This window comes from Pseudoalteromonas sp. NZS127_1, from assembly GCF_015864295.1.
Classification (GTDB): Bacteria; Pseudomonadota; Gammaproteobacteria; order Enterobacterales; family Alteromonadaceae; genus Pseudoalteromonas; species Pseudoalteromonas arctica.
Genome location: NZ_JADYXO010000022.1, coordinates 1 through 57,671, shown reverse-complemented (window position 1 = coordinate 57,671; position 57,671 = coordinate 1). Strand labels below are relative to the sequence as shown.

General features: G+C 39.9%; 56 protein-coding genes and 8 tRNA genes (1 of these 64 running past the window's edge). 39 read left to right on the top strand and 25 right to left on the bottom strand.

Translation table 11 applies throughout. The annotated features are described in order from the left end of the window. On the bottom strand, positions 1-143 hold the 5' end (the start) of the coding sequence (queF, locus tag I6F50_RS16980) for an NADPH-dependent 7-cyano-7-deazaguanine reductase QueF (RefSeq protein ID WP_039488544.1). Its footprint begins 703 nt before the window's first position; 143 of the gene's 846 nt are visible here — the first part of the coding sequence; its start codon is at positions 141-143; its stop codon lies off the left edge, out of view. Between the two features lie 59 nt (positions 144-202). Between queF and syd the strand changes: the two genes are divergently transcribed. Further along, positions 203-742: a SecY-interacting protein gene (gene syd / locus I6F50_RS16975; RefSeq protein WP_197176779.1), complete on the top strand. Its 540-nt coding sequence runs from the start codon at positions 203-205 to the stop codon at positions 740-742. 329 nt (positions 743-1,071) lie between these two features. On the opposite strand, the gene I6F50_RS16970 is transcribed toward syd, so the two are convergent. From I6F50_RS16970 to I6F50_RS16960, 3 genes are all read right to left on the bottom strand, one after another. Further along, positions 1,072-1,845 carry a Zn-ribbon-containing protein gene (locus tag I6F50_RS16970; protein ID WP_165741318.1) on the bottom strand — a complete coding sequence of 258 codons (774 nt, stop codon included), beginning with the start codon at positions 1,843-1,845 and terminating at the stop codon, positions 1,072-1,074. A 13-nt stretch (positions 1,846-1,858) separates the two neighbouring features. Further along, positions 1,859-2,125: a hypothetical protein gene (locus tag I6F50_RS16965; RefSeq protein ID WP_010553684.1), complete on the bottom strand. Its 267-nt coding sequence runs from the start codon at positions 2,123-2,125 to the stop codon at positions 1,859-1,861. A 96-nt stretch (positions 2,126-2,221) separates the two neighbouring features. Beyond that, positions 2,222-2,458: a DUF2789 domain-containing protein gene (locus I6F50_RS16960; protein ID WP_002958240.1), complete on the bottom strand. Its 237-nt coding sequence runs from the start codon at positions 2,456-2,458 to the stop codon at positions 2,222-2,224. Positions 2,459-2,774: 316 nt separating this feature from the next. Here I6F50_RS16960 and I6F50_RS16955 point away from each other — a divergent pair, with 316 nt between their 5' ends. After that, positions 2,775-3,428 carry a GNAT family N-acetyltransferase gene (locus tag I6F50_RS16955; RefSeq protein WP_008169301.1) on the top strand — a complete coding sequence of 218 codons (654 nt, stop codon included), beginning with the start codon at positions 2,775-2,777 and terminating at the stop codon, positions 3,426-3,428. A gap of 867 nt (positions 3,429-4,295) precedes the next feature. Here the strand turns inward: I6F50_RS16955 and I6F50_RS16950 are convergent. Next, positions 4,296-4,595, bottom strand: a complete 300-nt coding sequence (locus I6F50_RS16950) for a DUF3301 domain-containing protein (protein ID WP_166420279.1) — start codon at positions 4,593-4,595, stop codon at positions 4,296-4,298. Next, positions 4,596-5,624, bottom strand: coding sequence for a DUF3549 family protein (locus I6F50_RS16945; RefSeq protein WP_197176777.1), 1,029 nt, complete (start codon positions 5,622-5,624; stop codon positions 4,596-4,598). It abuts the gene before it with no gap. A gap of 104 nt (positions 5,625-5,728) precedes the next feature. Between I6F50_RS16945 and I6F50_RS16940 the strand changes: the two genes are divergently transcribed. From I6F50_RS16940 to I6F50_RS16930, 3 genes are read left to right on the top strand one after another with little or no spacing between them, the layout of a single operon-like run. Continuing rightward, positions 5,729-6,049 (top strand): YqcC family protein, encoded by a 321-nt coding sequence (locus I6F50_RS16940; RefSeq protein ID WP_197176775.1) that lies wholly within the window; start codon positions 5,729-5,731, stop codon positions 6,047-6,049. Beyond that, positions 6,042-6,806: a tRNA pseudouridine(65) synthase TruC gene (gene truC / locus I6F50_RS16935; RefSeq protein WP_197176774.1), complete on the top strand. Its 765-nt coding sequence runs from the start codon at positions 6,042-6,044 to the stop codon at positions 6,804-6,806. The genes I6F50_RS16940 and truC overlap by 8 nt, the downstream gene beginning before the upstream one ends. After that, positions 6,806-7,255: a flavodoxin gene (locus I6F50_RS16930; protein ID WP_197176773.1), complete on the top strand. Its 450-nt coding sequence runs from the start codon at positions 6,806-6,808 to the stop codon at positions 7,253-7,255. Before truC ends, I6F50_RS16930 begins: the two co-directional genes overlap by 1 nt. 68 nt (positions 7,256-7,323) lie before the next feature. Here I6F50_RS16930 and I6F50_RS16925 read toward each other — a convergent pair whose 3' ends face one another. Beyond that, positions 7,324-8,904 (bottom strand): LysM peptidoglycan-binding domain-containing protein, encoded by a 1,581-nt coding sequence (locus tag I6F50_RS16925; RefSeq protein ID WP_007586008.1) that lies wholly within the window; start codon positions 8,902-8,904, stop codon positions 7,324-7,326. Positions 8,905-9,059: 155 nt separating this feature from the next. Beyond that, positions 9,060-9,833, bottom strand: a complete 774-nt coding sequence (gloB, locus tag I6F50_RS16920; RefSeq protein WP_197120230.1) for a hydroxyacylglutathione hydrolase — start codon at positions 9,831-9,833, stop codon at positions 9,060-9,062. Positions 9,834-9,886: 53 nt separating this feature from the next. Between gloB and I6F50_RS16915 the strand changes: the two genes are divergently transcribed. Continuing rightward, on the top strand, positions 9,887-10,660 hold the full coding sequence (locus tag I6F50_RS16915; RefSeq protein ID WP_024593678.1) for a class I SAM-dependent methyltransferase: 774 nt from the start codon (positions 9,887-9,889) through the stop codon (positions 10,658-10,660). Here the strand turns inward: I6F50_RS16915 and rnhA are convergent. Then, positions 10,657-11,121, bottom strand: coding sequence for a ribonuclease HI (gene rnhA, locus I6F50_RS16910; protein WP_007378210.1), 465 nt, complete (start codon positions 11,119-11,121; stop codon positions 10,657-10,659). The genes I6F50_RS16915 and rnhA overlap by 4 nt on opposite strands. Positions 11,122-11,189: 68 nt before the next feature. Between rnhA and dnaQ the strand changes: the two genes are divergently transcribed. The 6 genes from dnaQ to I6F50_RS16880 all read left to right on the top strand — a co-directional run bounded on the left by dnaQ (position 11,190) and on the right by I6F50_RS16880 (position 13,810). Continuing rightward, positions 11,190-11,903 carry a DNA polymerase III subunit epsilon gene (gene dnaQ / locus I6F50_RS16905; RefSeq protein ID WP_165728593.1) on the top strand — a complete coding sequence of 238 codons (714 nt, stop codon included), beginning with the start codon at positions 11,190-11,192 and terminating at the stop codon, positions 11,901-11,903. A 9-nt stretch (positions 11,904-11,912) separates the two neighbouring features. Continuing rightward, positions 11,913-13,283 (top strand): TIGR03503 family protein, encoded by a 1,371-nt coding sequence (locus I6F50_RS16900; RefSeq protein ID WP_197160237.1) that lies wholly within the window; start codon positions 11,913-11,915, stop codon positions 13,281-13,283. 97 nt (positions 13,284-13,380) lie between these two features. Further along, positions 13,381-13,457, top strand: a tRNA-Asp gene (locus I6F50_RS16895). A gap of 27 nt (positions 13,458-13,484) precedes the next feature. Beyond that, positions 13,485-13,561 (top strand) — tRNA-Asp (locus I6F50_RS16890). 41 nt (positions 13,562-13,602) lie between these two features. Beyond that, positions 13,603-13,679 (top strand) — tRNA-Asp (locus I6F50_RS16885). A 54-nt stretch (positions 13,680-13,733) separates the two neighbouring features. Next, positions 13,734-13,810: transfer RNA gene (locus tag I6F50_RS16880), tRNA-Asp, on the top strand. 244 nt (positions 13,811-14,054) lie between these two features. Here I6F50_RS16880 and I6F50_RS16875 read toward each other — a convergent pair. Together I6F50_RS16875 and fadE are read right to left on the bottom strand one after the other, a co-directional pair. Then, entirely contained in the window at positions 14,055-15,980 is a 1,926-nt protein-coding gene (locus I6F50_RS16875) for a S9 family peptidase (RefSeq protein WP_197176772.1), read from the bottom strand. Positions 15,981-16,228: 248 nt separating this feature from the next. Next, positions 16,229-18,685 carry an acyl-CoA dehydrogenase FadE gene (gene fadE, locus I6F50_RS16870; RefSeq protein ID WP_197176771.1) on the bottom strand — a complete coding sequence of 819 codons (2,457 nt, stop codon included), beginning with the start codon at positions 18,683-18,685 and terminating at the stop codon, positions 16,229-16,231. A 325-nt stretch (positions 18,686-19,010) separates the two neighbouring features. On the opposite strand from fadE, the gene I6F50_RS16865 reads away from it, so the two are divergent. Then, on the top strand, positions 19,011-19,775 hold the full coding sequence (locus tag I6F50_RS16865; RefSeq protein ID WP_165740353.1) for a class II glutamine amidotransferase: 765 nt from the start codon (positions 19,011-19,013) through the stop codon (positions 19,773-19,775). A 31-nt stretch (positions 19,776-19,806) separates the two neighbouring features. On the opposite strand, the gene I6F50_RS16860 is transcribed toward I6F50_RS16865, so the two are convergent. The 5 genes from I6F50_RS16860 to cmoA form a co-directional block, all read right to left on the bottom strand. After that, positions 19,807-20,541 carry a DUF3108 domain-containing protein gene (locus tag I6F50_RS16860; RefSeq protein ID WP_197120087.1) on the bottom strand — a complete coding sequence of 245 codons (735 nt, stop codon included), beginning with the start codon at positions 20,539-20,541 and terminating at the stop codon, positions 19,807-19,809. Between the two features lie 16 nt (positions 20,542-20,557). Next, positions 20,558-21,205 carry a phosphoribosylglycinamide formyltransferase gene (gene purN, locus I6F50_RS16855; protein ID WP_007586949.1) on the bottom strand — a complete coding sequence of 216 codons (648 nt, stop codon included), beginning with the start codon at positions 21,203-21,205 and terminating at the stop codon, positions 20,558-20,560. After that, on the bottom strand, positions 21,205-22,257 hold the full coding sequence (gene purM / locus I6F50_RS16850) for a phosphoribosylformylglycinamidine cyclo-ligase (protein ID WP_002959993.1): 1,053 nt from the start codon (positions 22,255-22,257) through the stop codon (positions 21,205-21,207). The genes purN and purM overlap by 1 nt, the downstream gene beginning before the upstream one ends. Before the next feature lie 191 nt (positions 22,258-22,448). Next, the gene (gene cmoB / locus I6F50_RS16845) at positions 22,449-23,417 is read right to left on the bottom strand and encodes a tRNA 5-methoxyuridine(34)/uridine 5-oxyacetic acid(34) synthase CmoB (RefSeq protein WP_197120077.1); all 969 of its coding nucleotides are present in this window, start codon (positions 23,415-23,417) and stop codon (positions 22,449-22,451) included. Between the two features lie 12 nt (positions 23,418-23,429). Then, on the bottom strand, positions 23,430-24,155 hold the full coding sequence (gene cmoA / locus I6F50_RS16840) for a carboxy-S-adenosyl-L-methionine synthase CmoA (RefSeq protein WP_007378000.1): 726 nt from the start codon (positions 24,153-24,155) through the stop codon (positions 23,430-23,432). Positions 24,156-24,271: 116 nt separating this feature from the next. On the opposite strand from cmoA, the gene I6F50_RS16835 reads away from it, so the two are divergent. Continuing rightward, complete coding sequence (locus I6F50_RS16835; RefSeq protein WP_165729298.1) at positions 24,272-24,961, top strand: DUF3334 family protein; 690 nt, start codon at positions 24,272-24,274, stop codon at positions 24,959-24,961. A gap of 164 nt (positions 24,962-25,125) precedes the next feature. Then, positions 25,126-25,914: a hypothetical protein gene (locus I6F50_RS16830; RefSeq protein WP_197120078.1), complete on the top strand. Its 789-nt coding sequence runs from the start codon at positions 25,126-25,128 to the stop codon at positions 25,912-25,914. A 7-nt stretch (positions 25,915-25,921) separates the two neighbouring features. Here I6F50_RS16830 and I6F50_RS16825 read toward each other — a convergent pair whose 3' ends face one another. Together I6F50_RS16825 and I6F50_RS16820 are read right to left on the bottom strand one after the other, a co-directional pair. Continuing rightward, positions 25,922-26,422 (bottom strand): M48 family metallopeptidase, encoded by a 501-nt coding sequence (locus I6F50_RS16825; RefSeq protein ID WP_165729300.1) that lies wholly within the window; start codon positions 26,420-26,422, stop codon positions 25,922-25,924. A 22-nt stretch (positions 26,423-26,444) separates the two neighbouring features. Beyond that, positions 26,445-27,293 (bottom strand): DUF72 domain-containing protein, encoded by an 849-nt coding sequence (locus tag I6F50_RS16820; RefSeq protein WP_197142574.1) that lies wholly within the window; start codon positions 27,291-27,293, stop codon positions 26,445-26,447. Positions 27,294-27,540: 247 nt separating this feature from the next. Here I6F50_RS16820 and aspS point away from each other — a divergent pair, with 247 nt between their 5' ends. The 3 genes from aspS to I6F50_RS16805 all read left to right on the top strand — a co-directional run bounded on the left by aspS (position 27,541) and on the right by I6F50_RS16805 (position 30,293). Next, complete coding sequence (gene aspS / locus I6F50_RS16815; protein ID WP_197120081.1) at positions 27,541-29,319, top strand: aspartate--tRNA ligase; 1,779 nt, start codon at positions 27,541-27,543, stop codon at positions 29,317-29,319. A gap of 130 nt (positions 29,320-29,449) precedes the next feature. Beyond that, on the top strand, positions 29,450-29,680 hold the full coding sequence (locus tag I6F50_RS16810; protein ID WP_165729303.1) for a hypothetical protein: 231 nt from the start codon (positions 29,450-29,452) through the stop codon (positions 29,678-29,680). A gap of 16 nt (positions 29,681-29,696) precedes the next feature. Continuing rightward, a complete protein-coding gene (locus I6F50_RS16805) occupies positions 29,697-30,293 on the top strand; it encodes a pentapeptide repeat-containing protein (RefSeq protein WP_197120083.1) in 597 nt (198 codons plus the stop codon). Between the two features lie 72 nt (positions 30,294-30,365). On the opposite strand, the gene I6F50_RS16800 is transcribed toward I6F50_RS16805, so the two are convergent. Continuing rightward, positions 30,366-30,689, bottom strand: a complete 324-nt coding sequence (locus tag I6F50_RS16800) for a hypothetical protein (protein ID WP_010555318.1) — start codon at positions 30,687-30,689, stop codon at positions 30,366-30,368. Positions 30,690-30,818: 129 nt separating this feature from the next. Between I6F50_RS16800 and I6F50_RS16795 the strand changes: the two genes are divergently transcribed. Further along, positions 30,819-31,568: an alpha/beta hydrolase gene (locus I6F50_RS16795; RefSeq protein ID WP_197176769.1), complete on the top strand. Its 750-nt coding sequence runs from the start codon at positions 30,819-30,821 to the stop codon at positions 31,566-31,568. Positions 31,569-31,623: 55 nt separating this feature from the next. On the opposite strand, the gene I6F50_RS16790 is transcribed toward I6F50_RS16795, so the two are convergent. After that, a complete protein-coding gene (locus I6F50_RS16790; protein WP_197176768.1) occupies positions 31,624-32,826 on the bottom strand; it encodes a bifunctional alpha/beta hydrolase/OsmC family protein in 1,203 nt (400 codons plus the stop codon). A 527-nt stretch (positions 32,827-33,353) separates the two neighbouring features. Here I6F50_RS16790 and I6F50_RS16785 point away from each other — a divergent pair. Then, the gene (locus I6F50_RS16785; protein WP_166421518.1) at positions 33,354-34,193 is read left to right on the top strand and encodes an isopenicillin N synthase family oxygenase; all 840 of its coding nucleotides are present in this window, start codon (positions 33,354-33,356) and stop codon (positions 34,191-34,193) included. A gap of 200 nt (positions 34,194-34,393) precedes the next feature. After that, entirely contained in the window at positions 34,394-35,788 is a 1,395-nt protein-coding gene (locus I6F50_RS16780) for a DEAD/DEAH box helicase (RefSeq protein WP_007377987.1), read from the top strand. A gap of 127 nt (positions 35,789-35,915) precedes the next feature. Here I6F50_RS16780 and I6F50_RS16775 read toward each other — a convergent pair whose 3' ends face one another. Further along, positions 35,916-36,659 (bottom strand): DUF3307 domain-containing protein, encoded by a 744-nt coding sequence (locus I6F50_RS16775; protein ID WP_010555314.1) that lies wholly within the window; start codon positions 36,657-36,659, stop codon positions 35,916-35,918. After that, positions 36,659-37,282 carry a hypothetical protein gene (locus tag I6F50_RS16770; protein WP_197176767.1) on the bottom strand — a complete coding sequence of 208 codons (624 nt, stop codon included), beginning with the start codon at positions 37,280-37,282 and terminating at the stop codon, positions 36,659-36,661. The genes I6F50_RS16775 and I6F50_RS16770 overlap by 1 nt, the downstream gene beginning before the upstream one ends. Before the next feature lie 150 nt (positions 37,283-37,432). On the opposite strand from I6F50_RS16770, the gene I6F50_RS16765 reads away from it, so the two are divergent. The 8 genes from I6F50_RS16765 to I6F50_RS16730 all read left to right on the top strand — a co-directional run bounded on the left by I6F50_RS16765 (position 37,433) and on the right by I6F50_RS16730 (position 44,935). Continuing rightward, complete coding sequence (locus tag I6F50_RS16765) at positions 37,433-37,936, top strand: NYN domain-containing protein (RefSeq protein ID WP_197176766.1); 504 nt, start codon at positions 37,433-37,435, stop codon at positions 37,934-37,936. Positions 37,937-38,110: 174 nt separating this feature from the next. After that, positions 38,111-39,031: an NAD(+) diphosphatase gene (nudC, locus tag I6F50_RS16760; protein ID WP_165722920.1), complete on the top strand. Its 921-nt coding sequence runs from the start codon at positions 38,111-38,113 to the stop codon at positions 39,029-39,031. A 9-nt stretch (positions 39,032-39,040) separates the two neighbouring features. Beyond that, positions 39,041-40,222 carry a cystathionine beta-lyase gene (locus tag I6F50_RS16755; RefSeq protein ID WP_024608065.1) on the top strand — a complete coding sequence of 394 codons (1,182 nt, stop codon included), beginning with the start codon at positions 39,041-39,043 and terminating at the stop codon, positions 40,220-40,222. Between the two features lie 143 nt (positions 40,223-40,365). After that, positions 40,366-41,193 carry an ABC transporter permease gene (locus tag I6F50_RS16750; protein ID WP_165729310.1) on the top strand — a complete coding sequence of 276 codons (828 nt, stop codon included), beginning with the start codon at positions 40,366-40,368 and terminating at the stop codon, positions 41,191-41,193. After that, positions 41,190-42,098, top strand: a complete 909-nt coding sequence (locus tag I6F50_RS16745; RefSeq protein ID WP_007377980.1) for an ABC transporter ATP-binding protein — start codon at positions 41,190-41,192, stop codon at positions 42,096-42,098. Before I6F50_RS16750 ends, I6F50_RS16745 begins: the two co-directional genes overlap by 4 nt. Continuing rightward, positions 42,098-42,472, top strand: coding sequence for a PH domain-containing protein (locus tag I6F50_RS16740; RefSeq protein ID WP_007377979.1), 375 nt, complete (start codon positions 42,098-42,100; stop codon positions 42,470-42,472). Before I6F50_RS16745 ends, I6F50_RS16740 begins: the two co-directional genes overlap by 1 nt. Before the next feature lie 199 nt (positions 42,473-42,671). Then, the gene (locus I6F50_RS16735; RefSeq protein ID WP_197176765.1) at positions 42,672-43,466 is read left to right on the top strand and encodes a putative porin; all 795 of its coding nucleotides are present in this window, start codon (positions 42,672-42,674) and stop codon (positions 43,464-43,466) included. A gap of 665 nt (positions 43,467-44,131) precedes the next feature. Further along, a complete protein-coding gene (locus I6F50_RS16730) occupies positions 44,132-44,935 on the top strand; it encodes a putative porin (protein WP_197176763.1) in 804 nt (267 codons plus the stop codon). A gap of 67 nt (positions 44,936-45,002) precedes the next feature. On the opposite strand, the gene I6F50_RS16725 is transcribed toward I6F50_RS16730, so the two are convergent. Next, complete coding sequence (locus tag I6F50_RS16725; protein ID WP_197176762.1) at positions 45,003-46,850, bottom strand: M2 family metallopeptidase; 1,848 nt, start codon at positions 46,848-46,850, stop codon at positions 45,003-45,005. Positions 46,851-47,017: 167 nt separating this feature from the next. On the opposite strand from I6F50_RS16725, the gene I6F50_RS16720 reads away from it, so the two are divergent. Then, complete coding sequence (locus tag I6F50_RS16720) at positions 47,018-49,294, top strand: acyl-CoA dehydrogenase (RefSeq protein WP_197160251.1); 2,277 nt, start codon at positions 47,018-47,020, stop codon at positions 49,292-49,294. A gap of 107 nt (positions 49,295-49,401) precedes the next feature. Further along, positions 49,402-50,642 (top strand): IS3 family transposase gene (locus tag I6F50_RS16715; RefSeq protein WP_231613032.1). Its coding sequence is split into 2 segments (ribosomal slippage): positions 49,402-49,765 and positions 49,765-50,642, totalling 1,242 coding nucleotides; the frame shifts between segments, so codons are not numbered across the junction. Between the two features lie 40 nt (positions 50,643-50,682). Here I6F50_RS16715 and I6F50_RS16710 read toward each other — a convergent pair. Together I6F50_RS16710 and cysK are read right to left on the bottom strand one after the other, a co-directional pair. After that, entirely contained in the window at positions 50,683-51,117 is a 435-nt protein-coding gene (locus tag I6F50_RS16710) for a hypothetical protein (protein ID WP_007587009.1), read from the bottom strand. A 142-nt stretch (positions 51,118-51,259) separates the two neighbouring features. Continuing rightward, positions 51,260-52,228: a cysteine synthase A gene (gene cysK / locus I6F50_RS16705; protein ID WP_002963138.1), complete on the bottom strand. Its 969-nt coding sequence runs from the start codon at positions 52,226-52,228 to the stop codon at positions 51,260-51,262. Between the two features lie 362 nt (positions 52,229-52,590). Between cysK and I6F50_RS16700 the strand changes: the two genes are divergently transcribed. The 8 genes from I6F50_RS16700 (at position 52,591) to I6F50_RS16665 (ending at position 57,568) form a co-directional block, all read left to right on the top strand. Beyond that, positions 52,591-53,742 (top strand): dicarboxylate/amino acid:cation symporter, encoded by a 1,152-nt coding sequence (locus I6F50_RS16700; protein ID WP_165729315.1) that lies wholly within the window; start codon positions 52,591-52,593, stop codon positions 53,740-53,742. Between the two features lie 108 nt (positions 53,743-53,850). Further along, complete coding sequence (gene uvrY, locus I6F50_RS16695; RefSeq protein ID WP_002963136.1) at positions 53,851-54,501, top strand: UvrY/SirA/GacA family response regulator transcription factor; 651 nt, start codon at positions 53,851-53,853, stop codon at positions 54,499-54,501. Positions 54,502-54,510: 9 nt separating this feature from the next. Continuing rightward, entirely contained in the window at positions 54,511-56,334 is a 1,824-nt protein-coding gene (gene uvrC / locus I6F50_RS16690) for an excinuclease ABC subunit UvrC (RefSeq protein ID WP_021032122.1), read from the top strand. 42 nt (positions 56,335-56,376) lie between these two features. Next, complete coding sequence (gene pgsA, locus I6F50_RS16685; RefSeq protein ID WP_032827134.1) at positions 56,377-56,922, top strand: CDP-diacylglycerol--glycerol-3-phosphate 3-phosphatidyltransferase; 546 nt, start codon at positions 56,377-56,379, stop codon at positions 56,920-56,922. Between the two features lie 212 nt (positions 56,923-57,134). Then, positions 57,135-57,210 (top strand) — tRNA-Gly (locus I6F50_RS16680). A 19-nt stretch (positions 57,211-57,229) separates the two neighbouring features. Next, positions 57,230-57,303, top strand: a tRNA-Cys gene (locus I6F50_RS16675). Positions 57,304-57,341: 38 nt separating this feature from the next. Beyond that, a tRNA-Leu gene (locus tag I6F50_RS16670) sits at positions 57,342-57,428 on the top strand. A gap of 64 nt (positions 57,429-57,492) precedes the next feature. Further along, positions 57,493-57,568, top strand: a tRNA-Gly gene (locus I6F50_RS16665). Positions 57,569-57,671 lie beyond the last annotated feature (103 nt).

The following is a 57,671-nucleotide window of genomic DNA, read 5'->3' as shown; positions in this document are numbered from 1 at the left end:
TCTGCTTCGTCAATATTTAAAGCATCACGATTTAGTTTGCGCGCAATAGGGAAAAGCAAGCTTGGCGTGTACACATCTACATACTCAGTAGATTGGCCTAATACGCTACCTTTAAGGTCTGGAGAATTGCTGTAATCTGTCATGTTTGCTCTTAAATAGTTACAATAGGGACATTATATCTAATTTAAATGAGTTTCACAGTATGTCTGTTGCATTGCTTATAGAACAACTTCATCAAAAATTTAGCGAAAAGACCCTTAAAAATACCGCAAAGTACCCACTTATAGCGCACGATGAGCAATGGCCAAGCCCATCAGAAGTTGGCGAAATTGACGAGCAGGGAAATATCCAATGGCAGGGGGCGCACCAGCAACCAGCAGGTTCACTGAGTGATTTAGCCAATGCACTAGAGCTTGAGTTTCCAAAAGAGCTTAGCGAGTTATATGGGCATATGTACGGTGGAAGTATTTTAGCTGTGATTGATGGGCATCAAGTTGAATTACTACAGGCGTGGAATAGTGACGACTTTGACATGCTGCAGCAAAATATAACGGGTCACGTTTTAATGAAACGCAAGCTCAAGCAGCCAGAAACGGTATTTATTGGGTTAACAGATAAAGATGATTTACTAGTAAGTGTATTGGTGCACACTGGTGAAGTATGTTTAGAGCACGTAGGCAAAAAAACACACCATGTACTTGCACCTAACATTAATGCTTTTTTAAAGGCATTAGAGGTTTAAAATGCATCTAATAAATCAGCTTAGCGTTATCACTAAGCTGATTTTTAGAGCCATTACTAGGGCGTGTTGACCTTTCGTGATTGATTTTGCAGCTGTATGTTTGGTTTTTAGGCAAGGCAGAGCCTATGTAGTGTGGTTATTCCCCATAAATAGGCGATAACGAAGCATAAATGCCAAACATGCGCTGCCCTTTGGGTTCTTTCTAGGGACGATTTACTCTTTGTTGCTCGGTTTTTACTTAGCCCACTAGGTTACAAACCTCGCGCCGCGATTAAATCGTCCCTAGATTGAACAAATTTCAATCCACAAAGGTCAACACGCCCTAATGGTTACTGAAAATCCCACGATATATTAGACACTAAGCCACACGGCTCACACCTAAAGTCGAATAACCCAAACCACGATTCAGGTAATTTCCAATCACCATTGCAGCTAGGGCATTTTCGTTCAAGTTCAGACGCTTTATCTACGCCGCCTACACGGTATAAATAATAATAGGTTGGCTTTTCAGTTAAAAAACTAATTCGCTTTGTTATGTCTTTTCCGCGTCTGTATAAGTCGCTTTGGATACTCGATATTTCTTCAAGTGCCGGAAACTCACAACGGGTTGCGCCATTAATTTGAATTTGATCGCAGGCTTGCCAATCTTCTTGCCATTTTATAAGCGTTTTATAGTCACCATTAGCAATTGCCGGAATACGAAATAACGGCACAGGCAAAAAGTCATCACCACAATAAAGCGGGCTACACGTATGCACATAGGTTGTGTATAAAATATAACTTGATGGTTCTTTACAGCAATCAGCGCCGTTGGAGTGAATATCTTGCCCAATCACTTTTACTTTTGGCGCAAGTAGCCCCGCACTATGTAACTTTTCGATACTGTGCTTAACAAACGGGCTGTTATTTAGCGGGTGCATTGCATCTTCAGTAGGGCACATAACACGGGTAATAAAAAATCCATCTTTTAAAACGGTTGGAAATTCTTCCCCCATTATTTGACCATTAAAACGCAGTGCATTTACTAAGCGATTTATTGCTTGTTCGGCTTGTTCTAGGGTGGTGTCTTGGTAGCAATCAAAAGTTAAATCAACAACGAACATTTATAGTCTCAAATTATTTTTGTTCTAGCAGTGCAAGAAGTTTATCGAGTTTTTGCTCAATTCTATCTAATTGACTTGTTTTAAGCTCAGTACTATCTGACTGCTGTGGGTTTCTCATGAAGTTATTTATTGAATCAGGATTGTTTTTATATTGGCTTACTGCTGCAATAATCATCGGCATAGGAACCGGTTGCGCCAAACGGCTTTTAGTTAGTGCTACAGTAGGGGTTTTGCCTTCATCGAGAAGGGCTTTAATTGCATCAAATACAACTGAATTCATTAGATATATAACTCTTTAATAAAATAACTGCGCAGCATATAAATACTGCGCAGATGCTATGTTAGCAATAAATAAGGGAGGGTACATTAAATAAAATTACTTACTTTGACGAATGCGTACATCTAACTCGTCAATTACTTCACTCCAATCACCGTCTTGTGCAAGCGATTCAGCTAAAAAGTGCTGTTGTGCCTCATCCCAAAAAGAAGCTTCTTGGAGTAGTGTTGTGTCTTCTAATTCATGTGAGGCAATAAATGCATCTATTTGTTCATCAGAATTAGGTAATCCAAGCTGTGCAAATAGTGTATTGATGTCGTGTTTAGTCGTATCCATGATATTGCTCCTTATACCAGTTTTATTAAAAATATGCTCATTCTAGCGTATTAAATAGCTCACTTACTGCGTTAAAAATTACTCATATAGAACAACTATATGTCATAATTTTCGCCTTGTTATTGTGCTATTTTCTTAGCGCTATAAATAGAACACTCATTTAATGCAATTGGTATTAACTAAATGAAAACTTATTCTAAGGATTAACTCTACTCCTAGCTAGTTAAACTCTCGCTGAATTTACGGTTAATAATTTTAGGTATATAGTTAGGTATAAAGTTAAACAGTCTACAGCTAAAATAATAAAGGAAATACAATGAGTGTAACCACGCCAGCTGATACGTTCAGCGTACAGTATTTAGCCGCAGAAGATATTAGCACTGCAGCAAGCCTAATTTATCAGGCTTATCATGACGATCCTGTATTACAAAACATGCTTAGCTACAATGACGAAAATAAATCAGTATACGAAAAAAAATTACGATCATTAATTCGCGAAGAGCTCAGTAGTTTTTGGCAAGAAAAGCAGCCATTAATTGGTTTATACCGCAACGATAAATTAAAAGCAGTAGCGTGTGTATTTGAATCTAATAGCCAATTACAAGCGCAGCGTTATTGGCACTGGCGTTTAAAATTAATGCTGAGTGCGGGCTACTTACAAACAAATCAATTAATAGATAAAGAACAAACAATTAGAGATGCCCTTAAAGAGAAAGGCAATTACTACTTTTTAGCTTTTATTGCCGTAGATCCACATTTTCATGGGCAAGGGTTTGGTCGTTACTTACTACGAGGGCTTGATGATTTAGTTAAATGTAACGCTGAGTCAACGGGGATGGCTGTATTTGTAACGCGTAAAGAACACACTGAATTTTTTAAAACCGAAAAGTTTGAAGCATTTAAACACCTTACTTTTAACCAAGTAGAGGGCGAGTTACTGTTTAAATCAATAATTGAGCCAACTATTTAAAATTATGATGTAAGCCAATGCGCCCAAACGGACATAAGGCCGTGAGATATATCTCACATTATCGTGAGCATTGTCAGTTAAAGGCTATTAATAAGTAGCCTTTTTCAATTCAAGCTATTGTTATTTAAAGTTTATTTTTATTTTTCATTTTTGTGACGTTTATTTATTTGATGTTAAGTCCTATTTCTCCCCCCTGATTGCTTTAAACTTCTCTTCGTCAAGACGACATAGCTCAATGATTGAGTTACTGCCAAGGATACGGAATAGGCAACATAGCGGACGCTAGCAGGAAGCATAAAGGACAAGCTAAAACGGATACAAGGAAGAATAAGGAAGTGCATGAAGCACTTAGTAGCTAGGAGTTACTTTAGGATAATCATGGATGACGCTACAGGAAGTAGCAGGAGCGTTAGTTTACGCAGGACGGCCAAGATGGCAAGTGGGCATTGCAGGATGCAAAAGTGGCAGGATGCAAAAGTGGCAGGAGCTGCTTTAAAGGATTACCAGGGATGATGCTACGGGATGTAGCTAAACGATAGATTTCGTGGGTTTGCCAAGATGGCTATGGATATTGCAGGATGCAAAAAGTGGCAGGAGCTACTTAAAAGGATTACCAGGGATGATGCTACAGTATGTAGCCAAACGATAGATTTCGTGGGTTTGCCAAGGTGGCTATGGATATTGCAGGATGCAATGTGAGGGTAAACAAGGTTGTTTACTCGTTCAGGGGATGATAATACGGATTTAAGATAATGGATATCTAGCAGGATGCAGTCCAATTGGGGCGTAACTTTAGTTACGCCTTAGTTTTTTGTGTTGAATTAAGTTTATTAATTTAAGACAAATACTCCTAAAGTATATTAAGTTTTATATTTTATGCGGTGGAACAACCACACTTTTCAAAAACTCATTTTCCATAATTAACACACCTTGATAAGCATTTTCACCATCGCTTGAAAACTCAAATATAAATTCGCTTTTGATGCCTGGCTTGCCGCTCTTTAAAAAACCAAAGCGGCGTTTAGCACATGCAACGCTCATCAACTGCACCTGTAACTGCTCACTTTGGCGTTTAGCATGAACATTCGCCGCTTCAGCAACCTTTCGATTAAGCCAAAATAAGTAAATTACACTACCAATAAGTATGAACGTCCATAAACTTGCCATTTAAGAGAATAACCTTCCAATTGCACGCGCGAGGGTTTCGCTACGATTTTCTTTACGTAATAAGCCTAATAAATGCGGGCGAATAGTCGGTATTGCAACTAAGTCAGCAAAAATACTTGGAAACAACTCATCAATTTTTTGATGGTGCGCGCAATTATCCATAAATACATGTAAGCGTTCAGGGTTTTCTAATTGCTTAAAACACCGCCCAGCTATTGTTAATAATACATTAGAATCTTGTCCCAATGGTGAGCTTAATACAGTATCAACTAATTGAGCGCATAGTCCTTGAGCTTGACCTTTTGATGCAGATCTCAGTGCTGCTGTTATAGTCACTGTGTCGTTGTTACTAATTGCAGCCTGCGTGTAATCAACAAGTAATTCACTCATTGATGTTGGTATTTCAACGTGTTCAAGCATAGCGCTGAGTGGTTGCAGTACTTCAATGGGTAAATGCGCCCATGCTTTTTGCAGATTACTTAAGTTTGTATCGTTGTCTAAGCGTAGTGCAAAATCGGCAATACCCTGTAGTGCAACACTTTGCCAATTATCAAAACCAATTTTACCGCTAAAGTAAAGCTGAGCATGCTCGTAATACTGTGATGCGGGTTGTTTTAGTAGTACTTTTACTTGAGCGTTAAATGCCGCTAATTTATTTGCGTTTGGCGTAAAAACATAGGGATTATTATCAAGCTTACCATCAGCTTGCTCACCTGTAATTTCAGTACCTAGCGCTTGAATAATCATATCAGCAAAATGATCGCGACTTGCACTTACTAGTATACTTTGTTCATCAAGCGGAAACTTTAAAAACCATACATACGGTTCTTTACTGGCTTTAGTATCCCAAAATTGAATAGCCAGCCAAGCATGCCCTGCAAGTGGGTAAGGGTAAGGCACTTGAGCTTGCTCAATAGCTAAAAATTGTTTTTTATCAAGCTTTGTTATGTGCCTACCAATATCAAAAGCACGCCACTGAGTACCCGCACCATCTAAAAGCTGACCTAATGTAGCTATATGTTCGCTCATTGTTTTCTCAACTGTTTTTACTGCAAAATTACGTCAATTATACGCCATAGCCGCTTATGAGGGAACAGGGTATAATTGCATTACATATATAAAAGAGGGTGGTTATGTACCAGCAAACCCAAACTTATTTAGTGCAGCTAACGGCACTTTTACAAAAACACGCGCTTTGGCAAAGTGAGCCAATAGACGCTGAAGCACTGCTTTCAAGCACACCTTTTTGTCACGACACAATGGCGTTTGAGCAGTGGTTACAATTTGTATTTATTGATAAAATACAGCAATTAATAACGCACAAGCAACCACTGCCACGTAACTTTGCTATTGCCCCTATGGCGCAAATGACACTTGTGAATAAAGCAGGGAGCGATGAAATAATTGAATTACTAACAGCCCTTGATACCTTTTTAGGAGAGCCAAATGAGTGAGCGTCCAGCACCTATTGAATATGGCGAGCTGACTATTTTGTATCAAGATGAAAACTATGTGGCTATAAATAAGCCTTCAGGTTTATTAGTGCATCGCTCGTTTTTAGATAAACACGAAACCCAGTTTGCTATGCAAATGTTGCGCGACCAGCTAGGGCAACATGTATTTCCAGTGCATAGGCTCGATAGACCTACGTCGGGCGTATTGCTGTTTGCACTGAGCTCTGAAGCTGCTCGCGATATGAACCAGCTATTTATTGAAGGCACCATTGCTAAGCGCTATTTGGCCTTAGTGCGCGGCTTTGCGCCAGAGTCAGTATTTTTAGATAAACCGCTTAAAGAAGAACTTGATAAAATAGCCGATAAGTTTGCAGATCAAGATAAAGCACCGCAAGAAGCGCAAACCCAGTTTAATTGCTTGCACCAAGTTGCATTGCCTATCCCTATTGGTAAGTACCCAACAGTGCGTTACTCGTTGGTTGAGTGTTTTCCAAAAACAGGGCGCAAGCATCAAATTCGCAGACACTTAAAGCACTTATCACTGCCTATTATTGGTGATGTAAATCACGGTGATAACCAGCACAATCAATTTTTTAGAGAGCATTTTGAACTAAGACGCTTAATGTTATTTGCAACAGAGCTTAGTTTTGTGCACCCTTATAGTAATGAATCAATAACAATTAAAGCGCCACTAGGTGAAGACATGCTTAAAATATGTAAGCAGCTAGGTTGGCCAGAGCAAGAAAAGGATTATTAATGGCACATATTAGTATTTTTGTAGGCAGCGTTAATGGCGGTGCAGAGCGTTTAAGCGATGAAGTTGCAAGCACAATTGAGCAAGCGGGTCATACTGCAACAGTAATTACTGAAGCATCGCTTGATGATATAAAAAATGCATCGCATATTTTAATCGTTACCTCCACAACAGGCCAAGGTGATGTACCAAGTAATTTGGCCGGGTTATACTTTGCTATGAATAGCACCTTCCCAATGCTTACCGATAAACCATTTGGTGTAATTGCAATGGGTGACAGATGTTACGGCGATACATTTTGTGGCGCAGGGCGAAGCTTTGACGAGCTACTACGCGATTTACAAGCAAAGCCTGTGGGCAACCGCCTAGAAATAGATGCATGTGAAGATTTTGAACCATGGCCAGTAACCGAGCCTTGGTTAAAAGTATGGCTGGAGAAACTACCTGCTTAATCCTTAACTTTAAGGTATTAAAAAAGGAGCGCATGCGCTCCTTTTTGCTTTTAATATAGTTTTATAAATTAACTACTTCTGACATCTACTTTAAGTTTTAGCTTTTGGCCAGGTTGTAAGTATTTTTGACCGGCTAAATTATTCCACTTAATAATTTCGTTAACGCTTAGATTAAACTTAGACGCAATACGTGCAAGTGAGTCACCACGGCGTACTTTGTATGTAATAGTACGGTTGGTGCTTGCCGTTGCTTGTGGTTTATTAGCTGACTTATACACAGTTAGTTTTTGATTTAGGCGCAATACAGAGTTTTTCTTTAGTTTATTCCATTTAGCCAACTCATCCATAGTGACGTCATATTCGCGGCTAATATCCCATAACGTGTCGCCACTTTTAACTGTGTGCGAAAGCTTTGTGCGAGTTGCTTTATTAGCAGCTAAACGCATCTGCTTTGGTAAATGCTCGCTATTTATAGCGCCATCAGTAAGCGGGACTAATAACTCTTGGCCTACTTTAATCGTATTTGATTTGAGTTTATTAAGCGATCGGATTGCACTTGAGCTTGTTGTAAACTTTTTGGCAATTACCGATAAGCTGTCGCCTCGAGCCACAATATAACGCTGCCAGCGTAATCTGTTTTTAACATCAGTGTTTGCTAGTTTTTGGCTAAATTCCTCTGCTTTATCAACAGGCAATAATAAAGAATGAGGGCCATTAGGATCAGTTGCCCAGCGGTTAAAACCAGGGTTTAATCTGTATAGCTCAGTAAGCGTCATATCAGCCATATCAGCAGCAAGCGCTAAATCTATTTGAGATCCAACATCAACCACTTCAACCACTTGTGCATTAATTACTGGTTGCCATGTAACGTTAAAATCATCTGAGCGTTTTAATAAATCGGCAAGTGCTAATAACTTTGGTACGTAGGCTGTTGTTTCGCTAGGTAAATCAAGAGACCAAAAATCGGTAGGTAAATGCTTTTTACGATTCTTTTTAATAGCGCGCATCAAGCGCCCTTCACCCGAGTTGTAAGCAGCAATCGCATTTAGCCAATCGCCTTCAAGTGTTTTATGTAAATACGATAAGTAGTCAAGTGCTGCGCGAGTCGACTGCACTATGTCGCGACGACCGTCGTACCACCAGTTTTGTTTTAAATCGAATCGCTCACCGGTTGCAGGCATAAACTGCCAAATGCCCGATGCGCTGCGATTAGAATAACCAAACGGGTCAAATGCACTTTCTACAATAGGCAGTAGTGCAATTTCGATTGGCATTTCGCGCTTTTCTACTTCTTCAACTATAAAGTGTAAGTAAGGTTCTGCACGTTTAGAAATACGATCTAAATAGGCTTGGTGGCGAGCGTAATAATTACGTTCAGTAACAACAGGGCGGTTTTGCGGTATTTCGATAGAAAGTTGGTAGCGAATTCGCTCCCATACATCATCAAACACGGGAGCTTCTTGCTCATCAGGGTCAACTTGCTGATATTGTGCGTTTACCATCAATGCATTGTTAATGTCGTTAGGACTTGCGCCTTCGAGTTGTTGGTTTGCTTGCGTGGCGACTTGAGAGTCTGAGTCTAGAGTTGTCACAGTTTGACAACCACTTAGCGCTAACGCCAAGGCTACTAATAGGGGAGATTTATTCATAAATACCAATACATCGGGTAAAAAACTCGGCGAATACTACCTGTTATGAGTTAACATTGCCACTTAATGACTTTTTAAAACGCAGAAATAGAATCATCACTATATCTTAAGTTAATGATTCTAATAAAATAAATATTAAAGTATTAGTTTGTGCATTAAAAATTGTCTTTGAACTGTCTCAGACTAGCAAAGTTTCCCCAAGGTTCATTGTTTTTTGTAACCGAGATGAATTTTTCTGGCACTAACTCTGTAATGGTTGGCAAATCGCTACGCATAAATGGATTTATTTTTAGCTCCTGTCCAATAGAAGTGGGTAGGGAAATTTGGTTATTACTGCGTAATTCATCTACTTTTTTACTGTACGCAAGGAGTTCTGGGTTACGTGGTTCAACCGCTTTGGCAAAGGCAAGATTAGCTTGCGTGTATTCGTGCGTGCAATACACACTGCAGCTTGCAGGCAGCTCTCTTAGTTTATTAAACGATTCCCACATTTGCTTTGGCGTGCCTTCAAATAAGCGCCCACATCCACCGCTAAACAATGTATCGCCTGTAAAAGCAAGTTCATCATTTGTATAGCAAATATGATCAAGCGTGTGCCCAGGAGTTGCCAAAATATTAAAGTTAATATTAAGGACACTGATGCTTTGACCATCAGTGAGTGCGTGAGTGATGCCTTTAAATGGACTATTTGCGGGGCCATAAACCGATATATCTGGATAGGCGTCAACTAATGCAGCTACGCCATCAGTGTGGTCGTAGTGATGATGCGTAATTAAAATACCACCAAGCGTTAGTTTGTGCTCAGCTAGATACGCTAATACGCTCTGTACTTGGCCTGGATCGACTACCCATGCTTGGTTACTATTATCGGTAGTTAAACACCAAATGTAATTATCAGAAAAGGCTTTAATTGCTTTGACTTGCACCATGGTAAATTGCTCTATAAAGTGACACTTACCGCATAGTATAACGAGCTCAAAAAATGAAACCAGCCCTTAGTTTTCAAGAAGGACCCAAACCACTGTCGTGGCAGCAGTTTCCTCATGGGGATTATTTGCGGACAGACATCGAACGAAAGATGGAGCAATGGCTGCCGCGTATGTTTGGCTATCATATGCTTAAATTGGGTAATTTAAGTGGCGAATTAAACACAAGTATAAGTACGATTAAACATCAAGTGTGTGTTGCAGAGCCTGGGCCTTATACAGGCGTAGTGGCTGACATAGACGAATTGCCATTTTACGAGCACAGTATTGATGCCTGCATACTAAGCCACTGCTTAGAGTATCATTCAGACCCACACCATATTCTACGCGAAGCGCATCGCACGCTTATTCCGGGTGGCTATATAGTAGTGACTGGCTTTAATCCGTTTAGTTTGTGCGGACTTGCACAAATGTTGCCCTTTAGTGGTCAGAAATTACCATGGACGGGGCGCTTTTTTACACCCGCGCGAGTTAAAGACTGGTTAAACTTACTTGGCTTTGAAATTGTAAGTGATGAGCGTTTTATTTATTCGTCATTAGCAAGAGGTAATAGGCTATCAAGATTTGAGTTTTGGCGTACCTTTGCTAAGCAGTATTTAAAACCGATGGGCAGTGTTTATATGCTGGTGGCACGAAAAAGGGTTGCGCCACTTACGCCAATAAAACCTAAGTGGCATGCAAGGCCGCAGTTTGCACCAGTAAAAGGGGCAGGGCTTAGACAAACCTCTAAGCAGCATTACAAAACGTGCGACCAAGAAAATAATCGTTAAGGCTGATAGCCTACATCTTCTAGTAAATCTTTACTGCCAGCGGCATCGCGCGCTAAATCGTCAACTATTTCGTTGTACTTATGGCCGCTATGCCCTTTAACCCATTTCCAGGTTACATTGTGCTCGCTACAGGCTTTATCTAGGCGTTTCCATAAATCGACGTTTTTAACCGGCTTTTTAGCTGATGTTAACCAGCCACGTTTTTTCCAGTTAGTGATCCACGATTCAATACCTTGCTTAACATATTGGCTATCGGTTGTTAGATTTACTTCGCATTCTCGTGTGAGTGATTCTAGGGCTACAATAGCCGCGAGCATTTCCATTCGGTTATTCGTTGTGAGTTTATAACCTTGGCTCATTTCTTTTTCGTGGCCGTTATAAATCATAAAAATACCATAACCGCCGGGGCCTGGATTACCTAAACATGAGCCATCGGTGTAAATCTCTACGGTTTTTTGCACTGTTTTACCTTGATCTTATGTACAATAAAGTGATTATAGAAAGATACCAGAATCAGGCTAAATTCGATATGGCACGTAGACAAATAGTTTTAGATACAGAAACCACCGGCATCGACCCTAAACAAGGGCACCGCATTATAGAAATTGGTTGTGTGGAGTTAGTAAATCGCCGTTTAACAGGCAATAACTTTCACGTTTATATAAACCCACAACGCCCAAGCGAAGAAGAAGCAATCGACGTTCACGGTATCACTAATGAGTTTTTACGTGATAAACCGTTGTTTCATCAAATTGCCCAAGAGTTTTTCGACTATATTGAAGGGGCAGAGTTAGTTATTCATAACGCGCCGTTCGATATTGGCCACATGGATAACGAATTTGCGCTACTTAATCAGGGCTTTCCTAAAACAGATACTTTTTGTCAAGTTCTCGACACGCTTAAAATGGCGCGTGACTTGCATCCAGGTCAAAAGAACAATCTTGATGCATTATGTCGTCGCTACGATGTAGATAACGGTAAACGAACGCTTCACGGCGCGCTACTGGATTCTGAAATTTTAGCCGATGTTTACCTTGCCATGACGGGCGGTCAAACAAAGCTAAACTTGAATCAAAATAAAGATGACGGCAGCGAGCAACAGAAGGGCGGCATAAAGCGTTTAAATAGTGATAGAGCCCCATTAGTTGTTCTGCGAGCAAGCGATGCTGAGCAAAGCGCACACGAAGCACGATTAGATCTTGTAAACAAAGAAGGCGGCCAATGTATATGGCGCGCTGAATAAGGCGATTTAATGAAAACGATGTATTTTGTAACAGCGTTATGTGCCGCTAGTTTATTTACTGGCAATGCATATGGCGTAAAACAAGTAGAAGTGCTCAAGCGCGATGGGCATCAAAATGAGATCCCTTTACTTGATAATCGTTTTCGCATAGATAGCAAAATTGATGAAATAACACTGCTCTTTTTTAGAAAGTCAGGCGCACCAGCAGTTATTTTAGTCAGGCCCGATGGCAGTAAGTACTTTGCTACTGACTCAGTTAAAAACCCTAACTTAGATTGGTTTGACGAACTCAGCTACGATTTAGTCACCATAAAAAAACCAATGGCAGGTCCTTGGCAAGTCATAGGCAGTATTTTGCCCGACAGCCGAATAGTCGTATTAGGCGAAATATCTCTTGAGGCAGAGCCTCTTCCTTCAATGTTGTTTAGAGGGGAGATAATAAAAATTACTGGCAAAATACTCAATGACGGTGAGCCAATTAATACAAATCTATTTAGAGATGTTGTTAGCCTTAATGTTGACTTTGTAAGTACCAACAATGAAAACTTTGCTAACTTTGGCGCAGGCACTCAAGAAGTCGCTGAATTTAAAGACGATGGACGCGGATTTGACGAGCGTCCTAAAGATGGTGTGTTTACCGGCGAGTTTACTTTAGATTTTCCTGCAGGTGAATGGACACCAGAGCTTTACGTTGCAACTCCGCTGCTACAGCGCCGTATTGTGCAAAATACAATAGAAGTGCACGAACCGCCTTTTGTAACCGAAGTCGCGTTAGCAGAGCAAGACACAGACGAGCATCTGTTAACTATAAATATAGATCCCAATATTGTTAAGCCAGAAACCGTCATCATTCAGGGAAAAATTTATTACCCTAATAACGAAGAGCAAATGTTTACCATAGATGCTGCTGCTAAAGACTCACGACAACTTAGTGTTAAAAATTATGATTGGGGTAGATATAGCGTTGAGTTGTCTGTTTTTGGCACTAATATTAATGGCCGCGAATTTATGGCAACGCTACCAACGTATAAATTTGAGATAGAACGACCTATAGAAGCAGTGCCCGAAATTGATCCTGCAACGATTATTACCCCAGATAAAATGATTGAGAGTGAACCGGTTGAAGAAAAAATGGCCACATCTACAATTATTAGTTTAATTGTAGGCTGCAATACGCTCATTTTATTACTAGGTTGGTTAGCAATTCGTATTTTTGTGCAGAAAAAACCGATTAAATTTAAAGTGAAGCTACCTTTTTTAAAGAAAAAGAAAACAAGTGAGGGTGATGCTGCCGACACAGAAAAAAATCAAGTCGGTAAAAATGGCTCAAAAAATGACAGATCAGGTGAAATTTTAAACCTTTCGATGACAGATGACTAAAAAACCTATAAAAAAACAAAAAAGCCCTTGACGAAATAGGGGTTGGTTCGTATTATTCACGCCGCTGTCAGGGAGACCTAAACAGCAACGAAAATATGGAGTGGTAGTTCAGTTGGTTAGAATACCGGCCTGTCACGCCGGGGGTCGCGGGTTCGAGTCCCGTCCACTCCGCCATTTTCGTAAAACTTGTAAGTAAAAGCTGGAGTGGTAGTTCAGTTGGTTAGAATACCGGCCTGTCACGCCGGGGGTCGCGGGTTCGAGTCCCGTCCACTCCGCCAACACTTACACAACGTATGGTTGTAAAACATATTCTTATTATGGAGTGGTAGTTCAGTTGGTTAGAATACCGGCCTGTCACGCCGGGGGTCGCGGGTTCGAGTCCCGTCCACTCCGCCATTTGATATCATGATTAAAATTAGTAAGTGCATTACCCCATGCACATACCACTGCGGAGTGGTAGTTCAGTTGGTTAGAATACCGGCCTGTCACGCCGGGGGTCGCGGGTTCGAGTCCCGTCCACTCCGCCACTTGTTATTTCCTCAATAACAAGTTTATAAAAATACTTGATTAAATAATTTAGTAAAATATTCTTTGGCTATCAGCTATCAGCTATCAGCTATCAGCTATCAGCTATCAGCTATCAGCTATCAGCTATCAGCTATCAGCTCTGACCCCGATGAAGTAGGAATAGGGTTTTAGGCCAGTATAAAAAAAGCCTGCACTTTTTAATTCAAGTGCAGACCTTTTATTTTTACTTTGTGAGCCAAATAGCTACTTTAAGTATGTGTCTAAAAAGTTTAAATAAGCGTTAGAAGCACTGATACGGTTTTCTTTTTTAGTAAAGCCGTGGCCTTCATCGTCAAACAATACATACTCTACAGGCACGCCATTGGCTTTTACCGCAGCAACCAGTTCATCACTTTCTACTTGTAAAACGCGCGGATCGTTTGCACCTTGGATCACCATTAATGGTTTTGTAATGTTTTTAGCATGAAATAAAGGTGATATAGCACGATGGCGCTCACCGTCTGTTGCAGGGTCGCCCATTTCATCGTATAGGGCTTTTTTAAAACTCTCCCACCATGGTGGAATAGAGTTGAGCGTTCTTACCCAGTTAGTAACCCCAAAAATATTAATACCTACTTTGAATTCTTCTGGCTCAAAAGCAAGTGCAGCAGCAGTCATAAACCCGCCGTAACTACCGCCCATAATGCCAATTTTGTCACTATCGACCCAATCTAAGCTTTGAAGATGCTTTTTACCGTACACAATATCTTGTAAGTCATCAGTGCCATGCTTTTTGTCATCCAAGTGAAAAAAGGTTTTGCCATATCCTGAGCTACCACGATTATTAACTGCAAAAATTGCATAGCCATGATTCACTAAGTGTTGCTGCGCAGCACTGTAGCCAGTGCGACTTTGCCCACCAGGGCCGCCATGCACCCAAATTAGTGCTGCTACTTTATTTGTACTACTCGCTTGTTTAGGCTTATACAGAACACCTGGTATCTCTAACCCATCAAAACTTTTAAAGCGTACAATTGTACTTTCTACCAAGTCATTTTGATTTATTTCTTTGCTAAGTGAATTAGTTAATTGCTTGGCGCTAATATCACCCACTTGCCATACAAATAAATTGCTTGGGGATGTGTCAGAGTTTAAATAAAACGCCATGGTTTTCTCGTCACTTGAGAAATTTACACTGCGTAAATTACCATTGGGTAGGGTGGGCATAGCTACGTTTTTACCTGTACGAGTATCTAAAATAGTTACTTTAGTACTGGCATCTGCATTTACTCCACTTACCTGATAGCGTCCAGATTTAGAAAAATAAATAAAGTTCACGTCCCAGTCATCTTCTAAAGCTGGACTATGGTTACCCCTTGCTAACTCATAGCGCCACACTTGCGAAAACTCGCCTTTTGCGTCTGTAGAGTAATATAAATATTTACCATCAGCAGAGAAGGTTTCAGGCGTATATTGTGCGGGATTGTCGTGCTTTGATATAAGTTGTGGTTTGAGGGTTTTTTTATAAGTGTCGAGAATGTAAGTATCACTGTCTTTATTCGTATTATTTTTAGATAAAGCAATAAAGCGACCATCAGGACTAATGGCGCCGACATCTAATCCGAGCTCATTTTGATAAACCGAGGACACTTTATAGTTGTCACTATCTACGCTATATAAATCCATAAATTTGGCGTCGCGTTGATTACTTGTGATAAAAAATTGGCTGCCGTCCTTTGTAAAACCAGCAAAGCTGGCTCGTGTTTCATCCCCCGGTGTTAAGTCTTTTATTGAGCCATCAAGTTGTTTTACATAAATGTGGTATCGCTCGTTACCGCCAGAATCTTTAGTAAATAGTGCGCGTTCATCATTAGGGAAGTAGCGTACAGGGTAGGTACTGCCTTTAAAATTAGTGAGTTGAGTTTTATCGCCTGTATTTATATCAATTTCATACAGGTTATAAATGCCGCTTTCATCGCTACTTACTAAAACTTTATCACCGCTTGGTGCAAAACTATTGCCCATAATTGATGTAGTATCAAAGAAAGTTTTAGCGCTGTATGTTTCAGCTGTTTGTGCTTTTATGGTTGATTTATTACCAATATCAGTTGTATTGCTTGATTGGCTACAGCCTGCCAACGCAAGTGTGATTGCACATGCCAGTGCGCCAAAATTGAGTGTTTTATTCATTAATACAGTCCTTGGAATATAGTTAGCGTTTTCAAGTGTTGATCGTACGTTTTTTAAACGCAAGTTTTGGGCTTAAAGATGAGATAATAAAGTGTTACAAAGCATGTGCTCTATTACTGATTGGGAAGTAAGTTTTTTAAAGTGGTGGTGGGATTTATAGTTCAAGCAGTAGCTAATTGGTAAAAAACACACAAAAAAGCCAGCGCATTAGGCGCTGGCTTTTAGTATTCAAATGCTTACTTAGTTAATTAAGCGGCATCAGCTTCTTTTTTAACACTATTACGGGCTGCTTTGCCTGCAAGTAAATCAGCAGGGTCAAAGTCATCAACGTTAATAACATCTAAACGAGATTGCTCAACAGCAGCTAGTTTATCAGCCTCTACTTGGCTTAAAATGCCTGCTTCAAGACCCATTTGCGCTACTTTATCAAGCTGGAAGAATGGCAGTTTAAGGCCTTTTTCTTTACATACTCTTTCAAATAATGGCTCAACATCAAGGACGTCTTTAAGCGTTTGCTCTTGACGACCTACAAGGTTAAGCGGCTCATTTGTTAAGTATACATAGCTTGCTAAACGGTTACGCGTTTCGCTAGGTACTTGTAGTAGTTGCGCAAGTTTATGCTCAAGTTGGTCAGTTGGTTTACGAACCGGGCGACCAAACGGGAATAACAATACTTTTAACACGGCGCGTAGTGGAGCCGAAGGCATGTTATTAATTAAATCAGCAAGTGCACGTTGGCAATGGTAAAGGTGATCTTGGCAACTCCATTTTACTAGAGCAAAATCTTCTTTTTTACGACCTTCATCGTTGTAACGCTTAAGCGTTGCAGACACTAAGTATAAGTAGCTTAGTAAGTCACCTAAACGTGCAGAAATACGTTCTTTACGTTTTAGTGAGCCACCAAATACTGCCATGCTAATGTCAGACATAAGAGCAAGTGATGCACTAAAGCGTGACGCTATACGGTAAAATTCAGCTGTTTCGTCGTTGTACGGCACACTTGTAAAACGAGCACCTGTGAGCGCAAGCCACTTAGTACGCACAAGGTTCGACATAGTAAAACCAATATGGCCCATTAGCGCTTTATCAAATACATTAAGCGCTTCTTCGCGGTCTTCTATTTCACATGCACCAAGCTCTGTTAGTACGAATGGATGACAGCGAATTGCACCTTGACCATAAATAATCATATTACGGGTCAAGATGTTTGCACCTTCAACGGTAATGGCAATAGGTGCACCTTGATAGCCACGACCTAAATAGTTATTTGGCCCAAGCATGATGCCCTTACCGCCAAGTACATCCATTGCATGAATAGTTGCATCACGCATTTGCTCTGTAAGGTGGTATTTAATAATGGCAGAAACAACCGATGGCTTTTCGCCTAAATCAACCGCACCCGTAGACATGCTAACCGCAGCATCAGAGCTGTAAGCGTAACCAGCTAATTTAGCTAGTGACTCTTCAACACCTTCCATTTTACCAATAGGTAAACGGAACTGACGACGAATTCGGCTGTAAGCACCTGTCGCAATAGCAATCATTTTAATGCCACCGGCAGAGTTTGACGGCAATGTAATTGCACGACCAACCGATAAACATTCAACCAGCATACGCCAGCCTTGACCAGCCATATCTGGACCACCAATAATGTAATCAAGTGGTACAAAAATGTCTTTACCGCGAGTAGGCCCATTTTGAAATGGTACGTTAAGCGGGAAATGTCGACGACCAATTTCAACTCCAGGAGTATCCGTTGGTATAAGTGCACAGGTAATACCTGGCTCTTTATTGTCGCCAATTAAGCCATCTGGATCTTGTAACTTAAACGCAAGACCAAGTACGGTAGCAACTGGGGCAAGTGTAATGTAACGCTTATTCCACGTTAAACTAACACCCACAACTTCTTCACCATTCCATTGCCCTTTACATACCACACCGTAGTCTGGAATTGAGCTTGCATCAGAACCCGCTTCTGGCGACGTTAATGCAAAACATGGAATTTCTTGACCGCTCGCTAGGCGCGGCAAGTAATGATCTTTTTGTTCTTTTGTACCATAGTGTTGTAATAATTCACCTGGGCCTAAAGAGTTCGGTACACCAACAATTGACGAAAGTAATGTTGATTTACTTGTTAGTTTTTGAAGTACACATGACTGTGCAAATGCAGAAAACTCTAAACCGCCATATTCTTTTTTGATGATCATGGCAAAGAATTTATTATCTTTTAGATATTGCCATACATCTTGAGGAAGGTCGGTTAGTTCGTGCGTTGCTTCCCAATCGTCCAACATGCTACATACTACTTCAACAGGGCCATCAACAAAGGCTTGCTCTTCAATAGTAAGTTTAGGAACTGGGTATTGGTGAAGCTTTTTCCAATCTGGGTTACCACAAAATAAATCAGCTTCCCACCACGTTGTACCGGCATCAATAGCTGATTTTTCAGTATCAGACATGCTTGGCGTTACTTTTTTAAACATAGCAAAAATTGGCTTGATAATATATTGCTGACGAATGCCAGTAACAGAAAGAGGAACCGCGATGATCAAAAAGATCAACCAGCTAATTAAACCAAAAGCACCTGCAAAGGTACCAATTAATAAAGTAATAGCTGAAACACCAAGTGCTGTGTTCCAACTTGCTCTGTGGTAAATCGCAGTGCAAAGCAACACGATTAGAACCAGTGTAAATATGAGTGTCATTTTTATTCCTTAATAGAGGTCAGACCACCTCACTTAGAGTAGCGCTAGTAACAGTAATTTTCAAGTACATAACGATGTTAAATTGTAGTAGAAAGTAACTTAAATACGATATTTAATTACCCGACAGAGGAACGCTTAATTACTATCGTATAGTCAAAGCGTTAGCTGCAAGTATTGTTAACGTAAAAATAAATAAATCTAATAGCAAAATGACACTTTTTAAGTAAGTATAGTAATCATAGTGGGCTGTAAATTAGTGTACGCCTAATGTAAAAATATAACGCTATTTATTTTTAATGTATGGTTTTTAAGGGTTATTTTATTAATGTGTGAATTACTTGGCATGTCAGCCAACGTGCCTACCGATATTTGTTTTAGTTTTTCAGGCCTTTTAGAGCGTGGTGGAAATACCGGCCCACATAAAGATGGGTGGGGTATTACGTTTTACGAAGGTAAAGGCTGTAGAACCTTTAAAGATCCTGAGCCGAGTTATCAATCTGAAATAGCTAAACTCGTTAAAGCATACCCAATTAAAAGTGTATCGGTTATTAGCCATATTCGACAAGGGAACCGCGGTAGAGTGTGTCTGGAAAACACCCATCCGTTTACACGAGAGTTGTGGGGGCGTGAGCTCACCTATGCACACAACGGGCAACTATCAAATTATCATGATTTAAAAACAGAGTACTATCGTCCAGTGGGGAACACCGATAGCGAACTCGCTTTTTGTTGGTTACTCGATAAAATTCGCGAAAAATACCCAAAACGTCCAAGTAATATGGCATCGGTTTTTAGATACGCCGCTAAGCTCTCGCATACGTTGCGTGAAAAAGGCGTGTTTAATATGCTATTGACCGACGGGGTGTTTGTTCTAGCGTATTGCACTAATAACTTACATTACATAACGCGCCGTGCGCCATTTGGTAAAGCAACGTTGATTGATGCCGACATGGTGGTTGATTTTCAACAAGAGACCACACCAAACGATGTAGTAACAGTAATAGCCACAAGACCTTTGACAAATGATGAGCGCTGGCAAAAAATGGAGCCGGGGGAGTTTGCATTGTTTAAAATGGGTGAGCTAATTTAGCCCACCTATTTTATTACTGATTTATTTAAAGCTAGTTAGCTTCTTGAGGTTGTTGTGCTATAGCAGGCGCAACAGCTGTAGGTGCAGTAACAGTAAATGAATTCATTTGAACTTCAAACTGCTCCATGCCTTTTTCACCTTTCCACATACGTACCAGCATGTAATCCATTTCTGGCGCAAACCATGCAATTGCTTGGCGTTTATCGTTATCGTATAAACGCTTTACTTTAATAGCTTCTACATTACCGATAGGCAACGAAATCATCTCGGTGCCAGATACTTCAAAATTGTAGTCGCGGCGATTACCTTTTTTATCAATAAGCGGGAATGAAAAGCTCGTTTCGCCTTTTTTCAATCCTTCGCGTACTTGTACTTGGTACGAAATAGCATCCTGAAAGTCATCAGTCCATTCGCATTTAAGAGGGTATTCGCTAGCACTGCTAGTCACTACTTTGTTTGTTGTATCAAAATCAATTTTATAATCTTTATCAGGGCCTGTACCGGTGCGGATCATATTGTAATGATGCGGGGTGACCTTGCCATCTTTAAAGGTAAACTTTGATGTTTCTTCACGAGAATCAGAGAAAATCATCCACTCAATATTGCTGTGGTATGTTAGTTCATAAGTATCGTCGCCCATTTTTTTGAGCTCACGAACAGCCTCACCATGATTTTTACCTTTGCGTAAAATATCGTAGTTAGCTTGATATTGGGTCAATTCGCCTGCAATTAGGCTAGTTGGAAGTAAAGCGCCCGCACATAACAACAGGGCACTTATTTTTTTATTGTGAGTAGTGCGCGCCGTGTGCAGGAAGTTGTTTTTTGTCAAGAACTGCATAATCTGCTTCCATAGTAAGTCTGTGTTCACTGAACCACTTGACCACCAAAGGATAAATTATATGCTCTTGCTCATGCACGCGTTTTGCTAATGTTTCTGCTGTATCATCCTTGAGTACAGGTATTTGCGCCTGAAGAATAACGGGACCGCCGTCTAATTCTTCAGTAACAAAGTGAACACTTACGCCATGAACATCGTCTTTTGCATCAATTGCTCTTTGGTGGGTATTCAGCCCCTGATACTTAGGCAACAAAGATGGATGAATGTTCAACATTTTTCCAACATATTTTTGCACTAAGCCAGGAGTAAGAATACGCATAAACCCAGCTAATACAACTAGATTTGGCATAAAAGAGTCGATAACGTTCATTAATTGCGCATCGTACGCTTCGCGCGAGTCAAAATCTTTATGACTGAGCACTTTTGTAGCAATACCTGCTTTTTTTGCACGCTCTAGGCCATAAGCGTCTGCTTTGTTACTAATAACAGCCGCTATATGTCCGTTTATCTCGCCACGTTCGCAGGCATCTATGATGGCTTGTAAATTAGAGCCACTACCTGAGATTAAAACTACCAGACGAGTCGGTGCCATTACTTAGCACCACCTACAATTTCAACTTGCTCTTCGCCAGCTGCTGCATCTTGAATTTCACCAAGGTGCCATGCATTTTCGCCCAAGTCTTTTAGCATTGTTAAGCTTTGCTCAAGTTTGTCTGCAGGAACTACTAAAACCATACCTACACCACAGTTAAATGTACGGTACATTTCGTGTGTAGTAATATTGCCGTTTTCTTGTAGCCAGTTAAAAATAGGTGGCCACTGCCAGCTATCACCTTTAACTACAGCTTTTGCTGAAGCGGGTAATACACGTGGAATGTTTTCCCAAAAACCGCCGCCAGTAATATGCGAAAGCGCATGTACGTCAACGTTTTTGAATAACTCAAGTAAAGGTTTTACGTAAATACGAGTAGGCTCAAGTAAGGTTTCGCCTAATGTTTTACCTTCAAAGTCAGCGCTGGTATCAGCTTTTGACACTTCAAGTACTTTACGAATTAAAGAGAAGCCATTTGAATGAGGGCCGCTTGAAGCAAGTGCAATAAGCTGATCGCCTGCTGCTACTTTTGTGCCATCAATAATTTTTGATTTTTCTACAACGCCTGTACAAAAGCCTGCCATGTCGTAGTCTTCACCATCATACATACCTGGCATTTCAGCTGTTTCGCCACCAATTAGGGCACAACCTGAAATTTCACAACCTTTGCCAATACCTGTAACTACGTCAGCTGCTGTGTCTACATCTAGTTTACCAGTTGCATAGTAATCTAGAAAAAACAGGGGTTCAGCACCTTGAACAATTAAGTCGTTTACACACATTGCAACCAAATCAATACCAACCGTATCGTGTTTTTTTAAGTCGATTGCTAAACGTAGTTTAGTACCAACGCCATCTGTGCCTGCAACTAAGACTGGTTGCTTGTAGCCTTCAGGAATTTCGCAAAGTGCGCCAAAACCACCAATTCCGCCCATTACTTCAGGACGACGAGTTTTTTTAACTACGCCTTTAATACGCTCAACAAGTGCATTACCAGCGTCGATATCTACGCCCGCGTCTTTATAGCTTAGAGACTGTTTTTGTTCGCTCACAGGTTTTCCTCAAAATAGTTGTTTTGGGTTGCTTAGAAACGCGCGTATTTTACAACAATTGCAAGGTCGCGGCTAGCTCAAATGTAATTTTGAAATAATTAACAAGGACACTTGTCCGCTGTCTGTTGTTTAAATAAACAAAAAAACGCCAGCAGGCGTTTTTTTAGTAATTAAAGACGTTAAATTAACAGCTATGCTTTTGCGGTTAATATGGCTCGAAGTGGAGCGGGGTAGCCTTCAATTGTTTTACTTGTATCGTTTGGATCTAAAAAGTCTATTAACGACTCGTTTTCCATCCAGTCGGTTTTGCGTTGCTCTTCAAGCGTGGTAATAGCGCAATCTTTTATTTGTACATCTTTAAAGCCAACGCGTTCCATCCAGAGTTTTAATGCTGCAGTACTTGGAATAAACCAAACGTTGCGCATTTTAGCGTAGCGGTCGGTAGGGACTAATACTGTGTTTTCATCACCTTCAATTACTAGCGTTTCAAGTACAAGTTCGCCGCCGGGGCGAAGCTGCGCCTTTAACTGCGCTAAAAAGTCGATAGGTGAGCGACGATGATAAAGTACGCCCATCGAAAAAACCGTATCAAACGCTTTAAGCTCAGGTAATGCTTCAACGCCTAGTGGCAGTAAATGCACGTTTTCGTCTGGGTTGTAGTGTTTAATTGCCTGGAACTGACATAAAAATAAATCAGACGGATCAATACCCACTACAAACTCTGCGCCTTCACCGCGCATACGCCATAAATGATAACCTGAGCCACAACCAATATCTAAAACGGTGCGGCCTTTTAATGGCTCAATATGAGGAAGCAGGCGGTCCCACTTCCAATCACTGCGCCACTCTGTGTCTATTTCAATTCCGTGCAAACTAAATGGGCCTTTGCGCCATGGCATCATGCGTTTTAATAAATGCATCGCCTGTTTTTGTTCGCCATCACTCATCTCCCCTGACGCGCCTATTTCTACCTTGGTAGAGACATCTACATGCGTAGTTGCTACTTCAGGCAAATTTTTAAGCACTTTTTGCCATTTAGGTAAATCGCCATGGCTTGCCTCGTTTTGCCAGTGTTTTAATTGTGCCGGCAGGGTTTCTAGCCAGTGGCTAAGAGGGCTTTGTGCGATAGATGCGTAAAATTGGTTAAACCATTGAGACATAAGTCACTCTCTTTATTTAATTGCTACCATTGAGCAAAAATTAAAACATTGATACCACACTTGAGTTTGGCTAAAACCAATATCTTGTAAGCGAGTAAAGTGAGCGCTTAGTGTATCTGGGCGCATAACGTTTTCGATGGCGGTACGCTTTTGGCTTATTTCAAGCTCAGAGTAACCATTGTGTCGTTTAAAGTCGTGGTGCAAATCAATCAATAAATTGTCGCATTGCTCGTTTTCAGCTTTAATTTTTTCGCTAAGTAGCAGCACGCCACCGGGCTTTAAGTTAGCGTATATTTTTTCAAGCACGGCTTGGCGCTGTGCGTGTGGAATAAACTGCAGCGTAAAGTTCATTGCTACTACTGAGGCGTTTTGAATCTCAAGCTCGTTAATATCGCCTAAAGTAACAGTAACAGGCACATCTGATTTAAAACCTTGTAAATGTACCTTACAACGCTCAACCATAGCTTGAGAATTATCTACCGCTATTATATGGCAGTTATCGGTGCGAATATTTCGTCGCATGCTAAGCGTTACTGCACCCAGTGAACAGCCTAAATCATAAAGATTTGAGTTACTTTGTGCATACTCACCCGCAAGCTTACCCATTGTACTGACAATCGTTGCGTAGCCCGGTACCGAGCGCTGAATCATATCTGGAAAAACTTCGACTACATTTTGGTCAAAGCTAAAATCTTTTACTTGTTGCTCAGAGGCATAAATACTGTCTTTTATGGTCACGAAGGCAGTCTCTTTGTAAATAATAGAGTTATTTTAACATTTTATACTGGATAGTCAGTGATAAATTCAGTAGCTTGACTAGAATTATGAATAATAAGTATAAAAGAGAAGATTAAATGAGCAAAAGTAAGGTCATCAGCACAGACGATATATTAGCAACCCTTTGTCATTCAGTGACAGGCGTACTCACATCAGCCAGCGGTAATGGTATTAGCTACTCTGCTATGGTACAAAAAATAACGCGTACATGTATGCGACCAGATATTGGCTGCTTTGTTTTATTTGACGGCGGTTTTACCGGCCTTGTAATTACCAACTTTACTTCGCAAGCGGCGATGGAAATTTATGGCGATTACATGCGTAATATGGGTATGCCTGAGAATGAAATAGCGCATAGCCATTTATCAGACGACGTATCAAACGTACTAGGCGAGTTGATGAACCAAATTGTTGGCGACTTTACTTCTAAAGTGCGTGAGCAGTTACATACTTCTATTACGCAAAATCAGCCAAAAATGATGGCAATAAACAAGCAAGTGCAAATATCGGTAGATACCACGATGGATCGCCCGCAAGCCCGCCGCGTAACATTCACCACAAGTAAACAAAATATATTTTACTTGGAATTAGCGATGGATAAAACAGAGTTTATTAAATTACACGACTTTGATATTGCAGAAGCACTAGACCCAGACGACATAATTGAAAACGAAGCTAAAAAGAAGGCTGAAAAAGAAAGCGCAAAGGCTAAAGACGTTGTGCAAGATGATGCAGATGACGACTTTATGGCAGGCTTAGGACTTTAAGTTTATTACGTAGGTTGGTTTGAGTGAAACGAAACCCAACGTTTGCTCAGCTATCAATTTTCAGTTATCAGCCTTCAGTAGGTTGATACGACTGCATAAAAACGCGATTTGATATCGCGTTTTTTTATTCATAAAAATTAAAATTTAAGGGAAAGGGCGATTACATGGCAGTTATCGATAAGAAAAATAATAAAATTTTTAAGGGGGTTTTGATTTCCCTAATTGTATTAGCAATAGCTTCAATGGTTGGCATATTTACACTTTGGTTCAAAGGTTTAGGTGTAGGGTACGGAGGGACTTCAGAGACTTGGTCACACTTTGGTAGTTTTTTTGGTGGAGTGCTCGGTCCGATACTTTCTTTTTTATCTTTTACTGCGATTATATATACCGTTTATCTTCAATCGGATAGTAATAAAGTTCAAGCTCTAGCAAATAAACAGGCAGCAGAGGATAGGCTTGCTTCTGAAAAGTTAGCTATTGAGTCTCAAAAAGACCAACGTGATGCATTCCAAAAGCGCATAAAGCATGAAAAACAGCAACAGTTGCTATCATTTTTCATTAATACTTTTGATGAACTTGAATCACTAGGTTGCGAAGCTGTTCAGGATTTAACAGAAAAAAATGAAGTTGGGCTAGCTACCTTATCATATAGAACCACTTCTTACGCTTGGAAAGCACACTCTACGTCGCTAGTTTTAAAGAGATACCTTGATAAATTTGATAGTGAAAGTGCAGAATTTATTCATATATACGCAACTAAATGCTCAGGACAGATAAATAACTTTAAAGAGAATATCGAAATATATCGAGCTTGCTTGAACAATAGTGCTGAAGAATTAGCTAGGATGTTAAGTGAATCGCAAGAAACACACCGAAGATTTGAAGATTCTCTACAAATTTTGAAGGATAAATACATTTCAATCTGGGAAGAGAGAAGTAACAATGGAAACTGATCTGAGATTACAAGCCATACGGATTCTCTCCCATCGCCACTACCACACAAAATATCCTTAAATCTAATTCCAATTGGTGGTAACTCGGTTCCATGTGGCAGCAAAGTTGGTAAAAGCCTTTGTTATGGTCTTTCTCTTTAAAATGGGCGAGCTCGTGAACTACTAATGCTTTCAGTAGTAGCTCGGGGGCGCGCAGCAAGTCGCTGTTAATCGCTAAATCGTGCTTACGGGTTTTACCTTGCATACGGTAAGTGTGCGTACCTAATGCATTGGTGACCATGTCGCCTTGTTTTTTAAATGCAGCGCGACCAAACGGCGGGGCGTTTTTTAAATATTGTTTTTTAAGTTCGGTGGCGTAGCTATAAAGTAGCTTATCGCTGGTTATGGTATGCGCTTGCGGGTATTTTTTAAGTAAGTAGTTACTTACCTTTTTGTTGTTGATTAGGCTTAATACCTGCTCAACAATGTTTGCAGGGTAGCCGGTAAAGTAACGTGCGTATTCACTCATTTATATTCTCTAATTTTATTGTTTAAAAAAGTGCCGGCTGGTGGGCTTCTTTTTCGCCAGTAAAGGGGTTTAATGCTTTGTGATTATAACCTAGGTCCTGGCAAAACTGGCGAGCTAATAACGGCGCTTCTCGGTTATCGGCGGTATGAAAAAACACATACGGTGTTTTACCTTCATCAAGCCATTGTTTTACTTTGCTCAGCCACGGCTTATAAAAGGGTTTATAGTCGTTTTGCAAATTGGCTATTACAAAGCGTGCCATAGGCTGCGAGCCTGTAGCAATAGCGTGCACTGGTAAATGAGGTTTTTTTTGCTGTGCATCTATTAGCGCTTCGGTTGTTGGTTTTACGGCAAATAGAGCGCGTGTATCCATTGATATGCGATTTATATTGTTCGCCATTAATAGCTGATTAAGCGCTATTTCGGCTTCACCTTTTTTGAAAAATGCAGTATGACGTACCTCTACACCGTAATTAATCTCTTTTGGTAACAGGCTAATAAACTGTGCGAGTTTGGGTAAATCGTTTGGGCCAAAGGCTTTTGGCAATTGCAGCATGATTTGCCCCGTTTTTTCTAAAATAGGGGAGAACAAGTTAAGCCAATCAGTAAGCTCGGTTTGTATATTAGTAAGGTGTAGTTCATGGCTAAAGCGACGATTAAACTTAAAAGTAAATTTAAAATCGTCGGGTACGCTATTTCCCCAGCGCAATACGGTGCTTGGCGATGGATCGGCGTAAAAGCTGGTGTTGCCTTCAACAGAATTAAAATGTTGGGCGTATTGGCTAAGCATATCGGCGTTTTTACATTGGCTTGAAAATAAATTGCCTTTCCATGCATTACTCGACCACTGCGGGCATCCAATATATAACATACAAACTAGCGCCTTATTATAAAGTGGCGATAGTGTAGCAAATAACAAAACGAGCTGCTGTAAATTCAGGGGTAAAAGCCGTACACGCCCTAGCATCTTAATGTTAGTTGAGTATAATGCAGGGCTTAATTTGATTATTTTTAGATTGCTAGCGGCTTTATTTGTATTGTGGTGACCTGTTTTTTAAATCACACGCCTTAAAACAAATAACTTTAACCGTTTAAGCCTTTTATCTGACAGGAAAACTATGCGCTCTATATATTGCGGACAGCTAAATAAAACTCACGTAGATCAAGAAGTAGAACTATGTGGCTGGATCAACAAACGACGTGACCTTGGTGGACTTATCTTTGTCGATTTACGCGATAGAGAAGGTTTAGTACAAGTTGTATTCGACTCTGACATTGAAGAGTTAATGAGTTCGGCTAACACACTTCGCCAAGAATTTTGTGTTCAGTTAAAAGGTGTTGTTCGCGCACGCCCAGACAGCCAAGTAAATAAAGACATGGCAACTGGAGAGATCGAAATTTTAGGTAAAGAGCTTAATATTATTAACCGCTCTGAGCCATTACCACTTGATTTTAACCAAGTAAACTCAGAAGAGCGTCGTTTAAAGTACCGTTACTTAGATTTACGTCGTCTAGAAATGAGTGACCGTATTAAATTACGCGCTAAAGCAAGCAGCTTTGTTCGTCGCTTTTTAGATGAAAACGGCTTTTTAGACATCGAAACGCCAGTACTTACTAAAGCAACGCCAGAAGGCGCGCGCGATTACTTAGTACCGAGCCGTGTTCATAAAGGTAGCTTTTACGCATTACCGCAGTCGCCGCAGTTGTTTAAGCAATTGTTGATGATGTCTGGTTTTGACCGTTACTACCAAATTGTTAAATGTTTCCGTGATGAAGATTTACGTGCGGATCGCCAACCAGAATTTACCCAAATAGATATAGAAACCTCGTTCATGAGCTCTGATCAAGTACGTGGTATGACTGAAAAAATGATCCGTGAGATGTGGCAAACATTGTTAAACGTTGATTTAGGCGATTTCCCAATCATGCCTTACAGCGAGGCAATGAGCCTTTACGGTTCTGATAAGCCTGATTTACGTAACCCAATGAAATTAGTTGATATTGCTGATTTAGTGAAAGACGTAGAGTTTAATGTTTTTTCAGGTCCGGCTAACGACGAAAAAGGCCGTGTTGCTGTATTAACAGTACCGGGTGGCGCTAAGCTTTCTCGTAAACAGCTTGACGATTACACTAAGTTTATTGGTATTTACGGCGCTAAAGGCATGGCGTGGATGAAAGTAAACGACCACACTGCAGGCGCTGAAGGCGTTCAATCACCAGTGGCTAAGTTTTTAAACGAAGACGTAATTACTAAATTGCTTGAGCGTACTAATGCACAGTCGGGCGATATTATTTTATTCGGTGCCGATAAGCGCAACACAGTAAATGAAGCTATGGGCGCCCTGCGCGTTAAGATTGGTGTTGATTTAGAAATCACTAACCTTAATAGCTGGGCACCACTTTGGGTTGTAGATTTCCCAATGTTTGAAGAAGATGACGAAGGCACATTACATGCTGTACATCATCCATTCACTGCACCAAAAGATATTACTGCAAGTGAGCTTGAAGCAAACCCAGCAGCAGCAATTTCAGATGCCTACGACATGGTATTAAACGGCTACGAAGTGGGTGGCGGTTCGGTGCGTATTCATAATGCAGATATGCAAGAAACCGCATTTAGAATTTTAGGTATTAACGAGCAAGAGCAACAAGACAAGTTTGGCTTTTTACTTGATGCACTTAAATACGGCACACCACCACATGCAGGTTTAGCATTTGGTCTTGACCGTTTAGCAATGCTTTTATGTGGTACCGATAACATTCGTGACGTTATTGCTTTCCCTAAAACAACACAAGCATCGTGTTTATTAACTAACGCGCCAAGTAAACCTAACCTCGATTCGTTAGCTGAGCTTGCAATTAGTGTTGTAGAAAAAGAAGTATCAAGCGAAGAGTAATTTTTGCTTAGCTTTTAAGCTAAATTTAAAAACCCTTAAGTTATATGCTTAAGGGTTTTTTTGTGGTTAAATTTAAAGCAGTTTAAAGGTTTGTGCCGATTGCTATTATCCATATTGAAAAGGAGTTCTTATGTCGTTTCATCTAACCTTATTTGGTGAGTTTTTAGCTTTTTTTATTATATTATGCATCCCTATTTTTGCTGTAATTAGCTACAAAATAGGTAAGCGTAAAAGTACTATGCCAGGTGTTTTAGCGTTTGTGGGTGGCTGTTTTGCGCTATTTCCATTGTTTGGTTTAATTTTTATTGCAGTGCTTGCGCTTAAAAAAGATTTACCTAAAAATAATGGCTACGCAGGTTAAATCTAATAGGTAAATTGTGTTGTTAAGTAACAATAAACAGTATTTTGATGAGCAATTTAATGCTTTGCAGTACGCAGAGCAGCTAACTGAAAACTCTGAGTTTGAAGAATGTATATTTATCGATTGCGACTTTTCAGGGGGGCAGTTTAAAAATTGCCGATTTATAGAATGTAGTTTTAAAAACTGTAATTTATCGTCACTTAAATGGAACTACAGTTCGCTTGAAAATGTAAGTTTTAGCCACTGTAAATTAAATAGTTTGCAATGGGCTGATGTAGATTGGCCAGCGCTTAGTATTAACGCACCGGTGAGTTTTAATTATTGTGAGCTCAGTAATAGCTCTTTTTTTGAATTAACCCTCAAAGCCCTCAAACTAACACACTGCTTTGCCAAAAATGTTGATTTTAGACACGCTGATTTAAGCAGTAGTGAATTTACAGGAACAGATTTTCGCGATAGTGAGTTTTTTCAAACTAACTTAACAAAATGTGATTTTGTAGGTGCTACAGCGTTTAATATAGATTTGAATAATAATATCTTAGCGAATGCTAAGTTTGATCGCTTCGAAGCACTTAATTTGCTTACCAGCCTTAATATAGAACTATGTGATTAATTTAGTTTAATATAATTACATATCTAGAAGCGACAGCTTGGCTGGGCTTCTAGATACTGCGTGACTGGGTAATTAACGGCTTGGGCCATTTTTATTACGTGCACTGGCAAGCTGTCTTGCGATTTCTAATAACGCAGGTGAAATATCTTCAGCGCCATCTTTAATTAGTTTTGTAACGTCACCTGATGAAAACAAACCGTCACGTGGTGATTTAATACCTAACTCACGTACAAAATCCTTCGTTTTACCAGTGCTGCCTGTTTCAATAAACTTAAAAATAATACGTTCATTGTTATTTTTAGCAGGTGCTTTTAGTGTTTCGATTTCGTCATGTATTGCAGTTAGTTTGTCTTCTAGGATTTCTATACGTTCTTGAATGCTATTGTATGATTTCATTTATTGGATCTTTTACTAAATATATTAAAACAATGGCGACTATTATCGCATAGTTTGACAATAGAGAATGCAAACCTATAAAGTAAAAGTTATTTTTAATTAAAAACAATAATTTATATAAGTTTAAATATGCAAAAAGCACTTAAAAAGCTTTTTATGTTAAGCGCACTCACCTTAACTACATCAATAATAAGTACTACAAGCTATGCAAACGACGATGTTATAACCGATGATAGCCGCAATCGCACTATTCCTATCAATATTACATTACCAAGTAACAATACTAAGTGTTCAGAGCAAGCAAAGTGCCTCGTGGCGTTTATTAATGCGGGCTACGGTATTAGTCATAACAAGTATACGTTTGCCAGTGATGCGTTTAATCAACGCGGATACTTAACAGTAGCCGTTGCGCACGAACTAAAAACCGACCCTTACCTAAACCGTGAGCAGCCTTACTTAACCACTCGTATAGAAAACTGGCATCGTGGTGTGGTAACGCTTAAGTTTTTAGTTAATGAGCTAGCGAGTAAATACCCAGGGTACGACTTTACAAAACTCGCCTTATTTGGGCACTCAAACGGCGGTGATATTTCAGCGTTATACGGCTCTATTTATCCTAATGAAGTTAGCACTATTATTACGCTCGATCATCGCCGTATGTTGATCCCTCGTAATAAAAACATTCGCGTACTTACATTACGCGGTAGTGATTACCCAGCTGATGCGAATGTATTATTAACGGCTGAGGAGCTGGATAAGTTTCCTGTTACACAAACACTAATAGAAAAATCTCGCCATAACGATATGTACGATGGCGGGCCAAAATGGCTGGTGGATAGAATGAGTAAAGAGGTAGGGGAATTTTTAGATAACGAATAATTAGCTTTGTTTAAGCATAGCGCAGTGTTACCTGCGCTATATTGCTTTATGGTAGTTACTTTACCAGTTCACTTACAATAACTGGATTGTTATGTAGTGTTTTATGCACAGGGCATTTGTCGGCTATTTCGAGTAAACGCTGGCGCTGCTCTTGTGTTAAATCACCGATTAAAGTGATTTTACGGGTAATGGCTTCAAGGTTACCGGTTTGCTCACAATCGTCGCAATCTTTGTTGTAATCGCGAGTGTGATCAAGCTCTACTTTAACATGCTCTAGCGCTAAATTTTTACGTGTAGCGTACATACGTAGTGTCATTGCTGTACAAGCACCAAGCCCCGCTAATAAGTGATGATACGGATCGGGGCCTAAGTTTTTACCGCCTACCTTTATTGGCTCATCTGCAAGCCAAGTATGATCTTTAGTGCTCACGTGCTGAGTAAATACATGGTCTTTTTCTTCAACAAGTACATTGCCACCTGTTAGGCTTGCTGCGTATTTTGTTTTGTCATACTTGACGTAGCGATTAGCCCACGTTGCAATAATTTCTGCAGCGTAGTCGGCATCGTTTTTATTAGTAAGTAAGTGATCGGCGTTATCTAGGCTAATAAAACTTTTAGGATGCTTAGCTGATGCGTAAATTTTTTCGGCTTCACTAATATTTACCGTCGCATCAATAGGGGAGTGCATTACTAACAATGCGCGCTTAAGTTTACTAATGTGGCTTTTATCGTACTTGGCTATATCGTCTATAAACTGTTTTTTAATGGTAAATTCGCGGCCAGCTAGGCTTACCTTCGCTTCACCGGCTGCGTTAATTTCATCAAGGTGTGCTTCAAAGTTATGCGCTACGTGCTGCGCATCTGACGGTGCACCAATGGTAGTAATAGCCGATACTTCAGGAATGTGCTCAGCAGCAGCAAGTACCGCAGCGCCGCCTAAACTGTGGCCAATAAGTAATTGCGGCGCTGCAAAATGCTCGCGCAGATGATCAGCCGCTGAAACTAAGTCTTGAATGTTTGATGAAAAGTTACTGTTAGCAAAGTCGCCATCGCTATTACCTAAACCCGTAAAATCAAAACGCAGTACGGCTATGCCTTGTTGCGTAAGTGCACGGCTTATACGTGTGGCTGCTGCTATGTCTTTTCCGCAGGTGAAGCAGTGTGCAAATAGCGCATAAAACTTTATATCGCCGGCGGGGCGTTCGAGTTGGCCGGCAAGTTCTAAATCGCCGCTTTTAAAAGATACTTTTTGTCGCATGGGGAGCCTTATTTACACAAATAAAATACATTAGGGCGTGTTGACCGTTGTGGATTGAAATTTGTTCAATCTAGGGGCGATTAAATCGCGGCGCGAGGTTTGTAACCTAGTGGGCTAAGTAAAAACCGAGCAACAAAGAGTTAATCGTCCCTAGAAAGAACCCAAAGGGTAGCGCATGTTTGGCATTTATGCTGCGTTATCGCCTATTTATGGGGAACAACCACACATCATAGGCTCTGCCTTGCTTAAACACCAAACAGTCTGCTGCAAATTCACCCACCAAAGGTCAGCACGCCCTAGTAGACCATATATAAGCACTAAACCTTGCAAATTCAACGTTTTTTTATAAGTTGATCTTGATCAAGCCTAGTGGTGGAAACGTTACGCTGCGGACATATGTCCTTATTTTTTTGAGGTCATTTGTCTATCCTCGCACAGCGCTATAATGAAGGCTTTTCTACTTTATCTTGGCAATTTGCTACTATTAAAGCAGTCCACTTCACACAACCTATTCACTGGAACGTACAATGCAATTACCTACTGTTGATTATAAAGCTCCCGATGCGGCTGCACACTTTGTTGAATCATTAAGAAATACTGGATTTGGCGTTTTAAAAAACCACCCAATTCCACAGTCTTTAGTTGAGTCTATTTACAAAAATTGGCAAGACTTTTTTAACTCAGAGCAAAAGCACGACTTTTTATTCTCTAAAGAAACTCAAGACGGTTATTTTCCGCCTTCAGTATCTGAAGTAGCGAAAGGCTTTACAATAAAAGACATTAAAGAGTACTTTCATGTGTACCCTAAAGGCCGTGTTCCTGCAGAGCTCGAAGCTGATGTACGAGAATACTACCGTTTAGCAAGTGAATTTGCCGGTACTTTACTAAGCTGGGTTCAGGCTGAAGCGCCAGCTGATGTTCGCGCTAAATTTTCGATTGATTTAAAAGACATGATTGCCGGTTCTGAGCAAACATTGTTACGTATCCTACATTACCCACCAATGACGGGTGATGAAGAGCCAGGTGCTATTCGCGCTGCTGCTCACGGTGATATTAATTTATTAACGGTATTACCAGCTTCTAATGAGCCTGGTTTACAAGTTCAAAAAACAGATGGCGGTTGGTTAGACGTGCCATGTGATTTTGGCAGCTTAATTATTAATATTGGCGACATGCTACAAGAAGCGTCGGGCGGGTATTTCCCATCGACAATTCATCGCGTGATTAACCCAACGGGTAAAGCATCTACTAAATCGCGTATATCACTACCGTTATTTTTACACCCGCATCCAGATGTTGTGCTTTCAGAGCGCTACACGGCAGATAGCTACTTGCAAGAACGCCTGCGTGAGTTAGGTGTTAAGTAACTCTTATACTTAGAGTAATTAAGTATAAACAAAAAACGGCTTATGGCCGTTTTTTGCATTTTTAAGCAACTTGAGCACAGGTTTAATTTTATTAAGCTATGATCAATTGCTCGCAACGTAAATAATGGCATGCATTCTTAGCTACTACAGGTATAATGCGCGCAACTGGCTAATGTAGCCTAATTTAAAAGAGAGTTTATATGAGTTTTGAAGGTTTAGGTTTATCACAGTCTTTGGTTAATGCGGTTTTAGAAAAGGGCTATGAAACGCCAACGCCGATTCAGGCTCAAGCAATTCCTGCAATTATTGAACGCCGTGATGTTATGGCAGCAGCGCAAACAGGTACAGGTAAAACAGCGGGTTTTACATTACCACTTATTGAGCGCTTGTCGTCGGGCCCTAAAGCTAAAAGTAACCACGTACGTGCACTTATTTTAACGCCTACGCGTGAACTTGCTTTGCAAGTAAGCGAAAACGTTGAAGAGTACGCTAAGCATTCGGATGTGAGCTCGTTTGTAGTTTACGGTGGCGTTAAAATTAACCCACAAATGCAGCGTCTTCGTAAAGGTGTTGATATTTTAGTAGCAACGCCGGGTCGTTTAATCGACTTACATAATCAAAATGCTGTTAAATTTGATAGCGTTGAAGTGCTTGTACTCGATGAAGCTGACCGCATGTTAGACATGGGCTTTATTCACGACATTAAACGCTTAATTGCTAAAATGCCTGCTAAACGTCAAAACTTAATGTTTTCGGCTACATTTTCAGATGAAATTCGTGCATTAGCAAAAGGGTTAATTAATGATCCTGTTGAAATTTCAGTTGCTGCAAAAAATACTACTGCAAAAAGTGTTACTCAGTGTGTTTACGCGGTAGATAAAACACGTAAAACAGCATTGCTAAGCCACTTGATTCGCACTAACGATTGGCAACAAGTATTAGTGTTTAGCCGCACAAAGCACGGTGCTAACCGCTTAGTTAAACAACTAGAGCGCGATGACATTGTAGGCGCGGCTATCCATGGTAATAAATCACAAGGCGCACGTGTTAAAGCACTTGATGGTTTTAAAAGTGGTGAAGTACGCGTACTAGTAGCAACAGACATTGTTGCACGTGGTTTAGACATTGTTGAATTACCGCATGTTGTTAACTACGACTTACCAAATGTATATGAAGATTACGTTCACCGTATTGGCCGTACAGGCCGTGCCGGTGCGTCGGGTCATGCGATTTCGTTTGTAACAACAGAAGATGCTGTTGATTTATACGGTATTGAGCGCTTTATTGGTGAGCTTATCCCACGTGCTGAAGAAGACGGTTTTGAGCCTATTAACCCAGTAGCAGAGCGCGCATTAGATGCTCGCCCACTGCCGTCTAAAAAGCCTAAGAAAAAGCAGCCTTTTAATAAGCCTAAATCTGATAGCAGCAAGCCTAACAGTAAAAAGCCAAATAATGGTGGTAATGGTACCGGCCCACGCCGTGGTGGTTCTAAAAAGCCAGCTGCTAAAACAGATGACAGCGCGCAAAACCCATGGGCAAAGCGTGAATCTGTTGGCGGTAGTGGCCAACGCCGTCGTCGCACAAATAACGATTAATGATCATATTGGCGTTTAATTAATTTAGAACTTGGTTAAAGGCTGATACAAAAAACGCGCTCTCTTCTTTTGAATAAATAGAAGCAGCGCGTTTTTTATTGCCTGTAATTTGTACTTACTGTATTGCCTACCTGATTAAATAGTTAATACCCAAGCCGACAAATAAAGTAACACTTACGCTAAGTAGTGTGCCGAGCATAACGTACTCGGTAAGTTTTTTATCTTTGCTTGCACTTAAATCGCCAAACCTAAATACCGACTTTGCCGCAAGTAAAAAGCCAAGCCCTGCAAATTGGTCAAGCAATATAAAGCTCAGCATAAGTACGCGCTCAAGCATACCTATGCTTTGCCCTGCAAGTGGTAAGCTACCAGTACTTGAAAAGTTACTTGTTAAACGCTCTAACATCATTCTTATAAATACGGCGCTAGGACTTAAAATAATTAAATAACCGCATACCACCCACAGTATTTTGGGATCAGTGAGCATATTATTAATTGCAGCCATAAAGCTATTGTTATCAGTTAGCCAAATACTGAGCGCAATAATAACGAGTATGTGCGCTATTTGATCAAGTAAAAAAGGCACCACGCCTTTATTAGAATACGATTTAGCTATATCAATAAAGTAATGGCTCAACATAATGCTCGCCGTGGCAATTAAAACACTGCTTAGTTGTTGCCACCCGAATGTGTATTCCCACACGGTAATAATGAGTGCACTTGTTACACCATGCACAAGTACATGAAAATAAAGCTTACTGGCTTTAAAGTGACGGGTGTTTCTGTCGTTTACCCAACTCATAGGTTGCCAGTAAAAATCAGCGAGTAAGTGGCCAATAATAAGCGCGACCAGTAAAAGTGAAAACTCCATTATTCACCTCCTTTAATTATATTTTTTATAACGTGTTGTGTGTGCTTAATAAAGCGTTCTATAAGTTGGTAGTGCGCTAAATTTAGTAGTTTTGTTACATTTTCGCGACTTGTTTTAAGCTCTTTAGCCAGTGCCGCGTGGCTGTTGTCTGATGATGTTAAATAGACATACAGGGCATTTGCTTGTTTTTGCGTGATTTTAGTGAGTAATACGTCGGCAAAGGCTAAATTAAGATTTAAGCTTTCATCAAGCTGCTGCTCATTAATATTAAAAACAAAGCGTTGATTACCTATTTTATCAAGGCCTTGCCCCGAAAGGGTAAAAGCAGAACCGGTTGCTGTTTTTATATCGCTGCGTGGGTTATCTATTTGCCCAAGCGCCAAGCTCTGGCGTAGCTCATAACCCGACGATTTAAGGTGTAAATATACCAATATGGCATTTTTAAAAAGATGCTCAGGATTATTAACCTGTAACTGAAAGGCATCGCCTCGGTATATATTCCAAAGGGTTTGCTCACCCGAAATGTTTCGCAAACTTTGCTCTAGTTGATAAAGCATGGCATCGTATTGCTGCTTAGGGATTGTTTGCGATTTAATAATATCGCCGCTGATCACACCAATCATAAAAATCTCAAAATGGTTACTTTTTAATATGTAACCAATATTGGTTACATAAGGTCAAGTAACTAATTTAGGTTACTTAAATATAAATTGCAAGGTACACTTATTTTATAACGTTACTTTAATTGCTATTAATCCTCACTAGGACACTAAATGACTTTACAAAACGAGCAGCAGAGCACTAAACCACGGGTCGGTATTTTTGTTGATGTGCAAAATATTTATTACACGTGCCGCGAGAGTTACGGGAAAAACTTTGATTACAATGCGTTTTGGCGAATGATGCAGGCGCAATACAATATTGAATGTGCTTTTGCGTATGCTATTTATCGAGGGGATGAAAAGCAAAATCAGTTTCAAAATATTTTGCGTGCAATTGGTTTTGACGTAAAGCTAAAGCCCTTTATTCAACGCCGTGATGGAAGCGCTAAAGGTGATTGGGATGTAGGTATAACAATAGACATGTTAGAGCAGGGTAAAAACCTTGATAAGGTTATTTTGCTTTCTGGCGATGGTGACTTTGCTTTATTACTTGGGCATTTAAAGAATCAGTATAACGTACCGTGCGATGTATACGGTGCTGACCGGTTAACCGCTGAGGTATTAAAACAAAGCGCAGAGCAATTTCATTTAATTGATAATACTTTGCTACTTTAACAGTAAAAAATAGTTAAAAAAGTGCAAGCTAAGTGCCTGCAACATGAGAGATTTTAATACAAAGCCGTAATAGATGAATTAAGCCTTATATAGGCTTTTTTTATTACTGTAATCAATTGGGTTTGCTAAATGATTATGGTAATTTTAAAGCATAACGAGTTACCAAGGACTTACATGCTTCATTATAGCAACATGCCACTAGACAGAGGCTCAAATTTTCGTAAAGACCCATCGTGGCTTAAAGCGCAAATGTCGGCGCAAAGTAAATGGGTTTTAGTTAAAAATAATCAAACCCTATTTATTAAAGATACCCCTAAAGTAAGCTATTTAACGTATCAACAAGTGGCGCATTTAGATTTAACGAGTGCTATTTTTGTTGGTTTAAATAATGCTAAACATGGTGTGTTTGCATTGGATGTATCTGATCTGGATGAAAGCGTACTTACGCCTTTAATAGAGGGCGCTCAATTTTTTGATATTCGCCAATATGGGCCTCAAGTAACCATTAAATATGCCTCAATAGCCGCCCTTGCGAGAGGGTTATGTTATTGGCATGCCACGCACCGTTTTTGTGGGCGCTGCGGTAGTAAAAACCGTTCAGTGGAAGCAGGGCATTCTCGTGTATGTGAAAACGAAAACTGTAAGCATCCTACATTCCCGCGTACCGATCCTGCGGTAATTATGGTCGTTACTAAAGTCTTTGCTGACGGAGTAGAACGCTGTTTATTAGGTCGCCAAGCCGCGTGGCCTATTGGTATGTATTCGTCGCTTGCTGGATTTGTTGACCCAGGTGAAACACTAGAACAAGCGGTTGCGCGTGAAGTTAAAGAAGAGGCAGGTATAGAGGTTGATAACGTACGTTATGTTGCATCTCAGCCATGGCCGTTCCCATCGTCCATTATGCTTGGTTTTTTTGCAGAGGCGACATCTGAGGAAATTAACGTAGATAAAGAAGAGCTAGACGATGCAAAATGGTTTAGTCGTGAAGACTTAGAGCAATTTGGTAATTGGCACGAAGAAGGGGAGCATTTAAAGCTGCCTAGAACCGACTCTATCTCTCGTTATTTAATTGAGCATTGGCGCACAAACCCTTAAGGATTAACAATGTCGAGTAAAAGTAATAAAAACACTCAGCTGGTATCATCAGGGCGCAAAAAAGCCTATACACATGGCGTAGTAAATCCCGTTGTACAGCGTGCATCTACCATTGTATTTGATACTGTAGCAGATTTAAAAGAAGCTGCTAAAACCCGTGGCGATAAAACGTTATTTTATGGGCGCCGGGGAACAACAACACACTTTGCGCTACAAGAAGCGATTACAGAACTTGAAGGCGGCGAAGGGTGTGCACTATACCCTTGTGGCGCGGCGGCGATTAGCCAAGTATTTTTATCGTTTTTAAAAACCGGTGATCATATTTTAATGGTTGATAACGTGTACGAACCAACTCGCGATTTTTGCGATAAAATTTTAGTGGGGCTGGGCATTACAACAACCTACTACCCGCCAACCATTGGCGCAGGCATTAAAGACTACATTCAGCCAAATACCAAAGTATTGTTTTTAGAATCTCCAGGTTCTATTACGATGGAAGTGCAAGATGTGCCTGCTATGGTAAAAGTAGCCAATGAGCATAGCGTAATGACCATACTTGATAATACCTACGGCAACGGTTTGCATTATCGTCCGCTAGAGCACGGTGTTGATATTAGTATTCAGGCTGCAACGAAGTATATTGTCGGCCATTCAGACGTGATGATGGGTGTGGCTGTTGCTAATAAAAAGTACTGGCCAACCTTGCGCGAAAACTCGTACTTACTAGGGCAATGTACCAGTGCCGATGATGCGTATTTAGCGCTTAGAGGCCTGCGTACAATGGGTGTGCGTTTGAATCAACATGAAAAAGCAGCAATAGAAGTAGCTAAATGGCTTGAACAACATGAGCTTGTTGATCATATTCGCCACCCTGCATTTGAAACCTGCCCAGGGCATGAGTTTTTTAAACGTGATTTTGATGGCAGTAATGGGTTGTTTTCATTTGTGATGAAAACCGGTAATCAAAAAGCGATTGATGCATTTTTAGATAGCCTTGAGCATATTAAAATGGGCTTTTCGTGGGGCGGTTTTGAAAGTTTAGTAACGGCTAATTTAACTATGAAAGGGCTGCGTTCAAATACAGGTTGGGATTTAGGCCCGGTTATTCGCCTGCATATTGGCCTTGAAGATGTTGAAGATTTAATTAGCGATTTAAGCCAAGCACTTGAGGTTTATAAGCAGCATTTATAATTTATATCGCAATTTATGCTGTTACATTTAAATGTATTGTTACAAAGCTCACTATAGGTGAGCTTTTTTTTGCTGGTAATTCAAGGTGTTTACACTTAGTGTGGATAAATACACAGAAAATAAAAAGTCATTAAGGATAGTCAATGGCAACACCATTACCGATAAACGTAGGGCGATTAACGCAAATAGCGGGATTTGAGCTTGTACGTATGTTTTTAACTAAACGTGGACTTATTGCATTAGCTGCCTTTGCATTGGTGTGGCTAATAATACTGCGCTACCCAATAGGGCAGGCAGTAGGCATTGTAAGTGCGCCCGATTTTGAGCAAATAGCCCGTGATATATCAGGTTCTATTGGTTTAAGTAAATTATTGGATTGGCCTGAGGCCGAATTTGCTATGTACTGGTTAATAGCCCTGTATAGCTTTCCCGTTTTTGGTTTATTTATTTGTAGCGACCAAACGGTAGGCGATAGAGAGCGCGGCACACTAAGGTTTTTATCACTGCGCTCCACTCGCTTTGAAATACTGTTTGGTCGTTTTTTAGGGCAATTAGCGGTATTAGCCTGCTTAGTGGGCATTACTCTTGTGGCTACGCTTGCTGTACTAGGGTTTAGAGATCCAAGTTTACTGGCTGGTGGTTTTGCCCGTGCGCTTTCTATATTTTTAATATTAGTGATTACTCTGTGTCCATTTGTAGCACTTATGACGTTAATAAATACCTTTGCTCGCTCATCGCGTTTATCTATTGTATTGGCAATTTTATATTTTGCAGCAGGCGGTATTGTAGTTGGTATATTGCAATGGCAAATACCCGCATTAGGCTTGCTTGATTATTTATTTCCGGGTGTGCAAATAGAGTTATTAGCGGGGCAAAATTTACCATTATTAAGCGCTGTGGCTATTCCCCTTGTGCAAACTGCGGTGTTACTAAGCGTTGCTCAATGTATTTTTGCAAGGAGCTCACTATGAGACCATTAATTACAGCCAGCGGTTTGAGTAAATCGTATGGTGCAAAACTTGCGCTTAATAATGTGGACTTTGAGATTAATAAAGGCGCGCCAGTGGCGCTTGTTGGGCCAAATGGTGCGGGTAAAACCACCTTATTTAGTTTGTTGTGCGGCTATATAGCGCCAAGTAAAGGCAGCCTTGAAATATTAGGGCATAAGCCAGGGAGCGCTGCTTTATTTAATAAAGTAAGTGCATTACCGCAAGACGCACAACTTGACCCTCGTTTTAATATAGATAAGCAACTCGCCTTTTATGCAAAACTGCAAGGTATGGGCGCTAAGCAAAGCCAAACTGAGGCGCTACGTGTACTTGACTTGGTTGGCTTAAAAGAAATTGCAAAGCAGCGTGCAGGGGATTTATCGCACGGTATGCGCAAGCGCGTTACGATAGCGCAAGCACTTATTGGCGCGCCACAAATTGTAATGCTTGATGAAGCAACCGCAGGGCTTGATCCGATTCATGCCAGAGAAGTACGCGAGCTAGTATCTGAATTAAGTGAACAGGCTACGTTTATTTTAAGCTCTCACGATTTAACTGAGCTTGAACGACTATGCTCACAGGTGCTTCATTTAGATAAAGGCGTACTAAGCGAGCATCAAACAAAAACAAATAATACTGATAAACACTTTTATACATTAATGCTAAGCGAAGCTTATCAAAATGTTGAGCAACAGCTTCAAGCAATTGCAGGGGTGAGCCGAGTGTATATGAGCCAGCATAAAGAATATGTTGTTGAGTATCAACCAACGAGCGATCCACTTGATATTGCACTACTGAATTTTTGTCATCAACAACACTGGCAGTACAGGCAGTTAGTTAATGGTCACACATTAGAGAATCAAATATTTAAACAGGAGAAAGTATAATGGGTTTACTTAGCGGACTTATGGGTAATGCAAGCGAAGTTGACGATTCTGATTTAGAGAAAATCCTCGCCAATACATTAATTGACGGCGAGCAAGTGGAAAAGGCATATAAAGTAGTACGTGATATGTTTATTTTTACTAATAAGCGCTTAATCTTAATTGATAAGCAAGGTATGACCGGCTCTAAAATGGAAATGGTGAGTATTGCTTACTCTAAAATTACCAAGTTTAGTAAAGAAAGTGCAGGCCATTTTGACTTAGATGCCGAGCTAAAAATATGGGTTGGCTCAGATCCAACACCAATTAGTAAAGAGTTTAAGTCTGGCGATAATATTAACGATGTTTATCGTATTATTAGCCAACACGCGCTTTAATACGGTACATGTTTTAAGTAGTTGTTGACTAGATGTTGCAACTACTTTAATTTTACAGTTTACAACACTTCCTTACAATTAACTTAATAAATACAACTGGTTAGTTAAGTTTTCATTCAGTTTCCTAACGTTAGCATGTGCCTCGACTTTAGCAATACAGCTAGAGCATAAAAAGCAATGTACATAGGGAAGTCTTACAATGAAAAAATTAGCAGTTATTATTTCGAGCATTTTATTATCTAGCACTGCGGCTGCTGCAGACAGCTATAATTCAATTAGTAACCTAAGCTATAAAAATAGCGATAACAACGACACCGTTGCTGTAGATTCTATTTACTACTTATCTCCTAAAAAAACGTTAGGTCCGTACGATCAGTTTGAATACATCAATAAACAAACTAACGTATATGGTGGCTACGCTGATGACGACTTTGGCGATTTAACATCAGTTGGTGGTGAATACTTCATTAATGAATTTGTTGTTGGCGCATCTTACGAAAACCTAGACCCAGATTCAGGTTCTAACAGTGAGCTTTATAAACTGACGGGTGGTTACTTTTTCAACCCTGATTTACTTGCAAAATTAACACTAGTTGAAAACAAAGACGGCGATGATTACGCATTATTTGATTTAGCTTACAACTACATGCTAAACAGCACAGATTACGTAGGTGTTACACTTACATCAGACGACGATTTTGACTACCGTGCAGTAGCTGCTAAATACTTTATTGATTTACAGCAAGGTAACTACCTTACTTTTGAAGGTAAATACGAAAGCATTGATGATGCAGAAAACCAATGGGTAGCAGAAACTAACTACTACTTCTCAAAAGCAACATCTGTATTTGCTAACTACAATAAGCAAGATACTTATAGCTTTGGTGCTCAACACTTCATCAATAAAAATATTGGTGTAAAGGTGGGTTACGAAAACAACGCTGATGATTCTGATAACGATGCGTACTTTGCTAACATGCGTTTTCAGTTTTAATTAAGTCCCGTACTTAGTTAATACAAAAGTAATATTAAAAAGCCCGCTAAATTTAGCGGGCTTTGTCGTTTTTAAACGTTTGAGCTTTTAACTATAAACTTTTACCAGTCATAATTACGGCCTTTATTATGCTCATCTAAATAACTCCTTTGAGTTATAAATAGAGTCGCCATGAATGGCTAAATTGTTATTAAAGTCATTAAGTGCGGTCGATGATAATAGCTATAAAATAGTAAGTATTGGAGTTGTTTTTGCTAGTAAACAATGGTTATTGGAAAAAAACAGATAAAAATATGCACTGATACAAACCTATTTTTCATTATAAATACAGAAATAATGAATTAAACAGAGTAATTTTTTTGAGAAATTAAAAAAATTTAGTGAGAGGAAATTATATTGATGAGGTTTATCGAATAATTAAGTTGTGTTCAATTTAGCGACAGTTTGTACCGTATTTGTTACTTTTTAAATTTAAATGATGACATGATATTGTCTTGTAGATTTGGAAGATACTTTGTATTTACATTTACGTATAAATTATTACAACTCCACTGGGTTTAATCTGACCTTTTATTCAGTTTTTGTTCATTTTTTTGGCGTTAGGATGCGCCCCGACTTTGGCTAGACAGCTGAGGCATAAAAGTAATATTTATAGGGAATTTAAAATGAAAAAATTAGCCGTTATCATTTCGAGCATTTTATTATCAAGCGCTGCAACCACTGCAATAGCCGCAGATACTTACCAATCAATCAGCCATGTAGGATATGTGGACGTAGATGGTGATGACACACTAAGTGTTGACTCAACGTATTATTTTTCTCCAAAAGCGACGTTAGGTCCTTACGATCAATTTGAGTACATCAATAAGCAAACAAATGTTTATGGTGCATACAGTGATAATGATCTTGGAGATGTTACTAGCGTTGGCGGTGAGTATTTTGTAGAAGATTTTGTATTAGGTGCACAGTACAATAATTTCGATAGTGATTTTGGCTCAAGCACGGATGTAATTGAACTTTCAGCGGGTTACTTCTTTAATCCAAACCTTGTATTAAAAGCTACGTTTGTTGATGTAGAAGATGCTGACAATCAGTTTGTGTTTGATTTGGCATATAACCACCAGTTAAACAGCACTGATTATATCGGCTTTACAGTAACAGCAGATGATGAGTTTGATTACCGTGCAGTAGCAGCTAAGTACTTTGTTGATTTACAGCAAGGTAACTTCTTGACTGTTGAAGGTAAATTTGAAGATGTTGATGGCGGTTCAAGTAACTGGGAATTAGCATCTAACTACTATTTCAGCAAAGCAACATCGGTGTTTGTTACAGTTAATAAAAATGATGACTACACTCTTGGTGGCCAACACTTTTTCAACAACAATGTTGGTTTAAAAGCAGGTTACGGCAATAACTGGGATGATTCTGATTATGATGCTTACTTTGCAAATGTAAGCTTACAGTTCTAATTTAACAGAAAATTAGAATATGAATAAAAAGCCCGCCCATTTGAGCGGGCTTTTTGTTCAGCGCTATTTACCAGCCGCAGTTGCGGCCTTCGTTTTGTTTATTTAAATATGTTTGTAATGGTGCAAAGTAATCGAGCATTGCTGTTGCATCCATTTGCGGCTTACCTGTTACAGTTTCAAGCGCCTCTTGCCAAGGGCGAGACGAACCCATTTCAAGCATAGCGTTTAGCTTATCCCCTGCTTCTTTTGAGTTATAAATAGAGCAGCGATGAATGGCTTTATCGTTACCGGCAATTTCACATAAGCTGCGATGAAATTCAAATTGCAAAATATGCGCTAAAAAGTAACGTGTATAAGGCGTGTTACCCGGAACGTGGTACTTAGCACCCGGATCAAAATCATTTTCGCTACGTGCGATAGGAGCTTGCACTCCTTGGTATTTTTCACGTAGTTCCCACCATGCTTTATTGTAATTTTCCGGTGCTACTTCCCCTGAAAATACCTGCCAGCGCCACTGATCAACCATTAAGCTAAACGGCACAAAGGCGACTTTATCAAGTGCCATTTTCATTAATAAACCAATATCTTTAGATTCATCAGGTACTTGTTCAAGTAAGCCGATTTCTTTTAAGTAACCCGGTGTAACCGATAAGGCAATGGTGTCACCAATGGCTTCATGAAAACCATCGTTTGCACTTTCTTGATAAAATAAAGGCTGCTTGTTGTATGCGCGTTGATAAAAATTATGACCTAATTCATGGTGAATAACTGAAAACTCTTCGCCTGTGCGCTGAATACACATTTTAATGCGTAAATCGTCTTTGCTATCGATATTCCATGCTGATGCATGACACTGCACATCTCTGTCTTTTGGTTTTACAAACAGTGAACGCTCGTAAAATGTCTCTGGTAGTGCGTCAAAACCCATTGAGGTAAAAAAGTTTTCAGCCCCTTTTACCATTTTAAGTTCGTCGTAATTATTTTGAGCTAATAACTCGGTTACGTCGTAACCCGGATCGGCGTTTTCTGGTGCAACTACATCGTAAATATTACCCCATGCTTGCGCCCACATATTACCAAGCAAGTGCGCTGGTATTGGCTGATCTTGAGGTACTTTGTCGGTGCCGTACTTTTCACCTAACTTTGCGCGAACATGGCAGTGTAGCGAGTTATACAGTGGTTTAACTTGGCCCCAAATACGGTCAAGCTCAGTGGTGAAGTCATCAGCAGGCATATCGTATTTACTGCGCCACATAGCGCCCGTATCGGCATAACCAAGCTCCTTTGCACCTTCGTTGGTAAGTGCTACTTGTTGCTCGTAAAGTGGGCGCATGGGTTTTGATATTTCACGCCAGCCTTGCCATAAATCAAGTAGTTCGTTGTAATCTCGGCTGGTGGCCATTTTTGAAGTCATGTCGCCAAGGCTTAAACAGGTGCCGTCTTCTTTACAGTATTTACCTTTACCATATAGCCCGCCAAGCTCTGCGACAATTTGTGAAAGTTGTGCTGTTTTATCAGCGTCTTGTGGGGCAGGAAGTGTAAGTGCTAGTTTTAGTTTATCAAGCTTACGGCGAGCATCGTAATCAAGCTCTAGTTCGTCGTATTTTGCAGCTTCATTTGCTAAACGCACGACTGTTTCTGTCATTTTACGGTTAACTTCAGCCGATAGAGCCGACGTATCATGAGTAATAAAGTTTGCGTAAATCCACTCTGCACGGCTCGATTCTAAATAAAGTGCACTTAGTTCTTTTTCTGTGTTTGTTATAAATGTTTTTGCATCTTTAGCTGTTACAGCTTTTTTAGTGTGTGCTGAATCGGTAGTGTCTATAGTTACTTGCGCATCGCAGGCCGTTAAAGCAAGAGTACTTGCTACCATTAAGGCGCTCATACTTAGTTTAAATCGAAAGGGGGTCATGCTATTCCTTTAATTTATTGTTATTAAAACGTTGATAATAGCAGTGATGTTTAAAACAATAAAATGAATGCGTTAAGGCTCTCGACTCGTCGTTCAATGATTGTATTTAAATTAAGATGGGTCATAATTAAGTTACTATTTTCATTCAATGTGTAAGGAATGTGCGCATGTTAATATTTATAATATTGCTGGTCGTGGTGGTGGTTATTTTTGCGGTTAAAGATATTCGCCTAAACTTGATTAGTCGTCCTACGTTTAAAATGTTCAAAAAGGTGCTTCCGCCATTATCGCAAACAGAGCGAGAGGCGATGGAAGCAGGTGATGTTTGGTGGGATGGTGAGTTATTTAGTGGTAACCCAGACTGGCAAAAACTGCACCGCTTTCCTAAACCAGAGCTTAGCGATAAAGAAAACGCATTTATGGCTAACCAAGTAGAAACCTTATTGGCGATGCTTGATGATTATCAAATTGTACAAAAAGACAAAGACTTACCAAAAGAAGTGTGGGATTACCTAAAAAAAGAAGGTTTTTTTGCGCTGATCATTCCTGAAAAATTTGGCGGTCGTGAGTTCTCGGCAATTGCTAATTCAACGATAGTATCAAAAATTTCGACTAAAAGCTTAACAGCCGCAGTCACTGTTATGGTGCCTAATAGCTTAGGTCCGGGCGAGTTACTTCTTCACTATGGTACTAAAGAGCAGCAAGATCGTTGGCTGCCAAGTTTAGCTAATGGTACAGATGTTCCTTGTTTTGCATTAACGGGACCAGAGGCGGGCTCTGATGCTGGCAGCATTCCTGATTCGGGCGTGGTGTGTATGGGTGAGCACAATGGAGAGCAAGTAATGGGCCTGCGTTTAAATTGGTCAAAGCGTTACATTACACTTGCACCAGTGGCTACTGTACTCGGCTTAGCATTTAAAATGTATGACCCTGATACTTTATTAGGTGATAAGAAAGAGCTAGGCATTACATGTGCTCTAATACCAACCGATCATCCGGGTGTCGAAACGGGTGAGCGTCATTATCCGCTTAATATGGCCTTTATGAATGGTACCACTTACGGTAAAGATGTATTTATACCATTGGACTGGATCATTGGTGGGCAAGAGTGTGCAGGGCGTGGCTGGAGAATGCTTGTTGAGTGTTTAAGTGCAGGGCGTGGTATATCACTACCGGCATTAAGTGCAGCAACTGGACATTTAGCTTCAAAAATGACATCGGCATACGCCATGGTACGCCAGCAGTTTGGTGTATCAATAGGGCAGTTTGAAGGTGTGCAAGAGGCACTTGCACGTATTGGTGGTTTAACTTACACACTTGAGTCGTGCAGATTAATGACCGCAGGTGCGATTGATTTAAAATTAAGCCCGTCGGTTGTAACAGCGATTGCTAAATACCATATGACTGAAATGGGTCGTACGGTAATGAATGATGCAATGGATATTCATTCAGGTAAAGGAATTCAAGTAGGGCCTAATAACTATTTGGCACATGGCTATATGGGTATCCCAGTATCAATTACGGTTGAAGGCGCGAATATTTTAACGCGTAACTTAATGATATTTGGCCAAGGTGCAACACGCTGTCATCCATTTGTTTTAAAAGAAATGGAAGCCGCTGCAATGGAAGATGACGACGCAGCACTTGAACAATTTGATGGTTTATTAATGAACCATATAATATTTGCAGCAAGTAATGCAGGTATGGCATTTGTGCATGGCTTAACACGTAGTTATTTTGCTAAAGCGCCTGTAGGTGGTGAAACGGCTGTTTATTATAAGCAGCTGAGCAGAATGAGCCGAGGCTTAGCTATTTGCACAGACGTGGCTATGTTAATGCTTGGCGGTGAGCTTAAACGAAAAGAAATGATATCGGCACGTTTGGGTGATGTATTAAGTCATTTGTACTTAGCATCAACTGTTTTAAAACGTTATGAAGACGAAGGGCGCCAACAAGCTGATTTACCATTTGTAAAATATGCTATTGAGAACTCATTATTTGAAATTGGCCAAGCGTTTAATGGCTTCTTTAAAAACTTTTCAAATCCGGTTGTTAATTTTACCCTTAAACGTATCGTATTCCCGCTTGGAAACCATTACCACAGACCAAGTGATGAAATTGCACAAAGTATTTGTGAGCGTATGACTCAACCGGGTGTATTTAGAAACCGCTTAACGCATTTATGTTATGTAGATGAAAATGCAGGTACAGGGGTCATGGAAAGCGCATTTTTAGCTATGCATGATATGCAAGCGCAGTTTAAAGATCTAAAACAATGGCAGCGTAAGGGCAGTGTGCCTGCAACGCTTGATATTGAAGGTGCTATAAATTATGCGCTTGAAAATAAGTTATTAGAGCAAACTGATGCAGATGCAATGCATCACGCTAATAAGTTACGAAAGAAAGCCATCGCAGTTGATAATTTTCAACCAGGTGAGCTGTAGCGCAGTACTTTAAATACTAACTAAAGCGAAAAAGGCCTTACAAATGTAAGGCCTTTTTATGTTTAATTGTCTCGTCCTGAAATGTGTTTACACATTTAGGATTTATTATGACCAAGTCAAATAATACACCGATCAAACGAACACAACGAGATTATTCATTAGGCTTTAAATTACAAGTTGTCGACGCTGTAGAAAAAGGCGATATGACTTATAAACAAGCCCAAAAAATTTATGGCATACAAGGTCGTTCTACCGTGCTTACTTGGTTAAGAAAACACGGTAAGATGGATTGGACTCAATCACCTAAGATAACTATGCCTACATCACCTAAAGCCAAAGAAAGTCCCGCTCAAAAAATCAAACGCCTCGAGCGAGAGCTTGAAGATGAGCACTTACGTAACCTGTTACTCAATGAAGTGGTTAATATTCTTGACGCTGAGCATGGAACAAGCCTTCGAAAAAAGTATATTGCCAAGGAGCAAGAAGCCTTCAAAAGCAAAAAATAGTTAGCTTAGAACGTGCTTGCATGCTGCTTGGTATAACGAGACAAGCGATATATCAACGAGAGAGCAGAGCTAAACTGCGTGCTATTGAACTAGCACCAGTTAAAGCGATGGTATTGGAAATACGACGTTTTATGCCGCGCTTAGGTGGAAGAAAGTTGTATTTTTTACTTAAACCAAAATTCATAGAGCGAGGCATAAGTTTAGGTCGAGACGCTTTTTTTAGTTATTTGAAAAATGAACGTTTATTGGTTAAACCTAAGCGTAGTTACACTAAAACTACTTTTAGTAAACATTGGATGAAAAAGCATCCTAACTTGCTAAAAGATGTGCAACCATCGCGGCCAGAAGAGGTTTTTGTAAGCGATATAACCTATGTTCAATCAGAGCAAGGTGTTCACTATCTATCGCTAGTAACTGATGCGTATAGTCGCAAAATTATGGGTTATGAACTCAGTGATGATATGAAGGCGACAGATGTTGTTAAGGCATTAGATATGACAATCAATAATCGTCAGTATCAATGTAGTACGATTCATCATTCAGATAGAGGGTTGCAGTATTGCTCGCAGGTATATCAAGTAAAGCTTAATGAAAATGGCATTATTCCATCAATGACCGATGGCTATGACTGCTATCAAAATGCACTGGCGGAGCGTATTAACGGCATATTGAAGCAGGAGTTCTTACTCTATAAATGCCAAAATCTAAAAGAGCTACGTGAACTCGTCGAAGAATCAATATTAATATACAATGAAATGAGGCCGCATTTGAGTTTAGGAATGAAAACACCAAACCAAGTGCACAAAAAAAGCCAGGAGCAAAAGCTACTGGCCTTCAATTAAAACCGTCAACGTATTTTAGGACGGGACAAATTCATTTATTTTAACGAGCGTAAGGGTCGGCAACTATTTTATCTATGTACCATTTGCCCTTTTTACGAAGCATTTTTACACTGCGCATTTCGTCAATTTTATCACCATTTAAATAGCCGGTAAAAATAAGGTTTATTTTGGCGTTATCACCGTATTGTTCACGGATGCTCATATTGGTCATATCAACTTCAATGGTTACTTCATCATATTGCATATTTACTAAGTTACGGGAAAACTGTTTTGCAGTGCCGTAGGATTTCATGATGCGCGTAAGATTGGGTGTTGCCATGGTGCTGGCTTTTTGAAGGTCTTGTTGGTTATAAAGCGCATCAAAATAAGCGGTTGCTGTATCGCCAGGAGTGTCGCCAAGTGTTTTGGTATCGTCTCCACAGGCTGATAAAAATAAACAGATAACCAAACTTAATAAACTCGTGATTTTTTTCATATTAGTTATTATTAATTAGTTTTTTTAAAGTGTGTGGTTTATCTAGGAAGATGTAAAGGTATGGGGGGCAATAAATAGAAAATTGGATAATAAATAATAAAAAAGGATGCCTAAAGCATCCTTTTAAAAATCTTAAAATTACTTATTGTACTAACTCTTGCTCACTAAATTCTTCATCAAACATTGGGCTTGATAAGTAACGCTCAGTTGCACTAGGTAGGATAACAACAATATTTTTATCTGCGTTTTCAGGTTTTTCAGCAATTCGCTTAGCTGCAACAACCGCAGCACCTGACGAAATACCGACTAAAATACCTTCTTTTTTCATTAACTGATGCGCCATTGCAATTGCGTCTTCGTTAGATACAAGCTCGGCACCATCAATTAAGTCCATATCTAAGTTGCCAGGGATAAAGCCTGCACCAATACCTTGGATTTTATGAGGGCCAGGTTTAATTTCTTCACCGGCAAGCGTTTGGCTAATAACAGGAGAGTTAGTTGGCTCAACAGCAATAGACTTAACGTTTAAACCTTTTTCTGTTTTAAGGTAGCGGCTAACACCTGTAATAGTACCACCAGTACCTACACCTGCTACAAAAAAGTCTACTTTGCCGTCAAGCGCATCGTAAATTTCAGGGCCTGTTGTTTCAAAGTGAATTTTTGGGTTTGCAGGGTTTTCGAATTGTTGTAATAAAATATACTTATCAGGTGCTGTTGCTTGAATTTCTTTTGCTTTCTCAATTGCGCCATTCATACCTTTAGCACCGTCGGTAAGCACTAGATTTGCACCTAATGCTTTTAATAGCTTGCGACGTTCTAGGCTCATGGTGTTTGGCATAGTAAGTGTTAACTTGTAACCACGTGCTGCTGCAACAAATGCAAGTGCAATACCGGTGTTCCCCGATGTTGGTTCTATAAGTTCTTTACCTTCAACAAGCTGACCTGATTTTTCAGCTTCCCAAATCATCGATGCACCAATGCGGCATTTGATACTAAAGCTTGGATTACGAGATTCAACTTTAGCGTATACATTCCCACCTGTAACACGGTTAAGTTTTACCAGCGGTGTATTACCGATGCTTAGTGAGTTATCTTCAAAAATAGTAGACATAATGTTCCTTTGGATGCAATCTGATCAACGTGTTAATAGCCTTTGCTACTAACTATATAAACACACTTTACTGTGAGTTTAAAAAAACTAAAGTAAAGTTTGGCTATAACATATATCTATTGGGCTTATAACCAGCCGAAATAAAAATCAATTATTAACGGTGCTTTAGTTATTATAGGTGCGGGCTTAATTTGAAATTTAAAGAGTAAAAACTCGTTTAGTCAAAAAATGTTCGAAAGAGCATTGGATCAAGCTGTATTTGTTCGTTATTTGTGCATATGAATGTAACTTGAATAGTTTTATCACACAATGCGTCTAAAACATGATAAAAACACGTATCTAAATTCAATTAAGCAATCACAATGAAGTTAATCTTAAAATTAATTGCCGGTATTGTGGCCGGTATCTTAGTCGGACTGTATGTACCTATAACTGGTGTTGAACTTTTATTTACAGTAAAAGAGCTGATTGGTCAAATTATCTCCTTTACCATCCCTCTTATCATTTTATTTTTTATTGCATCGGGTATTGCTGGCCTACCAAAAGGGTCTGGTCACTTACTTGGTAAAACAGTAGGGTTTGCTTACAGCTCTACCATTATTGCAGGTACGCTTGCATTTTTATTAGTAAGTGCTGTTATACCTTTTTTAAGTGGTGGCATTACATTTGAAACAGAAGTTGCTACTGAAATAGGTAGTTTTATTGATTTAGAAATTCCACCTCTGATGGGTGTAATGACCGCATTAGTGACTGCTTTTGTATTTGGTATAGGCATGAGCCAACTAGAACTTGATACGCTTAAAAAGGTGTCTGATCAGGGTCGTGATGTAGTGGACGGGTTATTATCGAAAGTAATTATTCCAGCTTTACCATTTTACATTGCTGGCGTATTTGCCGAAATGACGGTGGCAGGCACTGTGGTAGATACGTTGCAAACATTTGGTGTAGTACTAATTGCAGCGCTTGTTATGCATTGGTTATGGTTAAGCGTTTTATATATAGCGACAGGTATATTGTTAAAACGTAATCCAATCGAATTAGTTAAAAATATGCTACCAGCTTACTTTACAGCGTTAGGTACTATGTCAAGTGCAGCAACGATTCCAGTATCGCTTCAATCAAGTAAAGCAAATAACGTTAAAGAAGATGTAGCTAACTTTACAGTGCCACTTTGCGCGACTATTCACTTATCTGGCTCAACTATCACTATAGTAACCTGTGCAATGGCTGTTATGTTTTTATCGCCAAGCATGGAAGTTCCTTCATTAATGGGTATGCTACCGTTTATTATGATGTTAGGTGTAGTAATGATTGCAGCACCGGGTGCGCCAGGTGGTGCAGTCATGTCGGCGCTTGGTTTATTAACAAGCATGCTTGGGTTTAATGAAGGTGCTGTTGCATTAATGATTGCACTTTATTTAGCACAAGATAGCTTTGGTACTGCGTGTAATGTAACGGGTGATGGTATCATTGCGTTATGGGTTGACAGATTTAGCGAAAAATCGTCATCTTAAACTATTAGAGCGAGGCAATAATATTAATTATTGTTTCGCTTTATGTATGTTACTGTGGCAAATTAATTTAATTAAATTGCATGTTGTTAGGTAAGTGAGGATGTTCCATTGATTAATGTACTTTTAGTTGATGACCATGAACTTGTACGAACAGGAATCAAGCGTATTCTTGATGACGTACGAGGGTTTAAAGTAATTGGCGAAGCTAAAACTGGCGAAGAGGCTGTACAGTTTTGTCGTCAGCATGCGCCAAACATAGTATTAATGGATATGAATATGCCAGGCATGGGCGGATTAGAAGCGACTAAAAAGATTTGTCGTTACTGCCCAGATGTAAAAATTATTGTGCTTACTGTTAATTGTGAAGACCCGTTTCCGAGCAAGGTAATGCAAATTGGTGCACATGGCTTTTTAACTAAAGGTGCAGGTTCTGATGAAATGGTTCGTGCCATTCGTTGTGTTCATGCTGGTCAGCGTTACATTGCACCTGAAATTGCACAGCAGATAGCGCTTGCACAAGTGACAGGCCGCACAGATGAAAACCCTTTTCAGAGTTTATCTGAGCGCGAACTGCAAATTATGCTTATGATCACCAAAGGTGAAAAAGCACAAAATATAGCTGAACGCTTAAATCTAAGCTCTAAAACAGTAAATAGCTATCGTTACCGTATGTTTGAAAAGTTAAATGTAGGTGGTGATGTTGAGCTTACCCATTTAGCTATTCGTCATAAAATGATTGATATAGACGTTTCGTACTAACTATAATTTATGTCTGAATTCGATCACGTACATTTTCTCAAAACGCTATCAAGTGAGCCGGGCGTATACCGCATGCTTGATAGTGACAACCAAGTTATTTATGTTGGTAAAGCAAAGCATCTAAAAAAGCGTGTGAGCAGTTACTTTAGAAGTAACATTACCGATAGCAAAACACGCGTTTTAGTGAGTAATATTTGTAACATTGAAGTCACCCTCACCAATACTGAAACCGAAGCGCTGCTGCTAGAAAATAATCTAATAAAAAAATATCAGCCTCGGTACAACATATTATTACGCGACGATAAGTCGTACCCCTATATTTTACTCACTAGCCATAAACACCCTCGTTTAGCATTTCATCGTGGCAGTCGTAAAATTAAAGGTGAGTACTTTGGGCCTTTCCCAAGCGCAGGAGCGGTATCTGAAAGCTTGCGGTTAATGCAAAAAATATTTCCTGTTCGTCAATGTGAAGATGCTTATTACCGCGCAAGAAGTCGCCCGTGTCTGCAATATCAACTTAAACGTTGCTCAGCTCCATGTGTAAATAAAGTAACTGATGATGATTACAGTGAGCAAGTTGACTATGTTCGTAAATTTTTAACGGGTAAATCTCACGAAGTTATTGCTGATTTAATAAAAAAAATGGAAGCAGCCAGCCTGCAATTAAACTTTGAATTGGCGGCAAAAGTTCGCGACCAAATAATGCTACTTCGTAAAATGCAGGAGCAACAGTCTATTTCTGGTAACTTTGCAGAAATGGATGTTGTCGGTTTTGCGCATTTAAACGGGTTAAACGGCATTCATTTATTAATGATCCGCGATCATAAAGTACTGGGTAGTAAAACCTATTTTCCAAAAGTACCTAAAGATTCGAGTGAGCAAGAAATATTGACTTCATTTTTAGGACAGTACTATTTAGCGCCAGGAGCAACAGGGCGTATTGCAAAAGAAATCATATTACCGTTTGAAATAGAAGAGAGCGGGGCACTCGGCGAAGCGCTTACACAAATAAGTGAGCGCAAAGTAATCCTTAAAGTGGTCACTCGTGGTGAGCGTGCGCAATACTTACAACTGGCCAATAAAAATGCATTAAACAGTATTGCGGTTAAACAAAGTACCCAAGACTCTATTAATAAACGTTATGCACAATTAAAAGCAACACTGCGACTTGACGATATTACCCGAATGGAGTGTTTTGATATAAGCCACACCATGGGGGAGAACACCGTTGCAAGTTGTGTTGTATTTGACTCACAAGGCCCAAATACAAAAGAGTATAGGCGCTACAACGTAACAGGTATTACAGGTGGCGATGATTATGCTGCAATGGAATTTGCACTTAACAAGCGCTATAACAAGTTAGTAGACGAAGACAAAATTCCAGACGTTATCTTTATTGATGGCGGTAAGGGGCAGTTAGGACGCGCTGAGCAGTACTTTTCTAATTGGCCGCACACTAAAATGCCTTTATTAGTCGGTGTTGCAAAAGGAACGAGTCGTAAACCCGGTCTTGAAACACTATTGATTGACGGTGGACGCAAAACCATTCCGATGGATTCAGATGCGCCTGCGCTTCATTTGATTCAGCATATACGTGATGAGTCTCACCGTTTTGCTATTGCAGGGCATCGTAATAAACGACAAAAACAACGTACACAATCACTACTAGAAGAAATAAATGGAGTAGGTTCTAAGCGTCGCCAAACATTATTAAAATATTTAGGGGGCATGCAGGGTGTAAAAGCTGCTAATATAGAACAGTTAAAGAAAGTTCCTGGGATCAGCCCTGACATGGCTGAGAAGATATTTAACCATTTGCATGACAAGGGCTAGCCCTACATGCGAATATAGCAAAAAAGACATATCCAAGTAGTTATGTGGAATATTCCAAACACACTCACAACATTTAGACTTTTTCTTATCCCCGTTTTTTTGGTGATATTTTATTTGCCTTATAGCTGGGCTTTTTTTGCTGCCGCCTTTATTTTTTGGCTTGCATCGATCACCGATATATTAGACGGTTATTTGGCAAGAAAGCTTGAGCAATCAACTCCTTTTGGTGCTTTTTTAGATCCTGTTGCTGACAAAGTAATGGTATGTGCTGCACTTGTAGCGTTATCTGATCAGTACCAGTCAATGTATATGACAATACCTGCTCTTATTATAATAAGCCGTGAAATTATCATATCTGCACTTCGTGAATGGATGGCAGAGCAGGGTAAGCGTGGTAATGTAGCTGTATCAAATATGGGTAAAATAAAGACGGCTGCACAAATGTTAGCCATTATCGGTTTGATTTGGCAATATGATACGTGGATGAACTATTTAAGTTTTGGACTACTGTACATTGCGACCTTTTTAACCTTGAGTTCTATGATGCAATATTTACGTGCAGCATGGGGTGAATTGACTAAAAATTAACTCTAAATGTATAATAACGCACCGTTTTAGATAAAAAACAAGCAAACAGTTCAAAACTAGCATTTTTTGTATTGACGCGTTTAATAATCTCTGTAGAATGCGTCCGTGTTGAGAGGGCATAGCCCCCGAGATAAACAAAACGGTAATTAATCAGTTACCTGAATGTTCACATAAATCATCATGTGTTAATTCAAATAACTGATAAATAAAATGCGGTACTAGCTCAGTTGGTAGAGCGCGACCTTGCCAAGGTCGAGGTCACGAGTTCGAGCCTCGTGTACCGCTCCAAGTTATCTCAATACATTGGGGCGGAATGGCAGAGTGGCCATGCACCGGATTGCAAATCCGTTTACCTCGGTTCGACTCCGGGTTCCGCCTCCATATAATTTACTCCACACGCTTTAATTAGCAAACTCGATGCCCGAGTGGTGGAATTGGTAGACACAAGGGATTTAAAATCCCTCGACTAACAAGTCGTGCCGGTTCAAGTCCGGCCTCGGGCACCACTTTGTGGTTTAATTACATTACCAAGTGTAATTTATAAAATAGTTAATTTAGAATTAATATGATGCGGTACTAGCTCAGTTGGTAGAGCGCGACCTTGCCAAGGTCGAGGTCACGAGTTCGAGCCTCGTGTACCGCTCCATATTAGTTTTATCCACTTGCTTTTAATAGCAAACTCGATGCCCGAGTGGTGGAATTGGTAGACACAAGGGATTTAAAATCCCTCGACTAACAAGTCGTGCCGG

Bases quoted from the DNA above. Each gene is read 5' to 3' on its own strand.
- truC (WP_197176774.1), top strand. From the start codon at position 6,042: ATGAGTGAGCGTCCAGCACCTATTGAATATGGCGAGCTGACTATTTTG.
- I6F50_RS16800 (WP_010555318.1), bottom strand. From the start codon at position 30,689: ATGAAATCATACAATAGCATTCAAGAACGTATAGAAATCCTAGAAGAC.
- I6F50_RS16730 (WP_197176763.1), top strand. From the start codon at position 44,132: ATGAAAAAATTAGCCGTTATCATTTCGAGCATTTTATTATCAAGCGCT.
- I6F50_RS16710 (WP_007587009.1), bottom strand. From the start codon at position 51,117: ATGAAAAAAATCACGAGTTTATTAAGTTTGGTTATCTGTTTATTTTTA.
- I6F50_RS16830 (WP_197120078.1), top strand. From the start codon at position 25,126: ATGGCAGTTATCGATAAGAAAAATAATAAAATTTTTAAGGGGGTTTTG.
- cmoB (WP_197120077.1), bottom strand. From the start codon at position 23,417: ATGTCTCAATGGTTTAACCAATTTTACGCATCTATCGCACAAAGCCCT.
- I6F50_RS16810 (WP_165729303.1), top strand. From the start codon at position 29,450: ATGTCGTTTCATCTAACCTTATTTGGTGAGTTTTTAGCTTTTTTTATT.
- I6F50_RS16930 (WP_197176773.1), top strand. From the start codon at position 6,806: ATGGCACATATTAGTATTTTTGTAGGCAGCGTTAATGGCGGTGCAGAG.
- I6F50_RS16875 (WP_197176772.1), bottom strand. From the start codon at position 15,980: ATGAATAAAACACTCAATTTTGGCGCACTGGCATGTGCAATCACACTT.
- I6F50_RS16955 (WP_008169301.1), top strand. From the start codon at position 2,775: ATGAGTGTAACCACGCCAGCTGATACGTTCAGCGTACAGTATTTAGCC.
- I6F50_RS16820 (WP_197142574.1), bottom strand. From the start codon at position 27,293: ATGTTATATATTGGATGCCCGCAGTGGTCGAGTAATGCATGGAAAGGC.
- nudC (WP_165722920.1), top strand. From the start codon at position 38,111: ATGCTTCATTATAGCAACATGCCACTAGACAGAGGCTCAAATTTTCGT.
- I6F50_RS16900 (WP_197160237.1), top strand. From the start codon at position 11,913: ATGAAAACGATGTATTTTGTAACAGCGTTATGTGCCGCTAGTTTATTT.
- I6F50_RS16950 (WP_166420279.1), bottom strand. From the start codon at position 4,595: ATGGCAAGTTTATGGACGTTCATACTTATTGGTAGTGTAATTTACTTA.
- fadE (WP_197176771.1), bottom strand. From the start codon at position 18,685: ATGACACTCATATTTACACTGGTTCTAATCGTGTTGCTTTGCACTGCG.
- I6F50_RS16835 (WP_165729298.1), top strand. From the start codon at position 24,272: ATGAGCAAAAGTAAGGTCATCAGCACAGACGATATATTAGCAACCCTT.
- I6F50_RS16925 (WP_007586008.1), bottom strand. From the start codon at position 8,904: ATGAATAAATCTCCCCTATTAGTAGCCTTGGCGTTAGCGCTAAGTGGT.
- I6F50_RS16745 (WP_007377980.1), top strand. From the start codon at position 41,190: ATGAGACCATTAATTACAGCCAGCGGTTTGAGTAAATCGTATGGTGCA.
- I6F50_RS16780 (WP_007377987.1), top strand. From the start codon at position 34,394: ATGAGTTTTGAAGGTTTAGGTTTATCACAGTCTTTGGTTAATGCGGTT.
- I6F50_RS16720 (WP_197160251.1), top strand. From the start codon at position 47,018: ATGTTAATATTTATAATATTGCTGGTCGTGGTGGTGGTTATTTTTGCG.
- I6F50_RS16775 (WP_010555314.1), bottom strand. From the start codon at position 36,659: ATGGAGTTTTCACTTTTACTGGTCGCGCTTATTATTGGCCACTTACTC.
- I6F50_RS16755 (WP_024608065.1), top strand. From the start codon at position 39,041: ATGTCGAGTAAAAGTAATAAAAACACTCAGCTGGTATCATCAGGGCGC.
- I6F50_RS16970 (WP_165741318.1), bottom strand. From the start codon at position 1,845: ATGTTCGTTGTTGATTTAACTTTTGATTGCTACCAAGACACCACCCTA.
- cysK (WP_002963138.1), bottom strand. From the start codon at position 52,228: ATGTCTACTATTTTTGAAGATAACTCACTAAGCATCGGTAATACACCG.
- I6F50_RS16740 (WP_007377979.1), top strand. From the start codon at position 42,098: ATGGGTTTACTTAGCGGACTTATGGGTAATGCAAGCGAAGTTGACGAT.
- I6F50_RS16725 (WP_197176762.1), bottom strand. From the start codon at position 46,850: ATGACCCCCTTTCGATTTAAACTAAGTATGAGCGCCTTAATGGTAGCA.
- uvrC (WP_021032122.1), top strand. From the start codon at position 54,511: ATGTCTGAATTCGATCACGTACATTTTCTCAAAACGCTATCAAGTGAG.
- purN (WP_007586949.1), bottom strand. From the start codon at position 21,205: ATGGCACCGACTCGTCTGGTAGTTTTAATCTCAGGTAGTGGCTCTAAT.
- pgsA (WP_032827134.1), top strand. From the start codon at position 56,377: ATGTGGAATATTCCAAACACACTCACAACATTTAGACTTTTTCTTATC.
- I6F50_RS16785 (WP_166421518.1), top strand. From the start codon at position 33,354: ATGCAATTACCTACTGTTGATTATAAAGCTCCCGATGCGGCTGCACAC.
- I6F50_RS16770 (WP_197176767.1), bottom strand. From the start codon at position 37,282: ATGATTGGTGTGATCAGCGGCGATATTATTAAATCGCAAACAATCCCT.
- I6F50_RS16765 (WP_197176766.1), top strand. From the start codon at position 37,433: ATGACTTTACAAAACGAGCAGCAGAGCACTAAACCACGGGTCGGTATT.
- I6F50_RS16965 (WP_010553684.1), bottom strand. From the start codon at position 2,125: ATGAATTCAGTTGTATTTGATGCAATTAAAGCCCTTCTCGATGAAGGC.
- I6F50_RS16945 (WP_197176777.1), bottom strand. From the start codon at position 5,624: ATGAGCGAACATATAGCTACATTAGGTCAGCTTTTAGATGGTGCGGGT.
- I6F50_RS16960 (WP_002958240.1), bottom strand. From the start codon at position 2,458: ATGGATACGACTAAACACGACATCAATACACTATTTGCACAGCTTGGA.
- I6F50_RS16915 (WP_024593678.1), top strand. From the start codon at position 9,887: ATGAAACCAGCCCTTAGTTTTCAAGAAGGACCCAAACCACTGTCGTGG.
- gloB (WP_197120230.1), bottom strand. From the start codon at position 9,833: ATGGTGCAAGTCAAAGCAATTAAAGCCTTTTCTGATAATTACATTTGG.
- I6F50_RS16940 (WP_197176775.1), top strand. From the start codon at position 5,729: ATGTACCAGCAAACCCAAACTTATTTAGTGCAGCTAACGGCACTTTTA.
- I6F50_RS16795 (WP_197176769.1), top strand. From the start codon at position 30,819: ATGCAAAAAGCACTTAAAAAGCTTTTTATGTTAAGCGCACTCACCTTA.
- I6F50_RS16735 (WP_197176765.1), top strand. From the start codon at position 42,672: ATGAAAAAATTAGCAGTTATTATTTCGAGCATTTTATTATCTAGCACT.
- syd (WP_197176779.1), top strand. From the start codon at position 203: ATGTCTGTTGCATTGCTTATAGAACAACTTCATCAAAAATTTAGCGAA.
- I6F50_RS16700 (WP_165729315.1), top strand. From the start codon at position 52,591: ATGAAGTTAATCTTAAAATTAATTGCCGGTATTGTGGCCGGTATCTTA.
- dnaQ (WP_165728593.1), top strand. From the start codon at position 11,190: ATGGCACGTAGACAAATAGTTTTAGATACAGAAACCACCGGCATCGAC.
- aspS (WP_197120081.1), top strand. From the start codon at position 27,541: ATGCGCTCTATATATTGCGGACAGCTAAATAAAACTCACGTAGATCAA.
- I6F50_RS16825 (WP_165729300.1), bottom strand. From the start codon at position 26,422: ATGAGTGAATACGCACGTTACTTTACCGGCTACCCTGCAAACATTGTT.
- I6F50_RS16790 (WP_197176768.1), bottom strand. From the start codon at position 32,826: ATGCGACAAAAAGTATCTTTTAAAAGCGGCGATTTAGAACTTGCCGGC.
- I6F50_RS16865 (WP_165740353.1), top strand. From the start codon at position 19,011: ATGTGTGAATTACTTGGCATGTCAGCCAACGTGCCTACCGATATTTGT.
- I6F50_RS16750 (WP_165729310.1), top strand. From the start codon at position 40,366: ATGGCAACACCATTACCGATAAACGTAGGGCGATTAACGCAAATAGCG.